This is a genomic window from Pseudomonas sp. BTN1 (genome assembly GCF_001907715.1).
Taxonomy (GTDB): Bacteria; Pseudomonadota; Gammaproteobacteria; order Pseudomonadales; family Pseudomonadaceae; genus Aquipseudomonas; species Aquipseudomonas paracarnis.
Genome location: NZ_MPBM01000022.1, coordinates 1 through 55,996, shown reverse-complemented (window position 1 = coordinate 55,996; position 55,996 = coordinate 1). Strand labels below are relative to the sequence as shown.

The 55,996-nt window shown below is 61.0% G+C and carries 53 protein-coding genes and 1 pseudogene (1 of these 54 cut by a window edge); 32 read left to right on the top strand and 22 right to left on the bottom strand.

The features are described 5' to 3' along the window. A protein-coding gene (locus BMH52_RS09930) for a carbonic anhydrase (RefSeq protein WP_019818265.1) crosses the window boundary here: on the bottom strand, nt 1-351 show its 5' portion. It extends 291 nt beyond the left edge of the window; only the first 351 of its 642 coding nucleotides appear in the window; its start codon is at nt 349-351; its stop codon lies beyond the left edge, outside the window. A gap of 113 nt (nt 352-464) precedes the next feature. On the opposite strand from BMH52_RS09930, the gene cynR reads away from it, so the two are divergent. Beyond that, entirely contained in the window at nt 465-1,316 is an 852-nt protein-coding gene (gene cynR, locus BMH52_RS09925; RefSeq protein WP_014717477.1) for a transcriptional regulator CynR, read from the top strand. A gap of 93 nt (nt 1,317-1,409) precedes the next feature. Here the strand turns inward: cynR and BMH52_RS09920 are convergent, their stop codons facing one another. Further along, nucleotides 1,410-2,183, bottom strand: coding sequence for a transporter substrate-binding domain-containing protein (locus BMH52_RS09920; protein ID WP_072434365.1), 774 nt, complete (start codon nt 2,181-2,183; stop codon nt 1,410-1,412). A gap of 364 nt (nt 2,184-2,547) precedes the next feature. Here BMH52_RS09920 and BMH52_RS09915 point away from each other — a divergent pair, with 364 nt between their 5' ends. From BMH52_RS09915 to BMH52_RS09895, 5 genes are all read left to right on the top strand, one after another. Beyond that, the gene (locus tag BMH52_RS09915) at nt 2,548-3,918 is read left to right on the top strand and encodes a glutamine synthetase family protein (RefSeq protein ID WP_014717479.1); all 1,371 of its coding nucleotides are present in this window, start codon (nt 2,548-2,550) and stop codon (nt 3,916-3,918) included. 98 nt (nt 3,919-4,016) lie between these two features. Next, entirely contained in the window at nt 4,017-4,616 is a 600-nt protein-coding gene (locus BMH52_RS09910; protein WP_014717480.1) for a class I SAM-dependent methyltransferase, read from the top strand. A 122-nt stretch (nt 4,617-4,738) separates the two neighbouring features. Continuing rightward, complete coding sequence (gene rnd / locus BMH52_RS09905) at nt 4,739-5,872, top strand: ribonuclease D (RefSeq protein ID WP_073843531.1); 1,134 nt, start codon at nt 4,739-4,741, stop codon at nt 5,870-5,872. Continuing rightward, entirely contained in the window at nt 5,869-6,162 is a 294-nt protein-coding gene (locus tag BMH52_RS09900; protein WP_014717482.1) for a YcgL domain-containing protein, read from the top strand. The genes rnd and BMH52_RS09900 overlap by 4 nt, the downstream gene beginning before the upstream one ends. Before the next feature lie 107 nt (nt 6,163-6,269). Next, nucleotides 6,270-7,202: a D-2-hydroxyacid dehydrogenase gene (locus BMH52_RS09895; protein WP_019818262.1), complete on the top strand. Its 933-nt coding sequence runs from the start codon at nt 6,270-6,272 to the stop codon at nt 7,200-7,202. A gap of 140 nt (nt 7,203-7,342) precedes the next feature. On the opposite strand, the gene BMH52_RS09885 is transcribed toward BMH52_RS09895, so the two are convergent. After that, nucleotides 7,343-7,936 carry a nitroreductase family protein gene (locus tag BMH52_RS09885; protein WP_073843527.1) on the bottom strand — a complete coding sequence of 198 codons (594 nt, stop codon included), beginning with the start codon at nt 7,934-7,936 and terminating at the stop codon, nt 7,343-7,345. Nucleotides 7,937-8,089: 153 nt separating this feature from the next. On the opposite strand from BMH52_RS09885, the gene BMH52_RS09880 reads away from it, so the two are divergent. Both BMH52_RS09880 and BMH52_RS09875 read left to right on the top strand, forming a co-directional pair. Further along, nucleotides 8,090-8,539, top strand: coding sequence for a YcgN family cysteine cluster protein (locus tag BMH52_RS09880; RefSeq protein WP_003172524.1), 450 nt, complete (start codon nt 8,090-8,092; stop codon nt 8,537-8,539). Nucleotides 8,540-8,552: 13 nt separating this feature from the next. Further along, the gene (locus tag BMH52_RS09875) at nt 8,553-9,773 is read left to right on the top strand and encodes a hypothetical protein (RefSeq protein WP_014717484.1); all 1,221 of its coding nucleotides are present in this window, start codon (nt 8,553-8,555) and stop codon (nt 9,771-9,773) included. A gap of 81 nt (nt 9,774-9,854) precedes the next feature. Here BMH52_RS09875 and BMH52_RS09870 read toward each other — a convergent pair whose 3' ends face one another. The 4 genes from BMH52_RS09870 to BMH52_RS09855 all read right to left on the bottom strand — a co-directional run bounded on the left by BMH52_RS09870 (nt 9,855) and on the right by BMH52_RS09855 (nt 12,078). Further along, nucleotides 9,855-10,205 (bottom strand): DUF2892 domain-containing protein, encoded by a 351-nt coding sequence (locus BMH52_RS09870; protein WP_019818260.1) that lies wholly within the window; start codon nt 10,203-10,205, stop codon nt 9,855-9,857. A gap of 67 nt (nt 10,206-10,272) precedes the next feature. Continuing rightward, nucleotides 10,273-10,740 carry an RNA methyltransferase gene (locus BMH52_RS09865; protein WP_014717486.1) on the bottom strand — a complete coding sequence of 156 codons (468 nt, stop codon included), beginning with the start codon at nt 10,738-10,740 and terminating at the stop codon, nt 10,273-10,275. A gap of 187 nt (nt 10,741-10,927) precedes the next feature. Further along, on the bottom strand, nt 10,928-11,302 hold the full coding sequence (locus BMH52_RS09860) for a YajD family HNH nuclease (protein WP_072434368.1): 375 nt from the start codon (nt 11,300-11,302) through the stop codon (nt 10,928-10,930). A gap of 89 nt (nt 11,303-11,391) precedes the next feature. Further along, nucleotides 11,392-12,078, bottom strand: coding sequence for a spermidine synthase (locus BMH52_RS09855; RefSeq protein ID WP_073843525.1), 687 nt, complete (start codon nt 12,076-12,078; stop codon nt 11,392-11,394). A gap of 78 nt (nt 12,079-12,156) precedes the next feature. On the opposite strand from BMH52_RS09855, the gene BMH52_RS09850 reads away from it, so the two are divergent. Beyond that, on the top strand, nt 12,157-12,438 hold the full coding sequence (locus BMH52_RS09850) for a hypothetical protein (protein WP_014717488.1): 282 nt from the start codon (nt 12,157-12,159) through the stop codon (nt 12,436-12,438). Here BMH52_RS09850 and BMH52_RS09845 read toward each other — a convergent pair. Further along, the gene (locus tag BMH52_RS09845) at nt 12,435-14,477 is read right to left on the bottom strand and encodes a S9 family peptidase (RefSeq protein WP_073843523.1); all 2,043 of its coding nucleotides are present in this window, start codon (nt 14,475-14,477) and stop codon (nt 12,435-12,437) included. The two genes, BMH52_RS09850 and BMH52_RS09845, sit on opposite strands and share 4 nt — an antisense overlap. 24 nt (nt 14,478-14,501) lie before the next feature. Here BMH52_RS09845 and BMH52_RS09840 point away from each other — a divergent pair, with 24 nt between their 5' ends. The 3 genes from BMH52_RS09840 to BMH52_RS09830 are packed head-to-tail and all read left to right on the top strand — an operon-like array spanning nt 14,502 to nt 16,389. After that, nucleotides 14,502-15,029: a hypothetical protein gene (locus BMH52_RS09840; protein ID WP_019818257.1), complete on the top strand. Its 528-nt coding sequence runs from the start codon at nt 14,502-14,504 to the stop codon at nt 15,027-15,029. Nucleotides 15,030-15,059: 30 nt separating this feature from the next. Then, nucleotides 15,060-15,836 (top strand): class II glutamine amidotransferase, encoded by a 777-nt coding sequence (locus BMH52_RS09835; protein WP_014717491.1) that lies wholly within the window; start codon nt 15,060-15,062, stop codon nt 15,834-15,836. 10 nt (nt 15,837-15,846) lie between these two features. Then, entirely contained in the window at nt 15,847-16,389 is a 543-nt protein-coding gene (locus tag BMH52_RS09830; RefSeq protein ID WP_014717492.1) for a DUF2937 family protein, read from the top strand. A gap of 114 nt (nt 16,390-16,503) precedes the next feature. Here BMH52_RS09830 and BMH52_RS09825 read toward each other — a convergent pair whose 3' ends face one another. After that, nucleotides 16,504-17,424, bottom strand: coding sequence for a LysR family transcriptional regulator (locus BMH52_RS09825; RefSeq protein WP_003189619.1), 921 nt, complete (start codon nt 17,422-17,424; stop codon nt 16,504-16,506). A 175-nt stretch (nt 17,425-17,599) separates the two neighbouring features. Between BMH52_RS09825 and BMH52_RS09820 the strand changes: the two genes are divergently transcribed. The 4 genes from BMH52_RS09820 to BMH52_RS09805 all read left to right on the top strand — a co-directional run bounded on the left by BMH52_RS09820 (nt 17,600) and on the right by BMH52_RS09805 (nt 20,597). Then, the gene (locus BMH52_RS09820) at nt 17,600-18,340 is read left to right on the top strand and encodes a 5-oxoprolinase subunit PxpA (protein WP_073843521.1); all 741 of its coding nucleotides are present in this window, start codon (nt 17,600-17,602) and stop codon (nt 18,338-18,340) included. Beyond that, entirely contained in the window at nt 18,337-19,041 is a 705-nt protein-coding gene (locus BMH52_RS09815; protein ID WP_073843519.1) for an allophanate hydrolase subunit 1, read from the top strand. Before BMH52_RS09820 ends, BMH52_RS09815 begins: the two co-directional genes overlap by 4 nt. Continuing rightward, complete coding sequence (locus BMH52_RS09810) at nt 19,038-19,949, top strand: biotin-dependent carboxyltransferase family protein (RefSeq protein ID WP_073843517.1); 912 nt, start codon at nt 19,038-19,040, stop codon at nt 19,947-19,949. Before BMH52_RS09815 ends, BMH52_RS09810 begins: the two co-directional genes overlap by 4 nt. Nucleotides 19,950-20,054: 105 nt before the next feature. Then, on the top strand, nt 20,055-20,597 hold the full coding sequence (locus BMH52_RS09805) for a hypothetical protein (RefSeq protein WP_072434373.1): 543 nt from the start codon (nt 20,055-20,057) through the stop codon (nt 20,595-20,597). A gap of 42 nt (nt 20,598-20,639) precedes the next feature. On the opposite strand, the gene BMH52_RS09800 is transcribed toward BMH52_RS09805, so the two are convergent. The 3 genes from BMH52_RS09800 to BMH52_RS09790 all read right to left on the bottom strand — a co-directional run bounded on the left by BMH52_RS09800 (nt 20,640) and on the right by BMH52_RS09790 (nt 23,932). Further along, entirely contained in the window at nt 20,640-21,818 is a 1,179-nt protein-coding gene (locus BMH52_RS09800) for a VWA domain-containing protein (protein WP_003189625.1), read from the bottom strand. Then, nucleotides 21,818-22,663, bottom strand: coding sequence for a MoxR family ATPase (locus tag BMH52_RS09795; protein WP_003189627.1), 846 nt, complete (start codon nt 22,661-22,663; stop codon nt 21,818-21,820). Before BMH52_RS09795 ends, BMH52_RS09800 begins: the two co-directional genes overlap by 1 nt. Nucleotides 22,664-22,855: 192 nt before the next feature. Further along, the gene (locus tag BMH52_RS09790) at nt 22,856-23,932 is read right to left on the bottom strand and encodes a DUF748 domain-containing protein (RefSeq protein ID WP_073843515.1); all 1,077 of its coding nucleotides are present in this window, start codon (nt 23,930-23,932) and stop codon (nt 22,856-22,858) included. 125 nt (nt 23,933-24,057) lie between these two features. Between BMH52_RS09790 and cysK the strand changes: the two genes are divergently transcribed. After that, nucleotides 24,058-25,032 carry a cysteine synthase A gene (cysK, locus tag BMH52_RS09785; protein WP_014717498.1) on the top strand — a complete coding sequence of 325 codons (975 nt, stop codon included), beginning with the start codon at nt 24,058-24,060 and terminating at the stop codon, nt 25,030-25,032. On the opposite strand, the pseudogene BMH52_RS29545 reads toward cysK, so the two are convergent. Continuing rightward, nucleotides 25,031-25,123 (bottom strand): annotated as a pseudogene (locus tag BMH52_RS29545) (outer membrane lipoprotein carrier protein LolA); the annotation flags it as partial. The gene cysK and the pseudogene BMH52_RS29545 sit on opposite strands and share 2 nt — an antisense overlap. Before the next feature lie 148 nt (nt 25,124-25,271). Here BMH52_RS29545 and BMH52_RS09780 point away from each other — a divergent pair. Next, on the top strand, nt 25,272-26,210 hold the full coding sequence (locus tag BMH52_RS09780) for an aspartyl/asparaginyl beta-hydroxylase domain-containing protein (RefSeq protein ID WP_005786126.1): 939 nt from the start codon (nt 25,272-25,274) through the stop codon (nt 26,208-26,210). 177 nt (nt 26,211-26,387) lie between these two features. On the opposite strand, the gene acnA is transcribed toward BMH52_RS09780, so the two are convergent. Further along, a complete protein-coding gene (acnA, locus tag BMH52_RS09775; protein ID WP_032903155.1) occupies nt 26,388-29,129 on the bottom strand; it encodes an aconitate hydratase AcnA in 2,742 nt (913 codons plus the stop codon). A 196-nt stretch (nt 29,130-29,325) separates the two neighbouring features. On the opposite strand from acnA, the gene rlmM reads away from it, so the two are divergent. Together rlmM and tusA are read left to right on the top strand one after the other, a co-directional pair. Further along, a complete protein-coding gene (gene rlmM, locus BMH52_RS09770) occupies nt 29,326-30,402 on the top strand; it encodes a 23S rRNA (cytidine(2498)-2'-O)-methyltransferase RlmM (RefSeq protein ID WP_014717500.1) in 1,077 nt (358 codons plus the stop codon). 129 nt (nt 30,403-30,531) lie between these two features. Further along, a complete protein-coding gene (gene tusA, locus BMH52_RS09765) occupies nt 30,532-30,777 on the top strand; it encodes a sulfurtransferase TusA (protein ID WP_014717501.1) in 246 nt (81 codons plus the stop codon). Here the strand turns inward: tusA and BMH52_RS09760 are convergent. Then, on the bottom strand, nt 30,774-32,168 hold the full coding sequence (locus tag BMH52_RS09760) for an MATE family efflux transporter (RefSeq protein WP_014717502.1): 1,395 nt from the start codon (nt 32,166-32,168) through the stop codon (nt 30,774-30,776). The two genes, tusA and BMH52_RS09760, sit on opposite strands and share 4 nt — an antisense overlap. A 251-nt stretch (nt 32,169-32,419) precedes the next feature. Between BMH52_RS09760 and pdxB the strand changes: the two genes are divergently transcribed. After that, a complete protein-coding gene (pdxB, locus tag BMH52_RS09755) occupies nt 32,420-33,562 on the top strand; it encodes a 4-phosphoerythronate dehydrogenase PdxB (RefSeq protein WP_073843513.1) in 1,143 nt (380 codons plus the stop codon). A gap of 154 nt (nt 33,563-33,716) precedes the next feature. On the opposite strand, the gene BMH52_RS29265 is transcribed toward pdxB, so the two are convergent. After that, nucleotides 33,717-33,890: a PA1571 family protein gene (locus tag BMH52_RS29265; RefSeq protein WP_014717504.1), complete on the bottom strand. Its 174-nt coding sequence runs from the start codon at nt 33,888-33,890 to the stop codon at nt 33,717-33,719. 237 nt (nt 33,891-34,127) lie between these two features. On the opposite strand from BMH52_RS29265, the gene BMH52_RS09750 reads away from it, so the two are divergent. After that, the gene (locus tag BMH52_RS09750) at nt 34,128-35,933 is read left to right on the top strand and encodes an ABC transporter ATP-binding protein/permease (protein WP_177345082.1); all 1,806 of its coding nucleotides are present in this window, start codon (nt 34,128-34,130) and stop codon (nt 35,931-35,933) included. A 65-nt stretch (nt 35,934-35,998) separates the two neighbouring features. Here the strand turns inward: BMH52_RS09750 and BMH52_RS09745 are convergent, their stop codons facing one another. After that, nucleotides 35,999-37,927 (bottom strand): transglycosylase SLT domain-containing protein, encoded by a 1,929-nt coding sequence (locus BMH52_RS09745; RefSeq protein WP_073843509.1) that lies wholly within the window; start codon nt 37,925-37,927, stop codon nt 35,999-36,001. A gap of 213 nt (nt 37,928-38,140) precedes the next feature. Here BMH52_RS09745 and BMH52_RS09740 point away from each other — a divergent pair, with 213 nt between their 5' ends. Further along, on the top strand, nt 38,141-40,063 hold the full coding sequence (locus BMH52_RS09740; protein ID WP_073843507.1) for an ATP-binding cassette domain-containing protein: 1,923 nt from the start codon (nt 38,141-38,143) through the stop codon (nt 40,061-40,063). Between the two features lie 182 nt (nt 40,064-40,245). Here BMH52_RS09740 and BMH52_RS09735 read toward each other — a convergent pair whose 3' ends face one another. Beyond that, the gene (locus BMH52_RS09735) at nt 40,246-40,686 is read right to left on the bottom strand and encodes a universal stress protein (RefSeq protein WP_034126643.1); all 441 of its coding nucleotides are present in this window, start codon (nt 40,684-40,686) and stop codon (nt 40,246-40,248) included. Nucleotides 40,687-40,792: 106 nt separating this feature from the next. Here BMH52_RS09735 and BMH52_RS09730 point away from each other — a divergent pair, with 106 nt between their 5' ends. The 7 genes from BMH52_RS09730 (at nt 40,793) to BMH52_RS09695 (ending at nt 49,616) form a co-directional block, all read left to right on the top strand. Next, on the top strand, nt 40,793-41,230 hold the full coding sequence (locus BMH52_RS09730) for a hypothetical protein (RefSeq protein ID WP_073843505.1): 438 nt from the start codon (nt 40,793-40,795) through the stop codon (nt 41,228-41,230). Nucleotides 41,231-41,716: 486 nt separating this feature from the next. Continuing rightward, the gene (gene fadB, locus BMH52_RS09725) at nt 41,717-43,864 is read left to right on the top strand and encodes a fatty acid oxidation complex subunit alpha FadB (protein WP_005786151.1); all 2,148 of its coding nucleotides are present in this window, start codon (nt 41,717-41,719) and stop codon (nt 43,862-43,864) included. A 29-nt stretch (nt 43,865-43,893) separates the two neighbouring features. Next, nucleotides 43,894-45,069 carry an acetyl-CoA C-acyltransferase FadA gene (gene fadA, locus BMH52_RS09720; RefSeq protein WP_003189650.1) on the top strand — a complete coding sequence of 392 codons (1,176 nt, stop codon included), beginning with the start codon at nt 43,894-43,896 and terminating at the stop codon, nt 45,067-45,069. 98 nt (nt 45,070-45,167) lie between these two features. Beyond that, complete coding sequence (locus BMH52_RS09715; RefSeq protein WP_003189651.1) at nt 45,168-45,404, top strand: DUF1653 domain-containing protein; 237 nt, start codon at nt 45,168-45,170, stop codon at nt 45,402-45,404. A 114-nt stretch (nt 45,405-45,518) separates the two neighbouring features. Continuing rightward, nucleotides 45,519-48,140: a type I DNA topoisomerase gene (gene topA, locus BMH52_RS09710; protein WP_073843503.1), complete on the top strand. Its 2,622-nt coding sequence runs from the start codon at nt 45,519-45,521 to the stop codon at nt 48,138-48,140. 191 nt (nt 48,141-48,331) lie between these two features. Further along, nucleotides 48,332-48,853: a DUF6586 family protein gene (locus BMH52_RS09705; RefSeq protein ID WP_003189653.1), complete on the top strand. Its 522-nt coding sequence runs from the start codon at nt 48,332-48,334 to the stop codon at nt 48,851-48,853. Nucleotides 48,854-49,382: 529 nt separating this feature from the next. After that, a complete protein-coding gene (locus tag BMH52_RS09695) occupies nt 49,383-49,616 on the top strand; it encodes a hypothetical protein (protein ID WP_014717511.1) in 234 nt (77 codons plus the stop codon). Between the two features lie 36 nt (nt 49,617-49,652). On the opposite strand, the gene sulA is transcribed toward BMH52_RS09695, so the two are convergent. Together sulA and lexA are read right to left on the bottom strand one after the other, a co-directional pair. Beyond that, on the bottom strand, nt 49,653-50,126 hold the full coding sequence (sulA, locus tag BMH52_RS09690; RefSeq protein ID WP_005786162.1) for an SOS-induced cell division inhibitor SulA: 474 nt from the start codon (nt 50,124-50,126) through the stop codon (nt 49,653-49,655). A gap of 10 nt (nt 50,127-50,136) precedes the next feature. Then, the gene (gene lexA / locus BMH52_RS09685) at nt 50,137-50,745 is read right to left on the bottom strand and encodes a transcriptional repressor LexA (RefSeq protein ID WP_003172575.1); all 609 of its coding nucleotides are present in this window, start codon (nt 50,743-50,745) and stop codon (nt 50,137-50,139) included. A gap of 263 nt (nt 50,746-51,008) precedes the next feature. Here lexA and BMH52_RS09680 point away from each other — a divergent pair, with 263 nt between their 5' ends. Continuing rightward, a complete protein-coding gene (locus BMH52_RS09680) occupies nt 51,009-51,716 on the top strand; it encodes a TetR/AcrR family transcriptional regulator (RefSeq protein ID WP_072434379.1) in 708 nt (235 codons plus the stop codon). A 136-nt stretch (nt 51,717-51,852) separates the two neighbouring features. Beyond that, a complete protein-coding gene (gene nagZ, locus BMH52_RS09675; RefSeq protein ID WP_073843501.1) occupies nt 51,853-52,854 on the top strand; it encodes a beta-N-acetylhexosaminidase in 1,002 nt (333 codons plus the stop codon). A 110-nt stretch (nt 52,855-52,964) separates the two neighbouring features. Here the strand turns inward: nagZ and BMH52_RS09670 are convergent, their stop codons facing one another. Together BMH52_RS09670 and BMH52_RS09665 are read right to left on the bottom strand one after the other, a co-directional pair. Beyond that, nucleotides 52,965-55,655 (bottom strand): DEAD/DEAH box helicase, encoded by a 2,691-nt coding sequence (locus BMH52_RS09670; protein WP_019818243.1) that lies wholly within the window; start codon nt 55,653-55,655, stop codon nt 52,965-52,967. A 9-nt stretch (nt 55,656-55,664) separates the two neighbouring features. Beyond that, on the bottom strand, nt 55,665-55,996 hold a 332-nt coding region (locus BMH52_RS09665), incomplete at its 5' end, for a CsiV family protein (protein ID WP_218190421.1).

Below are 55,996 nucleotides of genomic sequence, written 5' to 3'. Positions count from 1 at the left end.
GGGCAGGTGGTCCAGGCATTTGCAGGTAGAAATTGCAGTCATCGCGCCGCAGTCCGAGTGCCCGCAAATCACGATGTCGCTGACGCCCAGCACCGCTACGGCATATTCGACTGTGGCCGACACACCTCCCGGCTCCGGGCCGTAGGACGGCACTATGTTGCCGGCGTTACGGATGACGAACAGGTCGCCCGGTTCCTGCTGGGTCAACAGCTCGGGGACTACGCGGCTGTCAGAGCAGGACACGAACAAGGTGCCGGGGCTTTGCGTGGTCGCCAGGTGTTTGAACAAGTCACTGCGAGGGGTAAAGGCTTCACGTTGGAATTTGCGAAAGCCGTCGATGAGATGCTGCATGGTGGTTCTCCTTGCGTCGCTGATGGGGGCAAGGATGGGAGTTTTTGGCTATAGGGTCCAAGACCGGTTTATTATGCTTTCTATAAGTCATGCCTATAGTTGGAGCGCTGCTCATGCTGTTGCGTCATATCCGTTACTTGCTGGCCGTTGCCGAGCACCGCAACTTCACGCGGGCTGCAGAGGCGCTGCACGTGTCGCAGCCGACCTTGTCGCAACAGATCAAGCAACTGGAAGAAAGTCTGGGCGCGCCACTGCTGGACCGCTCCGGGCGCAGTGTCAGCCTGACCGACGCGGGGCAGGCCTATGTGCGTTATGCGCGGCTGGCCTTGCAGGATCTACAAGCCGGCACCCGCGCCATACATGACGTGCAGGACCTGCGCCGAGGGCATTTGCGCCTGGCCATGACGCCGACTTTCACCGCCTACCTGATCGGGCCATTGCTGGCGCGTTTCAACCAGCTGTATCCGGGCATCACCCTGAGCATCGAGGAACTGACCCAAGACCGTATCGAAGCCGCGCTGGGCGAGGACCTGCTGGATATCGGCATCGGCTTTACCGGCGAGCATGGGCTGGAGATCGACTGTGAGGCGCTGTTTGTCGAAGAGCTGAGCCTGGTCGTCAGTGCCAGTCACCCCGAACGCACACAACCGGCCTGGCTCGAACAGCCTCTGGTGCTACTGAACACAGGCTTCGCCACCCGCCGCTACATCGACGACTACTGCCACCAGCAAGGGGTTAAACCGCAGATTGCCATGGAGGCCAATTCCATCAGCGCGATTATCGAAATCGTGCGCAGCACGCCCCTGGCAACCGTCCTGCCCCGCGCACTGGCCGAGGCCCAGGCAGGCCTGCATGCCGTGGCGATTGCCCCACCGTTGCCGCAGCGCACCGCGGCACTGCTGAGCCGCAAGGGCGCGTATCGCAGCGCTGCGTGTGCGGCGTTTGTAGCGTTGATCAAGGCGTAGGGCCGGGCTGACGCCCCAGGATCCCAATGTGGGAGCTGGCTCGCCTGGGATGACGGCCGGACAATCAACACCGATCTACCTGGCACCCCGCATTCAAGGCGCAGCCAACCACTGCCCCACAATCCCCGCATACGCCCCCGTCGCCACACTTAAATGCAACCACTGATCCACGTAACTCTTCCAGGCCACATCATCGCGCGGCAACAAAAACGCTTTTTCACTGTACTGCATCGGTTGCTCCGGGTTGACCGCGCACAACCCAGGCTTGAGCTTCTGCTGATAACGTGCCTCGCTGGCGTCGGTAATCATCACATCGGCTTTGCCCGCCAGCAGCTCATCAAAAATCGTCACGTTGTCATGCAGGCGAATCTGCGTCTGGCCCAAGTGCGCACGGGCAAACACTTCGTTGGTGCCGCCCGCCGGTTCGATCACTCGCACCTCGGGCTGGTTGATCTGCTCCACCGTCTGGTAACGCTGCACGTCGGCGCAGCGTACCAGCGGGATCTTGCCGTCGACTCCGAGTGATTGGCTGAAGAAGGCTTTTTTCTGACGTTCCAACGACACGGAAATACCGCCCACCGCGATGTCGCAGCGTTGGGCCAGAAAGTCCGGCATCAGGGCTTTCCAGGTGGTAGGCACCCAGGTGATTTTGGCGTTGAGGCTCTTGGCGAGAGACTCGGCCATGGCAATGTCGATGCCTTCATAGCCGCCGTCGCTGCGCAGCGAGGTGTAAGGCTTGTAGTCGCCGGTGGTACACACGGTGAGGGTGCCGCGCGCAATCACGTCGTCAAGGCGAGATGCAGCGGTGTCGGCCTGGGCGACAGTGGCCAGGCTTGCCAGTACACAGAGGGCCAGAGGCGCTTTCATGGGGTCGAATCCTTGGGGCACGGTCGGGGGCTCATTATTTCCAGCACAGGGCAGGGTGGCAAGGCGCGGTGAATGTTTAGCCAAACTGCAACCAAACTCCGTCAAGCCTGAATTTACCTGCGTATCCCCGCGTGTGACGCTCAAGTCTTTCTATCACTGTGAAGCGCGCATGCACGCTTGCCCCGACATTCACACCGCGACATTGCCGTCTGCGCTTGCGTTCTGGGCTCTGTTCCATTGCCGACACGCGCGCCCGCCAGATACCTCTCTCCTACGTTGATCTACCCCATGGATGACGCGCACCTGTGCGCATCTGCCCGGCGGCGCCTGCGCGCTTGCCTGACGCAAACGTATGAGAATTCCCATGAGTGTTTTTGCCCGCCTGCATGAAGCCCAGACCTTCCTTGAACAGAACCCCGACATTGAGATGTTCGAGCTGTTTATCCTCGATAACAACGGCGTACCGCGCGGCAAGCTGCTGCACCGCGACGAACTGCTGGCGGTGTACGAAAGTGGCCGGCCTCTGCCCAGCACCATCCTCGGCCTGACTATCAATGGCGATGACGTAGAAAACTCCGGGCTGGTCTGGGAGGTGGGGGATATCGACTGCCGCGCCTATCCGATCAGCGGCAGCTTGCAGCGCATGCCATGGCGCTTGATCCCCACCGCGGCGGTGCAAGTCAGCATGCACCCCACCGAAGGCCTGCCCGCCACCGTGGCCGACCCCAGGCACCTGCTGGCCAATGTTATCGAGGCGCTCAAGGCCGACGGTTATTACCCGGTGATGGCGGCGGAGCTGGAGTTCTACCTGCTCGACCAGAAGCCCGACAGTAACGGCCGCCCGCAACCGGCGCGGGATGTGGATGGCAAGCGTCCGCGCTCGACCCAGGTGTACGGCCTGCGCGAGCTGGAGCAGATCGAGCCGTTTCTTGCCGACCTTTACAGCGCCTGCAAACTGCAAGGGATTCCGGCGCGCACGGCTATCTCCGAGTACGCGCCGGGCCAAGTGGAAATCACCCTCGAACACCGCACCGACGCGCTGCAGGCGATGGACGAAGCCGTGCGCTACAAACGCCTGGTCAAGGGCGTGGCGCACAAACATGGAATGACCGCCTGTTTCATGGCCAAGCCGTTTGACGACCTGGCCGGTACAGGCATGCACATGCACGTCAGCTTGGCCGATGCCCAGGGCAATAACCTGTTTGCCAGTGAAGCGGCCGACGGCACGCCACTGCTGCGCCAGGCCGTGGGCGGCATGCTCAGTACCTTGCTCGATTCACTGTTGATGTTCTGCCCCAACGCCAACTCTTATCGACGCTTCCAAACCAACAGCTATGCGCCGCTCGCTGCCACCTGGGGCGTGGACAACCGCACCGTCAGCCTGCGCGTGCCCGGTGGCCCGGCTCAATCCCGGCATATCGAACACCGCATCTGCGGGGCCGACGCCAACCCCTACCTGGCGGCCGCCGCGATCCTGGCCGGCATTCATCGAGGCATCCGCGAACAGCTCGACCCTGGCGCCCCGGTGCAAGGTAACGGCTACGCCCAGGCCAAGGAACTGTTGCCCACCGACTGGCTGACCACCTTGCGCGCGCTGGAAACCTCCCGCTGGGCACCGGATGCGTTCGGGCGCCAATTCCTCGGCGTTTACCTGGCGGTCAAACGCGCCGAATACCGCCAGTTCATGGGCGAGGTAGGGGAGCAGGATTGGCGCTGGTACTTGCATCAAGCGTGACCGGTTTTAGTGGGGGGCTTTCGACCTTTTTTTCACGTTGCGGCGGTTAAGCTGCGAATCAAGGTCGTTTACTACCGTTTCATTCACATGAGCCCGCGATGTCGCCACAACCTCCATCCTCCATCGAGACCGAATTCACCGAGCGCTATGACCGTGAGCATGCCAGGGGCTGTGGCGACCCGCGTCCGCCCAGGCTGTTGCAGCGCCTGTCGGCGTGGCGCGATGCGCGGTTGGTACGCCAAGCCCTGAAGGTGGCGGGGGAGCCAGGGCTTATCCTCGACCTGGCGTGCGGTTCCGGGCGCTTCTGGCCGGTGCTGGCCGAACATGTCAACCGCGTGATACTGGCCTCGGACAACTCCCAGGCGATGCTCGATCACGCGCGCACCCATCACCCCGGCGGGTTGCTCAAGCGTGTCAAAACATTCCAGGGCTCGGCGTTTTCCATTGGCCTTTCGGCGAATGCGGTGGACTGCATTTTTTGCCTGGATTTGTTTCGCCATGTGCCCGACAGTGATGCGCGGCTCATGTTATTGCACGAGTTTCACCGCGTCAGCCGCGACACGGTGATTGTTGCCGTGAACGTGGGCACGCCCGTAGAGAGCGAGTTTCGGCAAGCCGGCTTCAAAATCCTCAATTACCAAGAGTTCCTGCCGGGCTCGCGGCGATGGTGCGTCTACGTTTTGCGTAAGAGAGGATAACGCCCCTTTGTCGGACTATTCTTCATCTCCTGTCGGAGTTTTCATGATGGCGTGTGCACTGCGGATGCTCGCAAGCCCCTTTCGCGATATATACTGCGCGCCATTCTTCAAGGGAGAGCCGTGTGGCCATCGATATTCACTGGATCTGCGACAACGATAGCCTCGGCCAGCATTGCGCCGAATGGCAGCAGTTGCCATTCGTCGCCCTCGACACCGAATTCATGCGGGTCGACACCTTTTACCCTATTGCCGGGCTGATCCAGATCGGTGATGGCGTGCGCGCTTACCTGATCGACCCCCTGACCATCGACAATTGGCAACCCTTGGCCGCCTTGCTGGAGAACCCAGCGGTGATCAAGGTGGTGCACGCCTGCAGTGAAGACCTGGAAGTGCTGTCGCGCCTGACCGGTAGCTTGCCGGTGCCATTGTTCGACACCCAATTGGCAGCGGCCTACCTCAACCTCGGTTTTTCCATGGGCTACTCGCGCCTGGTGCAGGCGGTGTTGAATATCGAGTTGCCCAAGGGTGAAACCCGCTCCGACTGGCTGCAGCGGCCATTGTCGGAGACGCAGATCAGCTACGCCGCCGAAGACGCGGTGCACCTGGCCGAGGTTTACACCCGTCTGCGCCCGCAACTGTCGGATGACAAATACGCCTGGGTACTGGAAGACGGCGCCGAATTGGTGGCCAACCTGCGCCGCGAGATCGACCCCTACGAGGTGTACCGCGACGCCAAGCTGGCGTGGAAATTGTCCCGTGCCCAACTCGCGGTGTTGCGTGAACTGTGCGCCTGGCGCGAGCAGCAGGCCCGTGCTCGCGACTTGCCGCGCAACCGTATTATTCGCGAACACTCGTTGTGGCCCCTGGCCAAATCCCAGCCGGATAACCTCGCCGCCCTGGGCAAGATCGAAGACATGCACCCGCGCACCGTGCGCCAGGACGGCCAGTTTTTGCTGGACCTGATCAAACGCACCGGTAGCGTGCCCATGGACCAATGGCCGCCTGCCGTGGCTGAGCCGTTACCCGTGGACGCTGCCGCGTTGATCAAGCAACTGCGGGCTTTGGGCCAAACTTTCGCCGAGCGCCTGGACATGGCGCCGGAACTGATGCTGCGCAAGAAAACCCTCGAAGCCCTGGTTAAAAGTGGCTACCCCGATGGGCCTTACCAATTGCCAGACTCGCTGCGTGGCTGGCGCCGCGAGTTGATGGGCCAGGCGTTGCTCGACAGCCTGGCCAATGCCGGAGAACAGCCTTGAAACGTATTTGCTCCATCTACCGCAGCAAGAAAAAAGACGGCATGTACCTCTATGTGCTCAAAAGCGATGCCCTGGAGCGCGTACCCGAGCCGTTGATGGAAGCCTTCGGCAAGGCGCATCACGCCTTTGACATGGTGCTGACGCCTGAGCGCAAGCTGTCGCGCGAAGACATCACCGTGGTGCTGGAAAACCTCGACAAGCAGGGCTACCACCTACAAATGCCGCCAGCTGAGGACGAGTACATCGAGCACTTGCCCGAAGAGCTGCTGCGCCGCAACGACCCGATGTGATCGACCCGTGCCCGGCTCAGGGCACAGTTTCAATGGAATCGTATTAGAGGACGGTGGCCGTAAGGATGCGGGCGGCCGTCTGCACTGTTTTTTCAAAGGTTTGAACCATGCGTGTTCTGATTGCTGAACAGGATCATCCGCTCTACGCCCAATTGCTCAGGGACGCCGCCCCAGACCTCGAAGTGCTGACCAGCGGCGATTCGGCCGAACTCTCGCGCCTGGCCGCCGACTGTCCGGTGTGGCTGGGCCAGCCCGATCTGTTGGCGACCCTGCTGCGCCAGGGCCATCATCCGCAATGGCTGCAATCGACGTGGGCGGGCATCACGCCACTGCTGGCCGACGGCTTGCCACGCGACTATCGGCTGACCCGCGCGGTAGGCATTTTTGGCCAGGTCATGGCCGAGTTTGTCCTCACCTACATGCTGGGCCACGAGCGCGAAGTGCTGGCGCGGTTGGTCAGCCAGGTGGAGCGCAAATGGGATAACCGCATGGGCCAGAGCCTGGCGGGGCGTAAGGCGCTGATCGTCGGCACCGGTGACATTGGCCAGAGCGTGGCCGAGTTTCTGCTGCCGTTCGGCGTGCAGTTATATGGCATCGCCAGCCAGGCCCGCGAGCAGGCACCGTTTATCGAAGTGGCGGGGCTGGACCAGTTGGGCCGGCTGGTGGGGGAGGTGGATTACGTGATCAACCTGCTGCCCAACACGCCTGATACCCATGACCTGTACGACGCGGCGCTGTTCAAGCAATTCAAACCCACCGGTTTGTTTATCAACGTCGGACGCGGCGTGGCGGTGGTGGACGCCGACCTGGTCGAGGCGCTCAAAGAAGGGCACCTGGCCGGCGCGGTGATCGACGTGTGCCGCCAGGAGCCCTTGCCCCAACGCCATCCGTTCTGGACGGCGTGGGGTTTGCTGTTGACCGGGCACAGCTCGGCCCCGACCTCGCCGCCGATGATGGTGGCGTTGTTTGTGCAGAACCTGCGGGCGTATCAGGCCAAGCAAGCGCTGCGCGGGGAAGTGGATTTCGAGCGCGGTTACTGAAGAGCTTGCCCGATGGCCTCATGTAGGAGCGAGCTTGCTCGCGAAAAACTCACAGGCGCCGCGCTTATTCAGAAAGTGCGCGTCATCGTTGACGTTCTTCGCGAGCAAGCTCGCTCCTACAGAGGATGAGAGGGCGATGCTTAGAGACTGAAGTTCCCCTCGGACACCAGCTCGCTCAACGGCTTGCGCGGGCTCGGCATTTCGCGCCCTTGCAGGTACTCCGGCAAACTCGACTTGTCACCCAGCTTGCCCACCGCCACGGCCGCATGCAGCGCATAACCCTGGGGAATCTTCAGCTCCTTGCGGGTCAGTTCCTGATCGAAGCCGGCCATGCCGTGGGTGTGCCAGCCACTGAGGCTGGCTTGCAGCGCCAGGTGGCCCCAGGCCGAGCCGGTGTCGAAGGTGTGCCACAGCGCCGGGGTTTCTTCTGTGGCGCCGGGGGCGATGAAGTCGGTTTTCGACGCGATAATGACCAGAGCCGACGCATGCTGCGCCCAATTGCGGTTGAATTCATTCAGCAGGCCCAGGAAACGCTCCCAATCCGGCGTGTCACGGCGCGCATACAGAAACCGCCACGGCTGCGAGTTGTAGGCCGAAGGTGCCCAGCGTGCCGCTTCGAAGAAACTCAGCAGCGTCTCCTGCGGGATGCTCTCGCCGGTAAAGGCGCGGGGCGACCAGCGCTCGGTAAATTGGGTGTGGATCGGATAATCGACAACGCGGGGGTTATTGCTCATGGACAGACCCTGATGAAAAAACCGGGATTCAAAACTACTGCGCGCACCCAGGCCTGACAAGTCTTGCAACACCGTCAGTCGTAAGCGCTTGGCCCCAACGGGCTTGGGCACTAGACTGGCGGCCTTTTCACCTTCCGATACTGATGCAGAGCCATGGCCGCCAAAGTCGAACCTTTCTGGATACGCAAAACCCTTGAGCACCTCGACCAAGAGGAGTGGGAGTCCTTGTGCGACGGCTGTGGCCTGTGCTGCCTGCAAAAGCTCGAGGATGAGGACGACAACAGCGTCTATTACACGCGTATCGCCTGCAAACTGCTCGACCTGAAAACCTGCCAGTGCACCGATTACCCCAACCGCCGTGCCTCGGTGCCTGATTGCATCCAGCTCACGCCGGGCCAGGCCGATCAGTTCAAATGGTTGCCGCCGACCTGCGGTTACCGCCTGGTCAGCGAGCGCAAGGACTTGCCGCTGTGGCATCACCTGGTCTGCGGCGACCGTGACGCGGTGCACCACGAACGCATTTCCCAGTCCGGGCGCATGCTCAGCGAAGGCAGCGTGCCCGAGGACGACTGGGAGGATTACCTGATTTTCCGCGCGGGTTGAACGAGGAGTGTGTATGAAGGTGGCCGCCAAGTGGGCAGCGGGCCTGGTCGTGCTGGCGCTGAGCGGGCCGGGCTGGTGCGCGAAGAAAGTCGACCTGGATTACCACGTCAAGCTGTTGCCCCAAAGCCAGCAGGCCGAGGTGCGCGTCAGCCTGTCCCAAGGCGCGGCGGTGCGCAGCCTGAACTTCGACCTGGGCCGCGACGGTGACTACAGCGACTTCAAGGCCGATGGCCAGTGGCAAATCACGGGCAACCGTGGCCTGTGGCAACCCAGTGCCGACAAGGCCAGCCTGACCTACCGCGTGCGCCTGGCCCATGCGCGCAAGCCCGGCGTGTATGACACACGCATCACGCCCGGCTGGGCGTTACTGCGCGGCGAAGACCTGGTGCCGGCCGCCCGTCTCGACCAGCAAGACGGCGTCGAACTGGTCTCACGCCTGATGTTTGAACTGCCGACGGGTTGGAAGAGCGTCGAAACCGCCTGGCCGCGCATCGGCCAGAACAAATTCCGCATCGACAACGTGTCCCGCCTGTTCGACCGCCCCACCGGCTGGATGCTGGCGGGCAACCTCGGCAGCCGCCGCCTGCGCCTGGGTGATACCGACGTCACCGTGGCCTCGCCCAAGGGCCAGGGGATGCGCCGCATGGACGTGCTGACGTTACTGACGTTTGTCTGGCCCCAGGTGGAGGCCGCGTTCCCGCGCCATCCTGGCAAACTGTTGATTGTCGGTGCCAGTGACCCGATGCGGCGGGGCGCTTATTCGTTACGCGATTCGATCTACCTCAACAGCCGCACGCCGCTGGTTGGCGAAAATGGCAGCAGCCCGTTGCTGCGCGAAGTGGTGCAGGCCATCGGGCGCTTTAATGACCACGACAGCAGTGACTGGATCAGCGAGGGCTTGGGCGAGTACTACGCAATCGAGTTGATGCGGCGTGCCGGCGGTATTACCGATGAGCGCTATGCGGCGATCCAGGCACGGCTGACCAAAGAAGGCAAAGACGTCAGCACCCTCAAAGGCGAGCACGTCAACGGCGCGACGCTGGCGCGTTCGGTGGTGGTATTGCAGGAACTGGACCGTGAGATCCGCGTGAAGACCCACAACAAGCGCTCCCTGGACGATCTGGCGCAGGCAGTGATGCGGGTGAACAGCATCAACACCAAAGAGTTCGTGCAGTTGGCCGAGAGTGTGATTGGTGAGTCTTCGGTGGTACTGGACAGCAAACTTCTGCGCTGATCCTTAGCCCTGTGCAATTCAAATGTGGGAGGGGGCAAGCCTCCTCCCACATTTGAATCTCCAGCATGTCCAAGTCTCAGGTCAGGCTTTAGGTTTCACCGCCTTTTCAGCTGCCACTTCAGCCTTGGTCTTCAGGTTCTTCAACTCTTCCCCGGCGCGCTCGATTTTCGTGCGCACGCTGTTCATTTCCTGGCGGCCCTGTTCCAGTTTGTCCTTGAGCGAACTGTGCCCGGTAAAGCCACGGGCCAGTGCCACGCCACCAATCGCCACCTGGATCAAGCCGAAAATCCCACCACGGCGCAAGCCTTTACCCACCATCATTACCCCGCCGGCCACCGAGCCGATGCGCTCCCAGCCATGCACGTTCTGGGTGGGTTGAGGCTTCAACGGCGTGGCTTCGATGATAGGTCGCAAGGTTTTGCTGTCGCTCATGATCAGTCTCCAACAAGGGCAAGTGTTACTAGCTGACTGCGCGCATGTGCCGGATGTTCCCGCAATGTCAGTACTTGGGGCCCGAACGGGTGTTGTTGCCCTTGGCCAGGCGGTCATAGAGCACCACGTTGACCGTGGCCGCCAGGTTCATGCAGCCGGTGGTGGGGATATACACCACGTCCTCGCACCAGTCGCGGATCTCTTTGTCCAGGGAGCCGTCTTCGGGGCCGAAGATATACAGCGCGCGGTCGGGGTGGGTGTATTCAGGCAACGGGCGGGCGCCGTCGACCAATTCCACGGCGACCGGGATGCAGCCTAAGGGCAGGATCTTTTTCAGGTCGTCGATGCCGATCAGCGGGATATCGTGGTGCACCTTCTTGGTGTCGGTGATGAAATCCCGGGCGCGCTCGTAACGCACGCCGGTGTAGAACACCGAGGCCACGCCGTAACAGCCGGCGGCACGCATCACCGAGCCGACGTTTTCGGGGGATTTGGGGTTGTACAGACCGATGCAACTGTAGCGTTTATTGCCCACGGGGAAGGGTGCCTTGAGAAAAACGGCGATTATACGGGGAATGTGAGACTGCGGTCGGGAACAAGTTATGTGTTGTTGCAGCCGCCGCCTTCGCGAGCAAGCCCGCTCCCACATTTTAATTTGTGAACACATTCAAATGTGGGAGCGGGCTTGCTCGCGAAGGGGCCAGGACAGTCAGCCCAGAGCTTCAGTTGTCCTTCTTCATCAACCCCGCCAACGCCGCAAACGGGTTGTGCGTCGCCTTGGCAATGCTCGGGCTGCTGGTGGAGCCTTCGCCGAAGTACTGCTGGTCGGTGTAGCGCGAGTGTTCGTTGTCGTGGCAGTACAGGCACAGCAACTCCCAGTTGGAACCGTCCTGGGGGTTGTCATCATGGTTGTGGTTGCGGTGGTGAACGGTCAGTTCACTCAAGCGCTTGCCGGCAAATTCACGGGCGCAGCGGCCACACACGTGGGGGTACATCTTCAAGGCTTTATCGCGGTAGCCCATTTCGCGGTCGCGCTGGGCATCGGCAAGGATGCGGTCCAGCTTGGCGGTGTGGGAGGGCGGGTTGTTCGAGCTCATCATGGCTCCTGGCTATTATTGGGTGGTTCACGGACAAGGTTGATTCTAGCTGCTCCCACAGGGGATTGGCGCGATTGAATCAACCGCGATCAGCCCTTGAGCTTCTCTGCAATCCAGATGGTATGCCGCGTACCCTTGTTGCCATGGGCAAATACTTGCACTTCTTCGGCCTTGAAGCCGGCCTTGCGCAGTTTGTCACTGAACAGCTTGTCGGCGCTGGCCGACCACACGGCCAGCACGCCCTTGGGGCGCAGGGCCTTGGCACACGCGGCCAGGCCACTGGCCGAGTACAACCAACTGTTAGCTTTTTGCGTGAGCCCTTCAGGGCCGTTGTCGACGTCGAGCATGATCGCGTCAAAGCCTTGGGGCTCGGCCTGCAGTACCTTGGCCACGTCTTCCTGGCGGACCACGGTGCGCGGGTCCAGCAGCGGGCGTCCGGATTTCTCTCCCAGCGGCCCCCGGTTCCACTCCACGACGCCGGGCACCAGTTCGGCCACCACCACTTCGGCGCTCTTGCCCAAATGCTTGAGCGCCGCGGCCAGGGTAAAGCCCATGCCCAGGCCGCCGATCAGCACCCGCGAACCCGGGCGCCCGGCCACTTTGCGGCAGGGAATCTCCGCCAGGGCATCTTCGGAGCCGTGCATGCGCGTGTTCATCAACTGGCCACCGTCACCGCCCTGGATCTTGATGACAAAGTCCTTGCCGTATTCGAACAGGCACAAGGCGCCGCCGTTGTCGGGGATTGGGGTGGTGTCCAGCAGAACGAAACGTTTCATGGAAATCTCATTGGGAAGGGCATTCTTGCGCGGTTGGGAGTAGCCTTAGGGCATTCCGGTCAGGCCATGGAGCCATCGATGAAGTGCAGCATTCTAACGGTCATTGTGTTGAGCGCGCTCGCATTGGGTACCGCGCAGGCTCAGGAGTTACAAACCGTACCGGTCGCGCCCGCGCCAACCCCAGGCGCGCCGGGCACGCCAACGCCCACGTTGTACCCGCAAGTCACGCCGCCCGTTGCGCCCAAGACCCATAATGGCTCGCCACCGCTGGCGCCCATCGTGCTGCCGGCGCCGCCCAAGGACCAGACGGTCCCTGGCCTGCAGCAAAACGACAGCAAGCCGAAAACGCCGGGCGGTTAGACCAGACCGAGGGCCTTGAACACAAAGGCATATTCGAGGGCCACGTCACGTAAGCCCTGATAGCGCCCGCTCATGCCGCCATGGCCGGCACCCAGCTCGGTCTTGAGCAGCAGCAGGTTGTCGTCTGTCTTGGTATCCCGCAGCTTGGCCACCCACTTGGCGGCTTCCCAGTACTGCACGCGGCTGTCGTTATAGCCGGCGATCACCAGCGTGGCCGGGTAAGCCTGGGCACGGACGTTCTCGTAGGGCGCGTAGGCCTTGATGCGCGCATACACTTCGGGTTCCTCGGGGTTGCCCCATTCGTCGTACTCGGTGATGGTCAGCGGCAGTTCCGGGTCGAGCATGGTATTGAGCACATCGACGAACGGCACTTCCGCAATCGCCGCCTGGAACAATTCCGGACGCTGGTTGAGCACCGCGCCGATCAGCAGGCCGCCGGCACTGCCGCCGCTGATCGCCAGTTGTGGGGAGGTGGTCAGGCCCTCGGCGATCAAATGTTCGGCGCAGGCGATAAAGTCGCTGAAGGTGTTCTGCTTGTGTTCCTGCTTGCCGCTGCGATACCAGGCCTCACCCAGCTCACCGCCGCCGCGCACATGGGCGATGGCAAACGCCACCCCGCGGTCGAGCAAGCTCAGGCGCGCATGGGAGAACCACGGGTCCAGGCTTGAGCCGTAGGCACCGTAGCCATACAGGTACAGGGGCGTCGGCTTGCCGAGCTGGTCACGCTTGACCACCAGGCTGATGGGTACCTGGGTGCCATCGGCAGAAGTGGCCCACAGGCGTTGGCTGACGTAATCGTCGGCGTTGAAGACGCCCAGCACCGGGGTTTCCTTGAGCACGACCTGTACGCCTGTCGCCAGCTCGAGCTGGCGCACTTGGGCCGGGCGATTCAAGGCCTCATAGCGCAGGCGGATCTTGTCGCTGGGAAACTCGAGGCTGTTCTGTACGTAGAGGCTGTAGGCGGCGTCAGGCAATTGCACCCGATAGGCCGGCACGTTCTCGGGGTGTACTTCGATAACCGGCAGGCCACCAATGCGCAGGCTCAAGGTCATGGCGTTGGCGTTCAGGCTCACGCCGTCGAGCATGACCTCGTCGCTGTGGGGGATCAGGTTCTGCCAGTCGGCTTCGGTGGGCGGCGTGCCGGTGTCGGCGGCCACGTACAGCGCATGGTTGATGCCGTCGCGGTTGCTGCGGATAAACCAGGTCCACTGGCCATTGCGCTTGCCGTGGTCGACGTCGTATTCGTGGTCTTCGACCCGTGGCGCCAGGCAGGTGAAGGCCAGGTGCGGTTGCTCGGCGTCCAGCGCCCAGACTTCGCTGGTGGTCTTGCTGCCCAGGGCCAGCAACAGTTGGCGTTCGGAGCTTGAGCGGTAGCAATGCAGGAAGAAACGGCCGTCTGGCTCGTGGAACACTTCCTGCGCTGCGGTGCCGTCCAGGCGATAGCGATACAGTTTGTGCGGGCGATGGGTGTCGTCCAGCTCACCGAAAAACAGGGTCAGGCTGTCATTGGCCCAGGTCATGCTGCCATCGCAGTTTTCGAACGCCAGTTCGCTGACCTTGTCGGTCGCCAATTCCTTCACGAACAGGGTGTAAATCTCTTCGCCGCTGGTATCGAGGCTATAGGCCAGGCGTTGGTGATCGGGGCTGATGCTGAACGCGCCCAGGGAAAAAAAGCCGCCATTGGCCAAGACGTTCGGGTCCAGCAACAGTTCTTCGCTGCTGGCGTCCACCTGGTTGCTGTCATCGGCCGGGCGGCGGCAGCGGTAGTGGCGGGCGTACTCGTCACCGGCGGTGGTGCGGGTGTAATACAAATACGGGCCCCAAGGGGAGGGCAGGGACAGGTCGGTTTCCAGAATGCGGCCCTTGATCTCGTCGAACAGGGTCTCGCGCAACGCCTGCTGATCGGCGAGTTGGGCTTCCTGCCAGTCGTTTTCGGCCTTGAGGTAGTCGAGCACCTCAGGGTTGTCGCGTTCTTGCAGCCAGGCGTACGGGTCTGGGCCTGGGGCCTTGCGGGCATTCGGTGCGGTGGAAATAGGCATGGATAATTCCCTATCTGGCAGACGGTGGCAGGCATTGCAGCCGCGACACGCAAAAGCCGTTATCATAGCCGCCTGTTTGCCAACCTTGCCATGGACACCATGACCGAGAACGACTATCTGACCGCTTGGGGCCTTTACGCCTTCGCCGCTTTGGGCTGCCTGTTGGTGTGGTGGCGCATGACCCGCTGGATCTGGCGCTGGCTGCGCGAGCCCCTGCAATTGCTGATGGCGGTGTTGCTGCTCAGCCCGACCATTGTCGACCCGGTCAAGACCCAGTTTGCGCCGGCCGTGGCCATTACTGCCCTGGACTTGGTGCTTAAGGTCGGCAACAACGCCTGGCGCGCCATTTCCGACCTGTTCATGTACACGATGATCGTGTTTGCCCTGTACATCGTGTTTGTGCTGATCCGCTGGCCCATCGAACGCGCCGCCAACGCTCGCCGTGAGCGCAAGGCGGCTGCGGATGCCGCCTTGGCCGCCGAACCGGAAGACGACGAACCGTTCCGTCGCCCGGCGCCTGCCGGTGGTATGCGGGTCGAACCGCGCCTTTAACGTTGTTTGCCCTGCAGCGAGAGCCCTGGCATGTGTGAATTATTGGGCATGAGTGCCAACGTCCCCACCGATATCGTGTTCAGCTTTACCGGGCTGATGCAGCGCGGTGGGCGCACTGGCCCGCATCGCGACGGTTGGGGCATTGCCTTCTATGAAGGCCGCGGCCTGCGCCTGTTCCAGGACCCGGCTGCCAGTAGCGAGTCGGAAGTCGCGTTGCTGGTGCAGCGTTACCCCATCAAGAGCGAAGTGGTGATCGGCCATATTCGCCAAGCGAATGTGGGCAAGGTCAGCCTGGCCAATACCCATCCGTTCGTGCGCGAGCTGTGGGGGCGTAACTGGTGTTTTGCCCACAACGGCCAACTGGCAGACTTCGATCCCCGCGCCACCTTCTACCGCCCGGTGGGCGATACCGACAGCGAAGCGGCGTTCTGCGACTTGCTCAACCGTGTGCGCGAAGCCTTCCCCGAGCCGGTGGACATCGAACAGGTGCTGCCCGACCTGATCGCCGCCTGCGCCGAATACCGCAGCAAGGGCGTGTTCAACTGCCTGCTCAGCGACGGCGACTGGCTGTTCTGCTATTGCTCGACCAAGCTGGCACAGATCACCCGGCGGGCGCCTTTTGGCCCGGCGCGCTTGAAAGATGTCGACGTGATCGTCGATTTTCAGGCCGAAACCACCCCCAATGACGTGGTAACGGTGATCGCCACCGAGCCGTTGACCGACAACGAAAACTGGACCCGCTACGAACCGGGCCAATGGAGCCTGTGGCGACGCGGTGAATGTGTCAGCCAGGGCGTTACCAAGTAAGGAATCGAGCATGTTGCTTAGCTATCTGCGGTTGGTGCTGTTTGCCGTTGGCTTGTTGGTCGGCGTGCAGGTGCCGGGGTTTATCAATGACTACGCCAAGCGCGTCGAAGCCCACTTGATTGAGGCCCAGACCGGCTTGCGCGGTTTCGAGTCCACGGCGCAGCAGTTCTTCAACGGTGATATGCAAGCCTTGGTGGCGCATTACCGCGCCAGCGATGACCCGGTGTTCCAGAGCGACGCCAGCAGCCTGGGCGCCATGCTCGACCGCCAGCTCGAGCTGGACAAGCAATTCCAGGCCATGCAGGGTCCGTGGTACATCCGCGCCCTGCAAGTGGCGGTGGCTGCTGACCCGGATATCCGTTCGGAGACCTGGAATGGCTACAGCTACCAGATTCTGCTGACGCCTGAAGCCATGGGCTGGGGCCTGGGCGGGGCGATGCTGTTGTCGTTCGGCATCGAGTGCCTGTACCGCTTGATCGACTGGGTGGTGTTGGGCGGCCGGCGCCTGCGCCAGAGCCGGCCCATCGAAGAGCGGGACCTCAAGGGCCTCTAACGACCCACTGATCGTTCCCACGCTCCGCGTGGGAATGCTTTTTCTGACGCTCCGCGTCGCGCGTGAGGGCGCAGAGCGCCCTGTGCTGCATTCCCACGCAGAGCGTGGGAACGATCAGTCGGGTTTATTCAGTTGCATGCGTTCTGCACCGACTTGCTCGGCATAGCGGGCAACGACTTTCTGGCACAACCCCACAATCTCCTCCACCAACTCCACCCCCACACGCCACGACACCACCACCTGCAAGTTCGGCAGACGCTGGGCCATGGGCAGCATCACCAATTCCCCTCGCTCCAGCTCTTCGCTCACCAGCACCGGCGGCAGTGCGCCGATACCGAAGCCATCGCGCAGCAACCGGGTAATCGCTGACACCGAGTTCACGCAGTTCATGCGCGGTGCGGCCACGCCATTGGCCTGCATCAAACTCAACACGTCCTGATGCGGGTGAGAGTTTTTCGAGTAGGTGATGATGCGCTCCTGGGCCAGCTCGGCGAGGGAGGCGTAGTCACGGTTGTAAATCGACTGGCTGGCCACGATCCAGGCCATGGGGTGGCTGGCCAGTTCCAGGCTGCGCACGGTTTCCAGGCGCAGCAGGTCGGTTTGCAGGATCAGGTCGAGGAAACCTTTTTGCAGTTGATCGCTGAGGTTCAGCGCAGTGTCGGCGACCAGCTCGATTTCCACCAGTGGGTACAGCTTCATCAGCTCAGCAACCAGCGGGCTTAGCCAGGTGTGGATCACCGTGTCCATTGCGCCGATCCGAATGCGCCCAACCTTGCTGCTGGTGGTCTCCAGGGACTGCTTCAAGCCCTGCATGGTCACCATCATCTGCTCGGCATAGTCGAGCACTTTCAAACCTTCCGGGGTCAGGCTCACGCCACGCGAATCACGCAGGAAAAGTTTCACCCCCAGCTCGCTTTCCAGCACCGCGATGCGGCTGGAGATCGAGGCTTGGGTGGTGAACAGCTTCTCGGCCGTCAGCCGGAAGCTCTTGAGCTTGGCCACCCAGACGAAGGTTTCGAGGAACTTCAAATTCATGGGATCAACTTTTTCTTATGCATGGATCGGTTTTTATTAGTTGGACGTCGCACCGGGTAAGCGCCAAAAATCGAGCTATTCCACGATAAGCGTCGTTGGGGTGTCAGGACAAGTTGCGAGTTCTGCGTAAAAAATCCCACACTACAAGAAAACAAAGCCTACAGGAGCGACCCCCGTGAGCCGCCTGCTACTGAACTGCGACATCGGCGAAAGCTTTGGCAACTGGACCATGGGTCTGGACGCCGAAGTCATGCCGTTCATTGATTGCGCCAACGTGGCTTGCGGTTTCCATGCCGGCGACCCGAGCATCATGCGCAAGACCGTCAGCCTGGCGTTCAAGCACGGCGTGCAAGTGGGCGCTCATCCGGCCTACCAGGACCTGCAAGGCTTCGGCCGGCGCTCCATGAACTACACGCCGCAGGAAATCCAGGACCTGTTGCACTACCAGATCGGTGCGCTGGACGGCATCTGCCGCGCCCAGGGCGGGCGCGTCAGCTATGTGAAACCCCACGGCGCGATGTACAACGACATGATGGCCAACCCCGCGCAGTTGCGTGCGGTGATCCAGGCCGTGGCCGCTTACGGCGACCTGCCGCTGATGCTGCTGGCCACCCGCGACAACCGCGCGGCCCAAGCCTTGGGCGCCGAATACGGGGTGACCCTGTGGTTCGAAGCCTTCGCTGACCGTGCCTATGACAGTAACGGCCATCTGGTGTCTCGCCAACTGCCCGGCGCGGTGCATCACGACGCCGACACCATCGTGCAGCAGGCCCTGACCCTTTTCCGTGGCGAATCGCTGATTGCCAGCGACGGCAGCCCATTGGTGCTACAAGCCAATACCCTGTGTGTGCATGGCGACAACGCCAGTTCGGTCGCTGCCGTGCAGCGTATCCGCGAAGCGTTGAAAACAGCATGAACCCACGCATCGAAGTGGTGGCGATCGACTGCCTGATGGTGCGTCTGTTTGACGTGATCGCCGAAGCCAACATGCCGTGGATGCTCGCGGCTACCGAGCGCCTGCGCCACGGTTTTGGCCCGGCCTTGGTGGACCTGGTGCCGTCCTACACCACCTTGATGGTGCATTACGATCTCACGGCGCTGACCCCGGCCCAGGCCCGGGCGCTGATCGACCAGGCCCTCACCGATCTGCAACCCCAGGCGCAGGGCAGTGGCCAGTGCCATGTGCTGCCCGTGTGGTACGACCTGAGTGTCGGCCCGGAACTGAACTTGCTGTCCCAGCGCAGCGGGCTGGCCGTGGAGGAGGTGATCCGCCGCCACAGCGCCCACGAGTACCAAGTGTTCGCCCTCGGTTTTGCCCCAGGGTTTGCCTTTATGGGGCTGGTGGACGAGCTACTTGCCACGCCGCGCCTGAACACGCCGCGCAAACGCGTGGCTGCCGGCAGCGTCGGCATCGCCGAACGGCAAACCGCCGCGTACCCGGTGGTGTCCCCGGGCGGCTGGAACCTGATCGGCCGCACCCCGGCCAAACTGTTCGACCGGGAGCGCGACGGCTACAGCCTGATGCAACCCGGCGACACGGTGCGCTTCGAAGCGGTCAGCCACGCGCAATTCATCCACTTGGGTGGCGACGACACGCCGCTGGAGGCGCAGGCATGAGCCGCTTGATCATCGAGGCCAGCACGCCGCTGTGCCTGTTGCAGGACGCTGGGCGATTCGGCGTGCGTCATCTGGGCGTGACCCAGGGCGGCGCGCTGGATTGGGTGTCGATGTCCTGGGCCAACTGGCTGTTGGACAATGGCCTGGATGCGCCGGTGGTGGAGATCACCCTTGGGGGCTTTACCGTGCAGGCCGAGGATTATTGCCTGCTGGCCTTGGCCGGTGCGGACCTGGGCGCCTATGTCGATGAGCGAGCGATAAGCCCCGGTCGCAGTTTTATCCTGCAAAAGGGCCAGCGACTGCGCTTCACCCAGCCGTTCAATGGGGCACGCGCTTATCTGGCCGCGCCCGGTGGCTTTGATGCGCAGGCTGTACTGGGCAGTTGTGCCACGGTCGTGCGCGAAGCGTTGGGCGGGGTGGACGGTTGCGGCAAGGCACTGGCCGAAGGCGGGCGGTTGGCCTATTCCGGTACGGGCGGTGCAATGAAGGTGCTGGCCAACCCGGATTTGCAATCCGCTGCATCACTGGACGTGATCATCGGCGCGCAGATAGGCCAGTTCAGCGGGCAGAGTCTGTTTGATGCCTTCAACGCCGAATGGTCTCTGGACAGCCGTGCCGACCGTATGGGCGTGCGTTTGCTCGGCACGCCGTTGCAGTATCAGGGGCCGTCGTTGATTTCCGAAGGGATACCGTTGGGCGCGATCCAGGTGCCCCCGGATGGGCAGCCGATTGTGTTGCTCAATGACCGGCAGACGATCGGTGGTTATCCGCGGTTGGGCGCGTTGACGCCTTTATCCTTGGCGCGGCTGGCGCAGTGTTTGCCGGGGGAGAAAGTCCGATTGGCCCCAGTAGTGCAGGAAACAGCGCATCGGCAGCACATAGAGTATTTACGCAGGTTTTCAGCGTAAGTGGGTTTTAAAGATGAGTCCTACGACATTGCAGAATTTTGTCGTCTTTGCCCCAGCGCACAGCCATGCAAGCCTTGATTGGCTTATTCACTATCAGGCTTTGCTATGCGCTATTTGAAGATATATGCCCAGGATGTACTCGATAACGATATTCCGGATGTGGTCTATCTGGAGTTTTATGACACCGCCCAAACCCCCGCGCTTGTGCATCGGGCAACGGCATTTGATATTACTGACGATGGCCAGTTTGACTGGATTATTGCGGATGATCTCAATCAAGACGGCATTGTCGACAAGGTTGACCAGGAGATGGCACTGGAGTTTTCCCAGCTGTTTCTGGCTTTCCAGTGGTTCAGTCTCGATGAGCCCTTTGACAAATACCTGAAGGTGTTTGCCGGAGACTTCGATGACAACGGGATTCCTGATACGGTGCGGCTGCACTTCCATCAAGGCGAGGGAGACCCTCGAGATGAAACCATCGTCTATTCGGCGGCGGTATACAGCGACGGGAATGGTCAAGGGGCCAGTGTTTCGATCAATCAGGATGTGAACAACGACGGGAAAGTAGACCGCCAGGATTCTGAACTGATCAAACAGTTCGCTGCGCTCTTTCTCAGGTTTTCCTGGATCGACAACGAGCATTGCTGAGTGCCGTGCCTGTAGCCGATAGCATCGGCTACAGGCCAGGGTTCACTTGGATAGAAAACGCATGCCCTCTTCAAGCCCGCGCAGCGTCAGCGGATACATTTGATCCTCCACCAACTCCCGCACAATCCCCGTCGACGCCGTATAGCCCCAGGTATCTTTCGGGTAGGGGTTAATCCAGATCAGCTTCTTGTACTTGGCCATGAAACGCTGCATCCACACATACCCGGGCTCCTCGTTCCAATGCTCGACGCTGCCACCGGCCTGGGTGATTTCATAGGGCGCCATGGCCGCATCGCCGATAAAAATCACTTTGTAGTCGGCGCCGTATTTGTGCAGCAGGTCCTGGGTGGAGGTGCGTTCGGAAGTACGGCGCTGGTTGTTCTTCCACACCGATTCGTACACGAAGTTGTGGAAGTAGAAATACTCCAGGTGCTTGAACTCGGTCTTGCACGCGGAGAACAGCTCTTCGCAGATCTTCACGTGGGCATCCATCGAGCCGCCGATGTCGAACAGCAGCAACAGCTTGATAGTGTTACGCCGTTCGGGGCGCATCTGGATATTCAGCAAGCCGGCATCGCGGGCGGTGTGGTCAATGGTGCCGTCGATATCCAGCTCTTCGGCCGCGCCCTGGCGCGCAAACTTGCGCAGGCGGCGCAGGGCGATCTTGATGTTGCGCGTGCCCAGTTCCACTTGGTCGTCGAGGTTCTTGTACTCGCGCTGGTCCCAGACTTTCACCGCCTTGCCCTGACGCTTGCCGGCGTCACCGACGCGAATGCCTTCGGGGTTGTAGCCGCCAGAACCAAAGGGGCTGGTGCCGCCGGTGCCGATCCACTTGTTGCCACCGGCGTGGCGTTCTTTCTGTTCTTCCAGGCGTTTCTTGAACTCCTCGATCAGCTTGTCGAGGCCACCGAGGGACTGGATCTGCGCACGTTCCTCATCGCTCAAGGAACGTTCGAATTCCTTGCGTAGCCATTCTTCGGGGATCAGCGCCTGCAGGTGGTCGTCGAGCTTTTCCAGGCCGTTGAAATAGGCGCCGAAGGCCCGGTCGAACTTGTCGAAATGCCGCTCGTCCTTGACCAGGATCGCCCGGGCCAAATAATAAAACTCGTCCATGTCGGCGAAGGTCACGCGCTGTTTGAGCGCGTTGATCAGGTCGAGCAGCTCGCGCACCGACACCGGCACCTTGGCGGCACGCATCTCATTGAACAGGTTGAGCAGCATCAGCGATTACCGCGACGGCTCATGAACGCCAGACGCTCCAGCAACTGCACGTCTTGCTCGTTCTTCACCAGGGCGCCAGCCAGGGGAGGGATGGCCTTGGTCGGGTCGCGCTCGCGCAGCACTGCTTCGCCAATATTGTCGGCCATCAGCAGCTTGAGCCAGTCGACCAGCTCGGAGGTGGACGGTTTTTTCTTCAGGCCCGGCACCTTGCGCACATCGAAGAACACGTCCAGCGCTTCGCTGACCAGGTCTTTCTTGATGTCCGGGTAGTGCACATCCACGATCTTTTGCAGGGTGGTGCGGTCGGGGAAGGCGATGTAGTGGAAGAAGCAGCGGCGCAGGAACGCGTCCGGCAGCTCTTTTTCGTTGTTGGAGGTAATGATGATGATCGGGCGCTTCTTGGCTTTGATGGTCTCGTCGATTTCGTAGACGTAGAACTCCATCTTGTCGAGTTCTTGCAGCAGGTCGTTGGGGAACTCGATGTCGGCCTTGTCGATTTCATCGATCAGCAGGATCACCCGCTCTTCGGACTCGAAGGCTTCCCACAGCTTGCCCTTCTTCAGGTAGTTGCGCACGTCGTGCACCTTGTCCACGCCCAGTTGCGAGTCGCGAAGGCGGCTGACCGCGTCGTACTCGTACAGGCCCTGGTGCGCCTTGGTGGTGGACTTGATGTGCCAGGTGATCAACCTGGCACCGAAGGATTCGGCCAGTTGCTCGGCAAGCATGGTCTTGCCGGTGCCCGGTTCGCCCTTGACCAGCAGCGGCCGCTCCAGGGTGATGGCGGCGTTGACGGCCAGTTTCAGGTCATCGGTAGCCACATAGGCCTGGGTGCCTTCGAACTTCATCGGTCATTCCTCGGATTCATCAATGGCCCGACTATACCCCTCAGCCCCGGCGACTGTGAACGCAGACGGGGCATTCAGTCTCTGAATGGCGGGTCACATCAGCCCTGGCCCATGCAGGAAGTGTGGGAGCTGGCTTGCCTGCGATGGCGGTGTATCAGTGACAGATGAGTTGGCTGATCAGCTCCCACAGGGTTAATCAGCGCCGGGCTTGGGCTGTTCGTAACGAGCATTGAACGCCTGGATGAACCCATTGCGCAGAATTCCGATCACCGCAGAAAACGCACTGATATTTTGCTGATGCACGCTACCGCTCAGCTCCACACGGGTGGCGAACTGGTTTTTACGCTGGTTTTTCAGCACGGTTTCGCTGGCGCCCACCACGGCTTCCCAGATCGAACGGAAGATATTCTTGTCCTGGTTTTCAACGTCTTGTTGCCAGTCGAACACCTCCACATCACGCAGCAGTGGCTTGATGTAGCCGGTGAGCCGGCCATTTTCAGCCTGGGCTTCGATCACCACATCACCCGTGCCTGCCTTGAAGTCGAACTTGCCATAGGCAGAGGCGAAGTCGTTCATCCGTTTGAGTTGCAGGTCGCGGGCGCGGAAGCGGAACTCGAACTCTTCGAAATCGCTCAGCGGGTCAAAGGTGGCGTTGGCTTCCAGGGGCGCCTGGCCTTGCAGCAGTGCCTTGCCTTCAAAGCGTGCATCACGCTTGCCTTTGACATCCACCACATTGGTCAGGTTATAGAAGCTGGCGTTGACCCCGGTGGCGTTGATATTCACCTGAGGCTTGGAGCTGAAGTTATGGAAGGCGATCTCGCCGTCTTCGATGCGTACTTCATTGAGGGTAATCGGCAGCAGCTTGCGCAGTTGTTCCTGCCAGTCGGTGCCTTTACCGGTCTGGGACGCCTGCTTGTTGGCACCGCCATCGACGAAGTTGATCTGGGGGCGCACAAAATGCCCCTCGGCCACGACGGCATGGTCGTACCAGAGTGAATGCCAGCTCACCGCGAACTCGATCAGCGGCGCCTTGACGAACGGCACCGGGACCTTGCCGTCCACCTTGACGATTTGCAGGCCGTTGATCCGGTAGGCGCCGCGCCATAGCGCCAGGTCCACATCGGCAATCTCGCCACGGTAATCGCCCATGTTGGCGAGTTTGTCGTTCAGGTAGTTGCGCACCAGGTAGGGCAGCGCGATGTGCACGGCAATCAGGACCAGCACCAGAGCGGCGATTGTCCCTAACGGCCAACTGTAGCGACGTTTCATTGGGCAGTTCTCCTAGCTTGTAGGAGATTGACTGTTCTGATCGTCGCAACGTTCCTCCTTCTGGACGCTTGGGAGCACGAGGCATACCCTTGGGGCCTTCCAAAGTCTCGACAACAGGAATCGCCATGAGCCGCATCTTCGCAGACAACGCGCACTCCATCGGCAACACGCCTCTGGTTCAGATCAACCGCATCGCACCGCGGGGCGTGACGATCCTGGCCAAGATCGAAGGGCGTAACCCCGGCTATTCGGTGAAGTGCCGCATTGGCGCCAGCATGGTCTGGGATGCGGAAAGCAGCGGCAAACTCAAGCCGGGCATGACCATAGTCGAGCCGACTTCGGGCAACACCGGTATCGGCCTGGCATTTGTCGCCGCTGCCCGTGGCTACAAGTTGCTGCTGACCATGCCGTCGTCCATGAGCCTTGAACGCCGTAAAGTGCTCAAGGCTCTGGGCGCCGAACTGGTGCTGACCGAGCCGGCCAAGGGCATGAAGGGCGCCATCGATAAGGCCGCCGAGATCGTCGCCAGCGACCCGGCCACCTACTTTATGCCGGCCCAGTTCGACAACCCGGCAAACCCTGCGATCCATGAGAAAACCACCGGCCCGGAAATCTGGAACGACACCGATGGCGCCGTGGACGTGCTGGTGGCGGGCGTGGGAACCGGCGGCACCATCACCGGGGTATCACGCTATATCAAGAACACCGCGGGCAAGCCGATTCTGTCGGTGGCCGTGGAGCCCATGGTTTCCCCGGTGATCACCCAGGCCTTGGCGGGTGAAGAGATCAAGCCCAGCCCGCACAAGATCCAGGGGATCGGCGCCGGTTTTGTGCCGAAAAACCTCGACCTGTCGATGGTCGACCGGGTGGAGCTGGCGACCGACGAGGAGTCCAAGGCCATGGCCCGGCGCTTGATGCTGGAAGAGGGCATTCTGTGCGGGATCTCCTGTGGCGCCGCCATGGCGGTGGCCGTGCGCCTGGCCGAGAAGCCGGAGATGCAGGGCAAGACTATTGTGGTGATCTTGCCGGACTCCGGTGAGCGCTACCTGTCGAGCATGTTGTTCAGCGATTTGTTTACCGAGCAGGAAAACCAGGCCTGAATACTGTAGGAGCGAGCTTGCTCGCGAAAAACCTGAGAGCGCCACGTTGTGTCAGTAAGCCCTCGTTATCGTTGACGTTCTTCGCGATCAAGCTCGCTCCTACAAGTGTTGATACAGGTCAGTCTGGTTTCCTGGGCCTTCTGCATAATGGCTCAAGTGTTTATCATGGCCGGCTGTTACGTCTGGTTTCCCATTGACGGAAATTTGCTGGCCAGGCGCTTATTTCCAGGAGTTGCTGCATGACCTTTTCTTTGGCCGCCAAACTGTCGGTGTTGCTGCTGTTCATCGGCAGCACGCTGTATGTGCACCTGCGTGGCAAGGCCCGTTTGCCGATGTTGCGTCAGTTCGTCAACCATTCGGCGCTGTTCGCCCCGTATAACGCCCTGATGTACCTGTTTTCCGCGGTGCCGTCCAAGCCCTACCTGGACCGCAGCAAGTTCCCGGAACTGGATGTGCTCAAGGACAACTGGGAAGTGATCCGCGAAGAGGCCATGCACCTGTTCGACGAGGGCTACATCCGCGCCGCCGAAAAGAACAACGACGCCGGCTTCGGTTCGTTCTTCAAGAAGGGCTGGAAGCGTTTCTACCTCAAGTGGTACGACAAACCGCTGCCTTCGGCCGAGGCGCTGTGCCCCAAGACCGTGGCGTTGGTGAGCAGCATCCCTAACGTCAAGGGCGCGATGTTCGCGCTGTTGCCGGGTGGCAGCCACCTCAACCCGCACCGCGACCCGTTCGCCGGTTCCCTGCGTTATCACCTGGGGCTGTCCACGCCGAACTCCGACGACTGCCGTATCTTCGTCGACGGGCAGGTTTACGCCTGGCGCGACGGTGAAGACGTGATGTTCGATGAAACCTACGTGCACTGGGTGAAAAACGAAACCGAACAGACCCGGGTGATCCTGTTCTGCGACATTGAGCGGCCATTGAGCAACCGCGTGATGACCCGTATCAACCGCTGGGTCAGCAAGCAACTGGGCCGCGCAACCGCGCCGCAGAACCTCGATGACGAGCGCGTGGGCGGCATCAACCAGGCGTACGCCTGGAGCAAGACCTTCAGCGACAAGTTCAGTGGCCAGGTCAAACAGTGGAAGCGCAAGCATCCCAAGGCCTACCGCATTGCGCGGCCGGTGCTGGCGGTGGTGGTGTTGGTACTGCTCTGGAAGTGGCTGTTCGGCTAAACCGCACACCATAAAAAGGCGCTGTATCGAAAGATACAGCGCCTTTTTCATGCCTGGAATGTGATCAAAACTGTGGGAGCTGGCTTGCCTGCGATGGCGGAGTATCAGCTATAAAAAGGTTGGCTGGCCCACCGCTTTCGCAGGCAAGCCAGCTCCCACCTTTGATCTGCGTTGCTCTTAAGAGGCGATCAACTGGCGCAGCACGTAGTGCAGAATCCCGCCCGCCTTGAAATACTCCACTTCATTCAAGGTATCAATCCGGCACAGCACCTCAACCTTCTCGCTGCTGCCATCCTCCCGCGTGATCACCAACGTCAGGTTCATCCGCGGCTCGATCTCGGCGTCGGTCAGTCCGAGGATATCGATCTTCTCCTTGCCGGTGAGCTTGAGTGTCTTGCGGTTCTGATCCAGCTTGAACTGCAACGGCAACACGCCCATGCCTACCAGGTTGGAGCGGTGGATACGCTCGAAACTCTCGGCGATCACCGCCTTGACCCCTAGCAGGTTAGTGCCCTTGGCCGCCCAGTCGCGGCTGGAGCCGGTACCGTATTCCTGGCCGGCGATCACCACCAGCGGTGTGCCCGAGGCCTGGTACTTCATGGCGGCATCGTAGATCGCCATTTTCTCGCCCGTGGGGATATACAGCGTGTTACCGCCTTCTTCGCCGCCGAGCATTTCATTGCGGATACGGATATTGGCGAAGGTGCCGCGCATCATCACTTCATGGTTGCCCCGGCGTGAGCCGTAGGAGTTGAAGTCACGCGGCTCCACGCCCTGTTCGCGCAGGTAGCGCCCGGCCGGGCTGTCGGCCTTGATATTGCCGGCAGGGGAGATGTGGTCGGTGGTTACCGAATCCCCCAGCAGGGCCAGTACGTTGGCGCCCTTGACGTCCTCGATCACCGGCAGCGGGCCGGCAATGTCGTCGAAGAACGGCGGGTGCTGGATGTAAGTGGAATCTTGCTGCCACACGTAGGTGGCTGCCTGCGGTACTTCAATGGCTTGCCATTGCTCGTCGCCGGCAAACACTTCGGCATATTCCTTGTGGAACATGCTGGTGCTGACTTGGGCCACCGCTTCGGCGATTTCCTGGCTGCTGGGCCAGATGTCCTTGAGGTACACCGGATTACCCTGCTGGTCATTGCCCAGCGGTTCGCTGCTGATGTCGATGCGCACGGTGCCGGCCAACGCGTAGGCGACGACCAGGGGCGGCGAAGCCAGCCAGTTGGTTTTCACCAGTGGGTGCACACGGCCTTCGAAGTTACGGTTGCCGGACAGCACCGAGGCCACGGTGAGGTCGGCCTTCTGAATGGCTTTTTCGATCGGCTCGGGCAGGGGCCCGGAGTTGCCGATACAGGTGGTGCAGCCGTAGCCCACCAGGTCGAAGCCAAGCTTGTCCAGGTACTGGGTGAGGCCCGCAGCCTTGTAGTAGTCGGTGACCACTTTGGAGCCTGGCGCCAGGGAGCTTTTCACCCAGGGCTTGCGGGTCAGGCCTTTTTCCACGGCTTTTTTCGCCACCAGCCCGGCCGCCATCATCACGCTGGGGTTGGAGGTGTTGGTGCAGGAGGTAATCGCGGCGATCACCACCGCGCCGTTTTTCAGGCGATAGGTGTTGCCTTCGTATTCATAATCCGCCTCGCCGACCAGATCGGCATTGCCCACGGCAACGCCGCCTCCGCCCTCGCTTTCGAGGCGGCCTTCTTCTTTGCTGGTGGGCTTGAATTGCAGGTCGAGAAAATCGCTGAACGCTTGGCCTACGTTCGGCAGGGCGACGCGGTCCTGGGGGCGTTTAGGCCCGGCAAGGCTGGCCTCGACAGTGCCCATGTCCAGGGCCAGGGTGTCGGTGAAGACCGGCTCCTGGCCTGCGTTGCGCCACAGGCCCTGGGCCTTGGTATAGGCTTCCACCAGCTTGACCGTCTCAGCCGGGCGGCCGGACAGGCGCAGGTAGTCCAGGGTCACCTCATCCACCGGGAAAAAGCCACAGGTCGCACCATATTCCGGTGCCATGTTGGCGATGGTCGCGCGGTCGGCCAGGGGCAAATCGGCCAGCCCGTCGCCGTAGAACTCGACGAACTTGCCCACCACGCCTTTTTTGCGCAGCATTTGCGTCACGGTCAGCACCAGGTCGGTGGCGGTGATGCCTTCCTTGAGCTTGCCGGTGAGCTTGAAGCCGATGACTTCCGGGATCAGCATCGACACCGGCTGGCCAAGCATCGCCGCTTCGGCTTCGATGCCGCCCACGCCCCAGCCCAATACGCCGAGGCCGTTGATCATGGTGGTGTGGGAGTCGGTGCCTACCAGGGTGTCGGGGAAGGCGTAGGTGCGGCCGTCTTCTTCTTTGGTCCATACGGTGCGGCCCAGGTATTCGAGGTTGACCTGGTGGCAGATACCGGTGCCAGGTGGCACGACGCTGAAGTTGTCAAAGGCGCTCTGGCCCCAGCGCAGGAAGGCGTAGCGTTCGCCGTTGCGCTGCATTTCGATGTCAACGTTCTGCTCAAAGGCGCTGGTGCTGCCGAACTTGTCGACCATCACCGAGTGGTCAATCACCAGGTCCACCGGTGACAGCGGGTTGATGCGCTGCGGGTCGCCCCCGGCCTTGGCCACGGCGGCGCGCATGGCGGCCAGGTCGACCACCGCGGGTACCCCGGTAAAGTCCTGCATCAGCACGCGAGCGGGGCGGTACTGGATCTCGCGGTCAGACTGGCGCTCTTTGAGCCAGGCGGCGATGGCCTTGAGGTCGGTGCCGGTGACGGTCTTGGCGTCTTCCCAGCGCAGCAGGTTTTCCAGCAGCACCTTGAGGGACATCGGCAGCTTGTCCAGGTCACCCAGGCTCTTGGCGGCTTCGGGCAGGCTGAAGTAGTGGTAGGTTTTACTGTCTATTTGCAGTGTCTTAAGGGTTCTCAGGCTATCAAGGGATGACATTACATGACTCCTTATGGTCCGCACGGCTACGGACCTGACGGGACGAACAGAGCTATCACGTTAGCGCTGTTTTCATTAGCAGGCTAATAACTGGACTCTATCGCTGAGTCCAAGGTTCCGAACTCGGCTATCATGCGCGCGTTTTCATGACAGGTATTGCGATAGCGCAAGGCCAGTTGATTCACCAGGAGATTCAATGAACACCCTTTTTATGCACTGCCGCCCGGGTTTTGAAGGCGAAGTCTGTTCCGAGATCGCGGAGCACGCCGCGCGCCTGAACGTGTCCGGCTACGCCAAGGCCAAGACCGGCAGCGCCTGCGCCGAATTTGTCTGCACCGAAGAAGACGGCGCCCAGCGCCTGATGCACGGCCAACGCTTCGCCGAGCTGATCTTCCCCCGGCAGTGGGCGCGCGGGGTGTTTATCGACCTGCCGGAAACCGACCGTATCAGCGTGATCCTCGCCCACCTGCGCGAATTCCCCGTGTGCGGCAGCCTGTGGCTGGAGATGGTCGACACCAACGACGGCAAGGAACTCTCAAACTTCTGCAAGAAGTTCGAAGTGCACCTGCGCAAAGCTCTGCTTAACGCCGGCAAGCTGGTGGACGACCCGAGCAAGCCTCGCCTGCTGCTGACCTTCAAGAGTGGCCGTGAAGTGTTCATGGGCCTGGCCGAGTCGAATAACTCGGCGATGTGGCCCATGGGCATCCCGCGCCTCAAGTTCCCGCGTGACGCACCCAGCCGTTCGACCCTGAAGCTGGAGGAAGCCTGGCACCACTTTATCCCCCGTGACCAGTGGGACGAGCGCCTGCACGGCGACATGACCGGCGTCGACCTCGGCGCCGCACCGGGCGGCTGGACCTGGCAACTGGTCAACCGTGGCATGCTGGTGACTGCCATCGACAACGGCCCCATGGCCGAAAGCCTGATGGACACCGGCCTGGTGCAGCATCTGATGGCCGACGGCTTCACCTTCGTGCCCAAGCAGCCGGTAGACTGGATGGTCTGCGACATCGTTGAGAAGCCCGCTCGCAACGCGGCACTCTTGGAAACGTGGATTGGCGAAGGGCATTGCCGCGAGGCGGTGGTGAACCTGAAGTTGCCGATGAAACAGCGTTACGCCGAAGTGAAGCGTTTGCTGGAGCGCATCGAAGAAGGCTTCAAGGCGCGTGGCATTCGTGTGGAGATCGGCTGCAAGCAGCTCTACCACGATCGCGAAGAAGTGACCTGTCACCTGCGCCGCCTGGTAGACGTAAAGAAATCCAAAGGCCGCTGATATTAAATGTGGGAACTGGCTTGCCTGCGAAAGCGGTATAACAGTCGAAATTTATGTTGAATGTGCCCCCGTCATCGCGGGCAAGCCCGCTCCCACATTGTTGAGCGGTGCCAGTTTTAGGAGTGAAGTATGAGTCTTGAACTGCCGGTTGATGGCACCCTCGACGCCACCGGCCTCAACTGCCCGGAACCCGTGATGATGCTGCACCAGCACATCCGCGACCTGCCGGCGGGCGGCCTGCTCAAGGTGATCGCGACCGACCCGTCGACCCGTCGCGATATCCCCAAGTTCTGCGTGTTTCTCGACCATGAACTGGTGGATCAGCAGGAAGATGCTGGCACCTACCTGTACTGGATCCGCAAGAAAGCCGATTAAGCCTGCGCCTTTTCGGCCCGAATGCGTCGGCGTGCACTGCGCGCCAGGCGCACCACCAACATCCCCGCCGCACAGCTCAAGCCCACGATCAGGCCTTGCCATAAACCGCTCGGGCCGCTGGGTTCGCCGAGCCAGTTGGTCAGGCCCAGGGCGTAACCCACCGGCAGGCCCACGCCCCAATAGGCGAACAAGGTCAGCACCATGGTCACCCGGGTGTCCTGGTAGCCGCGCAATGCGCCGGCGGCGGTGACCTGGATCGAGTCAGAGAACTGGAACAGCGCCGAGAACACGATCAGCATCGACGCCAGGTGGATCACCACCGGGTCGGGCGTATAGATCGCTGCAATCTGCTCGCGAAACAACAGCATCAAGCTGCAGGAAAAGCAGGCATACGCCAGTGCGGTGCCCATGCCGACGCCGGCGGCGAAGCGTGCTTCCCGAGGTTCGCCGCGCCCCAGCGCCTGGCCGACGCGCACGGTGACGGCCATGCTCAGGGAGTAAGGGATCATGAACACCAGGGAGCTGACGTTCAGCGCGATCTGGTGGCCGGAGACCACCGTGGCGCCCAGGCTGCCGATCAACAAGGCGATCACCGCAAAAATACTCGATTCGGCAAAGATCGCCACGCCTATCGGCAGGCCAATGCCCAACACGCGCTTGATCACCGCCCACTGCGGCCAGTCGAAGCGCTTGAACAATTCGCTGCTTTGATAGGCCGCGCCCCAGCGCGTCCAGATGGCCAGGCCGATCATCATCACCCACATTGCAATCGCGGTAGCCCAGCCACAACCCACGCCGCCCATGGCCGGTACGCCCAGGTGGCCGTAGATGAAGATGTAGTTCAGCGGAATATTCAGCGCCAACCCGCACAAGCCCATGACCATGCTCGGCCGTGTGCGGCCCAGGCCGTCACTGAAACAGCGAAACACGTAGTACAACGCCACCGCCGGCATACCGGCGGCGATGCCGTGCAGGTAGCCCATGGACGGCTCGATCAAGTCGGGTTCGACCTTCATCGCATGCAGGATCGGCTCGGCGCACAGCAACAACAGCGCCCCTGCGATGCCAACCACCACGGCCAGCCACAATGACTGACGCACCAAGGGCCCGATCTCGCTGAACTGGCCCGCACCGTAGCGCTGGGCGACTTTCGGCGTAGTGGCCAGCAGAGTACCGGTCATCAACAGGTACACCGGGATCCAGATCGAATTACCCAGGCCCACCGCCGCCAGGTCCTGCGGGCTCACGCGCCCGGCCATCACCGCATCGACGAAGCTCATTGCGGTGGTTGCCAGTTGGCCAATCATGATCGGCAAGGCCAGCGTCAGCAGGCCGCGCACTTCCCGGCTGATGCGGGCGGGGCGGGAGAGGGTAGCGGTGGCAGTGTTCACGTACAGGTGTCCAATAAAAAAGGCAGTCGCAAGGACGGCGGATTCTACGCGTTGACGCAGCGGTCAGGAAAAAACCTGTGTTAGGGATTTGTAAGCAATGCGCCCCGGCCAGCGCTGAACCCTGTGGGAGCTGGCTTGCCTGCGATGCAGGCACCTCGGTACATCAGGCAAACCGGGTCGATGCAATCGCAGGCAAGCCAGCTCCTACACAGGATCTTCTGTACACTGCCAATCCGCCAAAGGAGCCTGCCATGCTGATTGTTGCCGACGAAAATATCCCGCTGCTCGATGCATTCTTCGAAGGGTTTGGCGAGATTCGCCGCGTGCCTGGCCGTTCCATCGACCGCGCTACGGTCGGGCAGGCCGACGTGCTACTGGTGCGCTCGGTGACCAACGTCAACCGTGCCCTGCTTGAGGGCAGTAACGTGCGCTTTGTTGGCACCTGCACCATCGGCACCGACCACCTGGACCTCGACTACTTCAAGCAAGCGGGTATCCAGTGGTCCAGCGCGCCCGGCTGCAATGCGCGTGGGGTGGTGGACTACGTGCTTGGCAGCTTGCAGACCCTGGCTGAAATCGAAGGCGCTGACCTCAAACAGCGTACCTATGGCATCGTCGGTGCCGGCGAAGTCGGCGGGCGCTTGGTCAAGGTGCTCAAGGGCCTGGGCTGGAATGTGTTGGTGTGCGATCCGCCGCGCCAGATTACCGAAGACGGTGATTACGTCAGTCTGCAGCAGGTCATCGAGCAATGTGACGTGATCAGCTTGCATACGCCGCTGATCAAGTCCGGCAACGGTTCGACCTGGCACCTGTTTGATCGCCAGCGCCTGGCACAGCTCAAGCCGGGCACCTGGCTGATCAACGCCAGCCGGGGTGCGGTGGTGGATAACGCCGCGCTGCGCGAGGTGTTGCTGGCGCGCGAAGACCTGCAAGCGGTGCTGGACGTGTGGGAAGGCGAGCCCGAGGTGGACGTCGACCTGGCTGACCTGTGCGTGCTGGCCACGCCGCATATTGCCGGCTACAGCCTCGATGGCAAGCAGCGCGGCACCGCGCAGATTTACCAGGCGCTGTGCGCGCACCTGGGCCAGGAACCGAGTATTCACTTAAGTGATTTGCTGCCGGCCCCCTGGCTGGCCGAGATGCACCTGCATCCTGAGACTGACCCGGCCTGGGCGCTGGCGACCTTGTGCCGCAGTGTGTACGACCCACGCCGTGACGACGCGGATTTCCGTCGCAGCCTGGTGGGCACTGTGCAGGAACAGCGCCAAGCTTTCGACCTGCTGCGCAAGCACTATCCGGAGCGTCGCGAGATCGATGGCTTGAAGGTGCGCATCAACGGGGAGTCGGCGGTGCTGTCACAGATCGTGACTGCTCTGGGTGCCGAACACCTATAACTGTAGGAGCGAGCTTGCTCGCGAAAAACGTCAACGATAACGCAGCGTTTCTGATTTAACGCGGCGCCCTCAGGTTTTTCGCGAGCAAGCTCGCTCCTACAGGGGGCATAAAAAACCCGGCCACCTGGGCCGGGTTTGAAAGAGCGTGGGCGCTTCAGCCTTGCTGGGCAGGCTTGACCAGTCGCTGTTCCAGCTCGCTGCAGGCTTGCTGGATCATTTCTTCGGTAATCTGCACTTCCCGGCCCTTGGCATCGATGTACGAGCAAGGCAGCTGCTGCGGCTGGCGGATCACTTCAATCTTGGCGTCGCTGCTATTTTGCAAGGTCATGGCCTGTCTCCTCATCAGGTTGTGTACCTACTTTAATTCCCCCGCATGAACGCGCTGTTACAACTCCTTACACGCTCATCGGTTTGAACACCCAGTCCACCAGAAACCGGTACATATTTCCAGATCAGGCTTAGACCGATAGCCTCTAGCGGCCTGCATCGGCGGGCATAATTAACCTGACTCATTGTTATTTGCGCAAGTTCCCCCAATGTTGAAGTACAGACTCCTCATTGGGTGATGCCTTCCATGTTCTCCATCCGTCAACGCCGTGCGATTCGCCTGGCCAGCCGCTTTATTGCGCCCTACCGTTGGCAGGCGCTTGGCGCACTGCTGGCGCTGATCGTCACCGCTGGCATCACCTTGTCCATGGGGCAGGGCATACGCCTGTTGGTGGACCAGGGCTTCATGACCCAGTCGCCACACCTGCTCAACCAGTCAATCGGCCTGTTCATGCTGCTGGTGCTCGGCCTGGCCGTGGGCACCTTCACGCGGTTTTACCTGGTGTCGTGGATTGGCGAGCGGGTGGTAGCCGATATTCGCCGGCAGGTGTTCAACCACCTGATCTACCTGCACCCAGGCTTCTACGAGAACAACCGCAGCTCGGAAATCCAGTCGCGGCTGACCACCGACACCACCTTACTGCAATCGGTGATCGGCTCATCACTGTCGCTGTTTCTGCGCAACGCCCTGATGGTGATCGGCGGCATCGTATTGCTGTTTATCACTAACCCCAAGCTCACCAGCATCGTAGTGGTGGCGTTGCCGCTGGTGCTAGCGCCGATTCTGATCTTCGGGCGCAGGGTGCGCAGCCTGTCGCGTTTGAGCCAGGACCGTATCGCGGACGTCGGCAGCTATGTCGCCGAGACGTTGGGCCAGATCAAGACCGTACAGGCCTATAACCATCAGGTGCAGGACGAACAACGCTTTGCCGTCACCGTCGAGGACGCCTTTGTCACGGCACGTAAACGCATCTTGCAGCGCTCCTGGCTGATCACCTTGGTGATCATGCTGGTGCTCGGCGCGGTAGGCGTGATGCTGTGGGTGGGCGGCATGGACGTGATCAGCGGGCGCATTTCCGGCGGTGAGCTGGCGGCGTTCGTGTTCTACAGCCTGATTGTCGGCAGCGCCGTCGGCACCCTAAGCGAAGTGCTTGGCGAGTTGCAGCGTGCCTTTGGTGCAGCCGAGCGTATCGGTGAGCTGTTGCAGTCAGGCAACGAGATCCAGGCGCCGGCCACTGGCGGCGTACGTTTGCCGGAACGAGTCAGTGGCCGCATGGAACTGCAGGACCTACGCTTTTCCTATCCTTCGCGACCGGACAGCTATGCCATCGACGGCTTGAACCTGACCATCAACCCGGGCGAAACCCTGGCCTTGGTAGGGCCGTCCGGTGCGGGCAAGTCGACGATTTTCGATCTGCTGCTGCGCTTCTACGACCCCCAGCAAGGCCGAATCCTGCTCGAAGGCCAGCCGCTGACCGAGCTAGACCCCCTGGACCTGCGGCGCCATTTCGCCCTGGTGTCCCAGAGCCCGGCGTTGTTCTTCGGCAGCGTCGAGGACAACATCCGCTACGGCAACCCGTCCGCCACCACCGCCCAGGTGGAAGCCGCCGCGCGTATTGCCCACGCCCACGACTTCATCCTGCAAATGCCCGACGGCTACCAAACCCACCTCGGCGAAAGTGGCCAGGGCCTCTCCGGCGGCCAGCGCCAACGCCTGGCCATCGCTCGCGCCTTGCTGGTCGACGCGCCGATCCTGCTGCTGGACGAAGCCACCAGCGCCCTCGACGCCCAGAGTGAACACCTTATCCAGCAAGCGCTGCCGCAGCTGATGCAGGGGCGCACCACGCTGGTGATCGCCCACCGTTTGGCCACGGTGAAGAATGCCGACCGCATTGCGGTGATGGACCAGGGCAAGCTGGTGGCGGTGGGCACGCATCAGCAGTTGATTGCGAGCAATCCGCTGTATGCGCGGTTGGCGGCGTTGCAGTTCAGTGCGGAACCTGTGGGAGGGGGCTTGCCCCCGATAGCGGCGGATCAGCAATAGACGTGTGACTGACAGCCTGCAATCGGGGGCAAGCCCCCTCCCACATTAGAAGCAGGTTCAGAGCCTTATTGGTCGTCGAAGTACCGCTCATGCCAATCCACCAACGGCTGCGGTGAGTTGAGCTTCTGCCCGTAGATCACCGAATAAGACAGCACGTTCTGCACATACTGGCGGGTTTCGTCGAAGGGGATGCTTTCCACCCACACGTCGAAACTCAGGTGGTCTGCGCCGCGCAGCCATTGGCGCACGCGGCCGGGGCCGGCGTTGTAGGCAGCGGAGGCGAGCACGCGGTTGCCGTTGAACTGGCTGTGAACCTGGCTCAGGTAAGCAGCGCCGAGCTGGATGTTTTTATCCGGGTCCAGCACCTGGGCCGGGGAGGCCAGGGGGATGCTGAACTTGCGTGCAGTTTCCTTGGCGGTGCCGGGCATCAGTTGCATCAGGCCGCTGGCGCCGACGCCGGAGCGGGCATCGTCCATGAACGCGCTTTCCTGACGGGTGATGGCAAAGATCCAGCTGGAGTGCAGGCCACGTACCTTGGCTTCGCGCACCAGGGTGTCGCGGTGGGCCATCGGGAAGCGGATGTCCAGGTCGTCCCAGTACTGCGCCTGGCTGATGGTGCGGATGGCCGGAAAGTACCACTTCATGTCGTAGGCCAGTTTGGCCTGGGCGACCATCTCGTCACGGTTGAAATGACGGCTGACGTGGTACCACTCGCGGCGACCGTCGACGATCTGGCCACGGGCGTAGAATTCCAGGGCACGCCGCACCCCCGGGGTATTGCGCACCTTGTTGACCAGCGCCTGGCTCATCACCAGCGGCTTGTTGTTCAACTGGTAAGGGGCTTTGGAGCGGTCAGCAGCGAGGAAACCGTAGAAGTCCCGCTCCTTGGCCACGTTTTTGTATAGCACCAAAGCCTGCGGGTTTTTCGGCTCGGCCAGCTCCAGGCTGCGTGCCTGCCAGTAGCGCCAACGGTTGGTGGTGGCCAGGTCTTGTGGGAGTTTGCGGGTCAACTGGTAGGCGTCTTCCCAGCGCGCTAGGCGCAACAGCAGGCGCAGACGCCACTCGGAAACCGTATTGTCGCGTAACTCGGGGTCGTACTTGGTCATGACCTCCAGTGCGCGCGGGTCGAAGCGCTTGGCCAGGGTCAAGCCGATCTCGCGGGCAATCGAGACTTTTTCGTCACGGGAGAAGTGCATGCTGCTGGCGTAACCGTCGAGCAGCGACATGGCTTTGTCCGGATCCTGCCGCGCCAGGCGACGCAGGCCCAGGCCCACGGCGTCAGACATGGCCTCGGTGGCCGGCTGGAAGCGTGACGGGTCGCTGAGCATGTCGGGCTTTTGCGCCACATCCACCATCAAGCGGCCTTGGGCGCCGAGGGTGGGTAGGGTTTTCACCAGGCTATTGGCCAGCGCGTAGTTACGCGCTTCGGCGGCGAGCTTGGTGCGCTCCCAGATCTTCTGCTCGGTGAGCTGGCCGGCAGCGGCCCACTGGCCAAACGTGGCGTCACACGCGGCGGGCTGGGATTTGCCGGTCATCCACAATTTTTCGGCGGTCTTGTAGCCTTCAGCCTTGAGATTGTGGCTGAGCTGGTACTGGCCATGCAGGCAATCCAGCTCGACGAAATTGAGCTTGGTGTCGTAGTACTTTTCAAAAGTTTGCCAATCGCCGCGTTCGGCCAGCCAGCGCAGCCAACGCAGTTTCATCCAGTTGGCCTGGGGCAAGTCGCCGTGTTTGGCGAGGAATTGTTCGATTTCCTCGTTACTTGCGGTTTTCAGGCGCGCGGTCAGTTCGTCGTAGGTCAGGTAGGGCGTGAGCGGGTAATCGGCCAGGGCCTGGCTGTATTGCATATAGGGGCCGCTGTCGCCCTTGGCCAAGGCACGTTTGGCTTGATCGTAATACTGGCGTTGAGTGGTGAGGTCCACCGCCTGGGCGGATTGAACGGCAGTGGCGGAAAGAAGCAGACAAGATAAAAAGTTGAAAAGGCGACTGCGCATGAGACGTCCGTGCAGAGAAATCACGACTAGCACCGGCACTGCCGACACTGATTGCCCCTAGCTTAGCCTTTTGCCAGCGGCCCGCGAAAGCTTTGCCGGCTGGTTCGTTCAAGTTCGCCGGAAATGTCCTACAGAACGTGTCAATAGAGAAAATGCCGACCGCATCCCACCCTCACATCAGGTAGAATGCGCGCCCAGTTTTTGGAGAAGCGTATGACCCTGCTCAAATTCAGCGATGTGTCCCTTGCTTTCGGCGCCATGCCGTTGTTGGACAAGGTGTCCTGGCAGATCGCCCGTGGTGAGCGGGTGTGCATCATCGGCCGCAACGGCACCGGCAAGTCCAGCATGATGAAGCTGGTAAAAGGCGACCAGAAGCCCGATGACGGCTCTGTCTGGCGTGCCCCGGGCCTCAAGATCGGCGAATTGCCGCAAGAATTGCCGGTGGCCGACGGACGGACAGTGTTCGACGTGGTAGCCGAAGGCCTGGACGGTGTTGGCGAGTTGCTCGCGCAATACCATCACCTGGCACAGAACTGCGTCACCGAAGAAGACCTGGACAAACTGATGCACGTCCAGCAAGACCTCGAAGCCCGTGACGGCTGGCGCTTGCAGCAACTGGTGGACAGCACCCTGAGCCGCCTGCAACTGCCGGCAGACAAGACCCTCGCCGAATTGTCCGGCGGCTGGCGTCGCCGTGTGCTGCTGGCCCAGGCCCTGGTGTCCGAGCCGGACCTGCTGCTGCTCGACGAACCGACCAACCACCTGGACATCGGCGCCATCGCCTGGCTTGAAGAAGCCATCAAGGACTTCCAGGGCGCCGTGCTGTTTATCACGCACGACCGTGCTTTCCTGCAGAGCCTGGCTACGCGCATCCTCGAGCTGGACCGTGGCGGCCTGATCGACTGGAACGGCGACTACGCCAGCTTCCTGGTGCATAAGGAAGCCGCCCTGGCGGCCGAAGAAACCGCCAACGCGCTGTTCGACAAGAAGCTGGCCCAGGAAGAAGTCTGGATCCGCCAGGGCATCAAGGCCCGTCGCACCCGTAACGAAGGCCGCGTGCGTGCCTTGAAAGCCTTGCGCGTCGAGCGCAGTGAGCGCCGCGAGCGTACCGGCAAGGCCAATATCCAGCTCGATACTGCCGACAAGTCGGGCAAGCAAGTGATGGTGCTGGAGAACGTCAGCTTCCATCACCCGGACGGCCCGTTCCTGATCAAGGACTTCTCCATGGTCCTGCAGCGCGGCGACCGTATCGGCCTGTTGGGCGCCAACGGTACCGGCAAGACCACCTTGCTCAAGCTGATGCTCAGCGGCCTGCAACCGACCAGCGGCAAGGTGGAAGAGGGCACTCGCATCGACGTGGCCTACTTTGACCAGTTGCGCCACCAGTTGGACCTGGAAAAGACCGTGATCGACAACGTCGCCGAAGGTCGCGACTTTATCGACATCGACGGCCAGAGCCGCCACGTACTCAGCTACCTGGGCGACTTCCTGTTCAGCCCGCAACGTGCGCGCACGCCGGTCAAGGCGCTGTCGGGGGGTGAGCGTGCGCGCCTGCTGCTGGCCAAGCTGTTCAGCAAGCCGGCCAACCTGCTGGTGCTCGACGAACCGACCAACGACCTCGACGTGGAAACCCTGGAACTGCTGGAAGAGGTCTTGCTGACCTTCAACGGCACCGTGCTGATGGTCAGCCACGACCGGGAATTCCTCGACAACGTGGTCACCAGCACCCTGGTTTTCGAAGGCGAAGGCAAGGTGCGCGAATACGTGGGCGGTTATCAGGACTGGCTGCGTCAGGGCGGCTCGCCGCGCTTGCTGGGCGTGACCGAGAGCAAGTCGGGCAAGGCCGACCTGAACACGGCGGTGGTGGCTCCGGTCGCTGCGCAGGCGCCTGCAGCGGCTTCTGAAGCTGCGCCTGCCAAGAAGAAGCTCAGCTACAAGTTGCAGCGCGAGCTGGAAGCTTTGCCAGGTGATATCGACGCCAAGGAACAGCAGATTGCTGCGGTGGAAGCGGAAATGGCTGACGCCGGCTTCTACCTGCGCCCTGCGGCAGAAACCGCCAAGGTCATCGCCTCTCTGGAGACGCTGAACCAGGAGCTGGAAGCCTTGGTTGAGCGTTGGGCCGAGTTGGATGCCTGACTGATCGACCCGCAATAAAAAAGCCCGGCACTCTTCTATGAGCGCCGGGCTTTTTAATATGGAATGCGATTCAACTGTGGGAGCTGGCTTGCCTGCGATAGCAGTCTGTCAGTTGATGCATCGGGTGGCTGATACACCGCTATCGCAGGCAAGCCAGCTCCCACATTAGACCTTCATCGGTCTTACGAACTCTTTACCAGTTTGACGGCCAGTACATCGCACGGTGCGCCGTGCAATACATCATTGGCGGTCGAGCCCAGCAGCAAGGCCAACCCGTGGCGCCCATGGCTACCCACTACGATCAGGTCACAACCCTGTTCTTTGGCCAAGTGGTGGATTTCCTGGCGCGGTTGGCCGTAGGTAAGATGGGAATTTTCCTTGCTGACCTTGGGATACTTGAGGATCAAACGGTCAAGGCGCTCTTTGGCCTGGTCGAATTGTTGCTGCTGCAGCTGGGAAAGGTCCATCGGCACGTCACCACCAAAGGCCATGGCCATGGGCTCGACGATGTGCACCAACGACAGTTTGGCGCCATTGGCAATCGCGGATTCCTGTGCGCGCTTGATCACTGGATCGCACTCTTCGGTCAGGTCGACAGCGACCAGAATATGTTCGTAGGGCATGAGGCGTTCCTCCAGGGGGACTGCAATAAGTTCAGTATGGCTGCTTTCAAGCGGATGGGGTTGCCGCAGATCAAATCCGCTCATTTAGAAATTCGGGAGTACACATATGACGGTCTGGATAGTGGTGTCAATCCTTGCGGTGGTTTTAAGCCCCCTGGTATGGCTGCGCCCTTCGCGCCAGCAGAGTGGGCGCATGGCCCTGCGCATGGAGGCACGCCGCATCGGCCTGGCCATGCAGTTGGCGCGTCAGGAGTGGCCGCACTGGCTCAAACAGGAGCCGCCGAGCCCGTGCGCGCAGTATTGCCGGCCACGACGCGGCAGCGCGCCCGCAACCTGGAGCTACTGGCAGCTGGAGCCGGGGCTATGGGTCAATCAGTGGCGTGAACCCTGTGTGGATGAGAAGTTGTTGCCGCATTTTGCAACGCTGCCGGCGAACGTCTACAAGGTCGAGGCCGACAAACAAATGATTGCTCTGTATTGGGGCGAAAAGGGCGACGCAAGCGTGCTGAAAGATATTGATACGCTGCTCAAGGCCCTGGCCTGACCCAAGCTCTGTAGGAGCGAGCCAGCTCGCTCCTACAGGAAAGCCAGGCAATAAAAAGCCCGACATCATCATCGGGCTGGAGGTGGCCAGGCAGGCCGGTAAATCTGCACATTGCCGCTAGCCTAGTCGTGTATTGCTTTCTGTACAGCCTTTTCCCACATCCTTTCCATTATTGATCCTGTGAATATTTGAATATTGACGGGTGGCGAGCCTGTGGGCCGGGTTCTGAAATGACTGGAAAGTCGCGTTTTTCCTAGCCTTTGGAGCGATTGACAATTGCTCGGAATTGGATGAAGGTGGCGTACCCAAATCAAACGGGCGTATGAATTGAGCGTTTGCCTGTCAGACGACTCATACAAAACCCGACTATCGCACTGGCGGGTGTGCCTGGCGGATTGGCGTGAGCATTGATTCAACTGTCAATGTCAAACCAGAGACCAGCGTCCAGTGTGTACTGTTCAGCTTCCATATCGTGGAGATCAGTTGATGATTTACGAAGGTAAAGCCATCACGGTTAAGGCTCTTGAAAGTGGCATCGTCGAACTCAAATTCGACCTCAAGGGTGAGTCCGTCAACAAGTTCAACCGTCTAACCCTGAACGAACTGCGTCAGGCCGTAGACACCATCAAAGCAGATGCTTCGGTCAAGGGCGTGATCGTCTCCAGCGGCAAGGACGTGTTTATCGTCGGCGCTGACATCACCGAATTCGTCGACAACTTCAAGCTGCCCGATGCCGAGCTGGTGGCTGGCAACCTCGAAGCCAACAAGATCTTCAGCGATTTCGAAGACCTCAACGTGCCGACTGTTGCTGCCATCAACGGCATCGCGTTGGGCGGCGGCCTGGAAATGTGCCTGGCGGCAGACTTCCGTGTCATGTCCGCGACGGCCAAGATCGGCCTGCCGGAAGTCAAGCTGGGTATCTACCCAGGCTTTGGCGGTACCGTGCGCCTGCCGCGCCTGATCGGTGCCGACAACGCGATCGAATGGATCGCCGCCGGCAAGGAAAACAAGGCTGAGGACGCGCTGAAAGTCGGTGCCGTCGACGCTGTGGTGGCCCCGGACAAACTGGCCGAAGCCGCGCTGAACCTGATCAAAGGCGCCATCAGCGGCGAATTTGACTACAAGGCCAAGCGTCAGCCGAAGCTGGAAAAACTCAAGCTCAACGCCATCGAACAGATGATGTCGTTCGAAACCGCCAAAGGTTTCGTGGCAGGCCAGGCCGGCCCGAACTACCCGGCGCCGGTTGAAGCGATCAAGACCATCCAGAAGGCCGCGAACTTTGGTCGCGACAAAGCCCTGGAAGTGGAAGCGGCAGGCTTCGTCAAACTGGCGAAAACCTCGGCGGCCCAGAGCCTGATCGGCCTGTTCCTGAACGATCAGGAACTGAAGAAAAAGGCCAAGGCCTACGACGAAATCGCCAAGGACGTGAAACAGGCCGCCGTACTCGGCGCCGGTATCATGGGCGGCGGTATCGCCTATCAATCGGCGTCCAAAGGCACGCCGATCCTGATGAAAGATATCAACGAGCACGGTATCGAACAGGGCCTGGCCGAAGCGGCCAAGCTGCTGGTGGGCCGCGTTGATAAAGGTCGCATGACCGCTGCAAAAATGGCTGAAGTGCTCAACGGCATTCGTCCTACGCTGTCCTACGGTGATTTCGGCCACGTCGACCTGGTGGTCGAAGCGGTTGTCGAAAACCCGAAGGTCAAGCAGGCGGTACTGGCTGAAGTGGAAGCCCAGGTCAAAGATGACACCATCCTGGCTTCTAACACCTCGACCATTTCCATCTCGCTGCTGGCCAAGGCCCTCAAGCGTCCGGAAAACTTCGTCGGCATGCACTTCTTCAACCCGGTGCACATGATGCCGCTGGTAGAAGTGATCCGTGGCGAGAAGTCCAGCGAGCTGGCCGTTGCCACCACCGTTGCCTACGCCAAGAAAATGGGCAAGAACCCGATCGTCGTCAACGATTGCCCGGGCTTCTTGGTCAACCGCGTGCTGTTCCCGTACTTTGGCGGTTTCGCCAAGCTGGTCAGCGCCGGTGTGGACTTCGTGCGCATCGACAAGGTCATGGAGAAGTTCGGCTGGCCCATGGGCCCGGCGTACCTGATGGACGTGGTCGGTATCGACACCGGCCACCACGGTCGCGACGTCATGGCTGAAGGCTTCCCGGACCGCATGAAAGACGACCGCCGCTCGGCGATCGACGCGCTGTACGAGGCCAAGCGCCTGGGCCAGAAGAATGGCAAGGGCTTCTACGCCTACGAGGCCGACAAGAAGGGCAAGCAGAAGAAAGTGGCCGACCCGTCGGTGCACGAAGTGCTCGCTCCGGTCATCTACGAACAGCGTGAGGTGTCGGACGAAGACATCATCAACTGGATGATGATCGCCCTGTGCCTGGAAACCGTGCGTTGCCTGGAAGACGGCATCGTTGAAACCGCCGCCGAAGCCGATATGGGCCTGGTGTACGGTATTGGTTTCCCTCCATTCCGTGGTGGCGCGTTGCGTTACATCGATTCGATCGGTGTGGCCGAGTTCGTTGCCCTGGCTGACAAATACGCTGATTTGGGCCCGCTGTACCACCCGACCGCGAAGCTGCGTGAAATGGCCAAGAATGGCCAGAGCTTCTTCGGTTAAGCGCCCAATCGACTAGAGCGAGAATATTTATGAGCTTGAATCCAAGAGACGTCGTGATTGTCGACTTCGGTCGTACGCCGATGGGCCGCTCCAAGGGCGGCATGCACCGCAACACCCGCGCCGAAGACATGTCGGCGCACCTGATCAGCAAAGTGCTGGAGCGCAACACCAAGGTCGACCCGAACGAAGTCGAGGACGTGATCTGGGGCTGCGTCAACCAGACCCTGGAGCAGGGCTGGAACATCGCGCGCATGGCGTCGTTGATGACCCAGATCCCGCACACCGCGGCCGGCCAGACCGTCAGCCGCCTGTGCGGCTCGTCGATGAGCGCGCTGCACACCGCTGCGCAAGCGATCATGACCGGCAACGGCGATGTGTTCGTGGTCGGCGGCGTGGAGCACATGGGCCACGTCAGCATGATGCACGGCGTCGATCCTAACCCGCACATGTCCCTCTACGCGGCGAAAGCCTCGGGCATGATGGGCCTGACCGCGGAAATGCTCGGCAAAATGCACGGCATCACCCGTGAAGCCCAGGACGCCTTCGGCCTGCGCTCCCACCAGCTCGCCCACAAGGCGACGGTGGAAGGCAAGTTCAAGGATGAAATCATCCCGATGAACGGCTACGACGAGAATGGTTTCCTGAAACTGTTCGACTACGACGAAACCATTCGTCCGGACACTACCCTGGAAAGCCTGGCGGCCCTCAAGCCCGCCTTCAATCCAAAGGGCGGCACCGTGACAGCCGGTACTTCCTCGCAGATCACCGACGGTGCTTCGTGCATGATCGTGATGTCGGCGCAGCGTGCCCAGGACCTGGGTATCCAGCCGCTGGCCGTGATTCGTTCGATGGCAGTGGCGGGTGTGGATCCGGCGATCATGGGCTATGGTCCAGTACCGGCCACACAAAAAGCCTTGAAGCGCGCAGGCCTTTCCATCTCTGATATCGACTTCTTCGAGCTCAACGAAGCTTTCGCCGCACAGGCCTTGCCAGTGCTGAAAGATCTGAAAGTACTCGACAAGATGAACGAGAAGGTTAACCTGCACGGCGGTGCGATTGCCCTGGGCCACCCATTCGGTTGCTCCGGTGCGCGTATCTCCGGCACTTTGCTTAACGTGATGAAGCAAAATGGCGGCAACCTTGGGGTTGCTACCATGTGCATTGGTCTCGGCCAAGGCATCTCTACTGTCTTCGAACGCGTCTAAACGTTCGGTTGACGGAAGCCGGGGCCCAGTGCCCCGGTTTTTGTTTTTTGGAACTTTTAAATATTTTTTTTCAACAAATTTCGCATGAGGGCCAGAGCATGAAAGTCGAACCAGGGCTCTACCAGCATTACAAGGGGCCGCAGTACCGTGTTTTCAGCGTGGCGCGCCACTCTGAAACCGAAGAAGAAGTGGTGTTTTACCAAGCACTGTATGGCGAATACGGCTTTTGGGTACGCCCTTTGAGCATGTTCCTGGAGACCGTCGAAGTTGACGGCGAGCAGGTCCCACGCTTTGCTTTGGTCACGGCCGAACCCAGTCTTTTTACAGGGCAATAACGGCAGGTCGCGCAGAATGCTGCGCTTGACCTCATCCGGTTGCCACTATATATAGCGTTGCCGCGTCAGGCGCCAACTGCCTTTCACTTCTCGAATTCAGGAATTTTCCGATCCATGGGCAAATCGCTGGTCATTGTGGAATCCCCGGCTAAGGCCAAGACCATCAACAAGTACTTGGGCAACGAGTACGTGGTGAAGTCGAGTATCGGCCATATCCGAGACCTGCCCACCAGCGGTTCGGCTAGCGCCAGCAAGGAGCCTGCCGCCAAGCGCGGCAAGGCCGCCGCGGGCGAAGGTCCGGTACTCACGCCTAAAGAAAAAGCGCGCAAGCAACTGGTTTCGCGCATGGGTGTGGACCCGGACCATGGCTGGAAGGCCAAGTACGAAATCCTTCCGGGCAAGGAAAAGGTCATCGAAGAGCTGCGCCGGCTCGCCAAAGATGCTGACACCATCTATCTCGCGACGGACTTGGACCGCGAAGGGGAAGCCATTGCCTGGCACCTGCGCGAAGCCATCGGCGGTGATGACAGCCGCTACAAGCGCGTGGTGTTCAACGAAATCACCAAGAAAGCCATCCAGGAAGCCTTCTCCAAGCCGGGCGAGCTGGACATCGACCGTGTCAACGCCCAGCAGGCCCGTCGCTTCCTCGACCGCGTCGTCGGCTACATGGTCTCGCCACTGCTGTGGGCGAAGATCGCCCGTGGCCTGTCCGCCGGCCGTGTGCAATCGGTAGCGGTCAAGCTGGTGGTTGAGCGTGAGCGCGAGATCCGTGCGTTCATCCCTGAAGAATACTGGGAAGTCCACGCCGACCTCGGCACTGCCAAGGGCGCCAATGTGCGCTTTGAAGTGGCCCGTGAAAAAGGCGAAGCCTTCAAGCCGCTGAACGAAGCCCAGGCCATGGCCGCGCTGGAGAAGCTCAAGGCCTCCAGCTACAGCATCGTCAAGCGTGAAGACAAACCGACCAGCAGCAAGCCGTCGGCGCCGTTCATCACCTCCACCCTGCAACAGGCCGCGAGCAACCGTTTGGGCTTCGGGGTGAAGAAGACCATGATGATGGCCCAGCGTCTGTATGAGGCTGGCTACATCACGTATATGCGTACGGACTCCACCAACCTGTCGCAAGACGCGGTGGCGATGGCGCGTACCTATATTGAAAGCGAATTCGGCAAGACCTACCTGCCGGAGAAGCCGAACGTCTACAGCAGTAAGGAAGGCGCACAAGAGGCACACGAAGCGATTCGTCCTTCCGACGCCAACACCACGCCTGCCAAGCTGAGCGGCATGGAGCGCGACGCTGAGCGCCTCTACGAGCTGATCTGGCGCCAGTTCCTGGCTTGCCAGATGCTGCCGGCGCAATACCTGTCTACTACCGTCAGCGTGGGCGCGGGCGATTTCGAGCTGCGTGCCAAGGGCCGTATCCTCAAGTTCGATGGCTACACCCGTGTGATGCCGCAGATCGCCAAGCCTGGCGATGATGATGTGCTGCCGGACATGGCCCAGGGCGACACGCTGAAGCTGATCAAGCTCGACCCGTCCCAGCACTTCACCAAGCCGCCGGCGCGTTATTCCGAAGCCAGCCTGGTGAAAGAGATGGAGAAGCGCGGTATCGGTCGTCCGTCGACCTACGCGGCAATCATCTCCACCATCCAGGACCGTGGCTACGTTGCGCTGCATAACCGTCGTTTCTATTCGGAAAAGATGGGTGACATCGTCACCGAGCGTCTGTCGGAGAGTTTCTCCAACTTGATGGATTACGGCTTCACTGCCGGCATGGAAGAGAACCTCGATGACGTGGCCCAGGGCGAACGCGACTGGAAAAACGTGCTGGATGAGTTCTACGGCGACTTCAAGAAAAAGCTTGAAGTGGCCGAGAACCCCGAGAACGGGATGCGCGCCAACCAGCCGGTGATGACGGATATTCCGTGCACTACCTGCGGTCGACCGATGCAGATTCGTACCGCCTCCACCGGCGTGTTCCTCGGTTGCTCGGGCTACAGCCTGCCGCCCAAAGAGCGCTGCAAGGCGACCGTCAACCTGGTGCCGGGCGATGAAATCGCGGCTGACGACGAGGGTGAGTCCGAGTCGCTGGTGCTGCGTGGCAAGCACCGCTGCCCGATCTGCAGCACGGCGATGGACGCCTACCTGCTGGACGAGAAGCACAAGCTGCACATCTGTGGTAACAACCCGGATTGCAACGGCTACGAGATCGAAGAGGGCACCTATCGCATCAAGGGCTATGAAGGCCCGAGCCTGGAATGCGACAAGTGCGGCAGCGAGATGCAGCTCAAGACTGGCCGTTTCGGCAAGTTCTTCGGGTGCACCAACCCAACCTGCAAGAACACCCGAAAGCTGCTGAAAAGCGGTGATGCGGCGCCGCCGAAGATGGACCCGGTGAAGATGCCTGAACTCAAGTGCGAGAAGGTCAACGACACCTACATCCTGCGTGACGGCGCTTCGGGGCTGTTCCTGGCTGCGAGCCAGTTCCCGAAAAACCGCGAGACCCGTGCGCCACTGGTGATGGAGATCGCGCCGCACAAGGACGAGATCGATCCGAAGTACCACTTCCTGTGTGAAGCGCCGAAAAAGGACCCGGATGGTCGCCCAGCCGTGATCCGCTACAGCCGCAAGACCAAGGAGCAGTACGTGCAGACCGAAGTGGACGGCAAGCCTACTGGCTGGAAAGCGTTCTACGACGGCGGCAAGTGGAAGGTCGAGGACAAGCGCCAGGGCGCTTGATCCGCTAGTCTGTTAACGCCAAAAGCCGTCTGTATAGACGGCTTTTGCTTACTGTAGGAGCGAGCTTGCTCGCGAAGATCGTTAACGAAAACGCGGGAAACCTGGCACCCTGCGGTGCCTGGAAGTTTTTCGCGAGCAAGCTCGCTCCTACACAGCCAGCATCACGCCTATTCGTTGTGGAGATTGCCGTCATGGCCAACGAACTCTATACCCGTACCAATCAGAAAATTTACTTCGCGGGTTTGTCCTTGGAGGCCCTTGGCCGTGCCGAGGAAGGGAAAGAGATGAACGCCATCGCGCTGGTACAGGCGGGGCGCGAAGCGGCGTTGTTCCACCTGTACGGTGCCTTGCTGGGGCTGTGCCATGAGATCGCCGGGTTCTACCGCCTACCCCAGGCCGGTGCGCCGCGTGCAGAAATGATCATGAATCGTGAAGTGCTGGATTCCATGGCGATCCCCGAGTTGGCCGAGCTGGTGGAAATGGCCCAAAGCCCCGACAGTTGGGTGGCACGGCTGCTCAAAGCCCATGCGGATATGTTTCAACCACCGCGTATTCCCCATGTGCCTAAAGGTGATGTCACCCAGCCGCTGATCGTCGCCGTGGCCTTGGAACAGGATGAGCCTAAGCCTTTGAGCCGTGAGGAGTTGGAAGGCTGGCGCCAGGAGCTGAAAAAGATGGCGCTGCGTTTTCGTGAAGGGCTCAACGAGTGCTGAAGGGGTTGCACTAAGCAAATGTGGAAGCTGGCTTGCCTGCGATGACGGCCTGCCAGCCGACACCTATCGATCTGATGCCCTGCGTTCAACCTGTGGGAGCTGGCTTGCCTGCGATGGCGGCCTGACAGGCGACCCTGTTATACCGAGTACATATTCATTCCTGCGGCAACGGCCACTTAGGGCTCCGCCTGACGGCGGGTCACTGTGGAAAGCCGGAATGCCAGCGTGGTTTAACGGGGCGCCTGAGATCAAGATCAAAAGCAGATCAAAAGCTACTCGCTTCGCATCGTGGTTACCGTTGGCTGCTTTAGCCTGCAAAGTTGTATAGGTACTTATGCTGCGATAGCGGTGGGTTAGTTTGCTGATTATGCGCTGATACTCCGCCATCGCAGGCAAGCCAGCTCCCACATAGAGACGCGTGTTCCCTAGGGCGCCATTCATCACACCGTAAACAAACCTTTCCATATCCCCTGCGAGGCTGGGTGGATGACTGATATAATCCCAGGCCTTTCGTGGAGAACAGACTTTTATGCCAACGTCCTTTCTGGAAATTGTTGAACTGCCTGACGGCCGAATCGAACTGCGCCGGGCTGAGGACGAGGGTTCTCTGGTTATTCTGGATTTCTCCGAAGACGCCAAGGTCTTCCTGCAAGGCCAGCACGTCGAAGTGGCTAAAGCCATGTTGAGCGTGGGCGTGCAGATGGCAGGTCGCCTTGCCGAAGGCGAGCCGGAGAAAGATGAAGGGCCGCGCGTTCTTCACTGAGTCCTTTGTGACGGCTGCTTCTGTGGCGCGCCATCATTACCCCAATCGAATATTCAAACTCTGTGCATCACCCGTGCGCGCAGCACTGATCAGTTGCTGCTTGGCGCTGGCATTCAGCGGGTTCAACCAGCTCACCACCGTATGGCTGCGGCCCAGGCGCAAGGCTTCGCAGGTTAGCTGCTGGGCACTTTGCGCGCCGCGTGGTTGCAGCAACAGGATACGCTCACGGTTGAGCCCAGCGTCCCGCAGCCAGGCCTGGGTGAGGCTGGCGGGCGGGGCGATCAGTGTCAGCCAGCGGGCGTCCTGATCTTCGCTCAATTCGCGCAGGATAGGTGCCAGCAGGTTCAGGCAGCTCTCAGCCGCACCGCGCAACGACAGTTCACTGAACGCCTCAGGTTCGCCGCCCCAGGGGGCTTCGACCGTTTCCTTGAGGATTGGCGCAAGGGGCTGGGCCATGAAGGCCTCGAACAGCGACAGTTGTGTATGTTGTGGGGTGTGCACGAGCTGCATGATGCCTCCTTTAGCGGCGAATGACGCCGACACTCAAGCCTTCGATCACCAGGTCCTGGTCTTTCAGGTTGACTTCGATCGGGGCAAACTCAGGGTTTTCGGCCAGGAGCCAGACCTTGCTGCCTTCGCGCTTGAAGCGTTTGACCGTGACCTCGTCGCCGATACGGGCCACGACGATCTGGCCATTGCGGGCTTCGCGGGTGGTATGCACGGCCAGCAGGTCGCCGTCGAAGATGCCCACGTCCTTCATGCTCATGCCGTGCACACGCAACAGGTAGTCGGCGCGAGGGTGGAAGAAGGTCGGGTTGATGTTGCAGGATTCCTCGACGTGCTGCTGCGCCAGGATCGGCGCACCTGCGGCGACGCGACCGATGATCGGCAATGTCGACTCGTCGGCCTTGGCTTCGAAGCCAGGGATGCGAATACCTCGCGAAGCACCCGGGGTCATCTCGATCGCACCTTTGCGAGCGAGGGCCTTGAGGTGTTCCTCGGCGGCGTTCGGGGACTTGAACCCCAGTTCCAGGGCAATCTCCGCACGGGTAGGCGGGTAACCATTGTCATCAAGGCAGCGCTTGATAAAAGCCAGAATCTCAGCTTGGCGTGGCGTCAGTTTTAGCATGTTGATCGCTCTGTCTTTTTATACAGTGACTGGGATTATATACAGTGAACTGCGCTTGGCAATCATCCTTTTTAATGGCCCCGCTGGACGGTCATCCGTCAGCCGTCCTACAGAGCAGAAGCGGCGCTGCCTACACAGCTGCAAGGATGTGATTAAATAGCGATGAATCAGATGACTGACCAGCCGCAAAGCGGACCCGCAGGCTTGACAAGACACACTCTGAAACGTATGTTTCAAACAAGTGTTTGTCAGGCGGAGTAGCCATGGCCCAGTCGGAAACCGTTGAACGCATTCTCGATGCTGCCGAGCAATTGTTCGCGGAAAAAGGATTTGCTGAAACTTCATTGCGCCTGATCACCAGCAAGGCTGGGGTCAACCTGGCCGCTGTGAATTACCACTTCGGCTCGAAAAAGGCCCTGATCCAGGCGGTGTTCTCACGCTTTCTGGGCCCGTTCTGCACAAGCCTCGACCGTGAGCTGGAACGCCGCCAGGCCAAGGCCGATCACAAGCCCAGCCTGGAAGAGCTGCTGGAAATCCTCGTGGAGCAAGCCTTGGTCGTGCAGCCTCGCAGCGGCAACGACCTGTCGATCTTCATGCGCCTGCTGGGCCTGGCGTTCAGCCAGAGCCAGGGCCACTTGCGCCGCTACCTGGAAGACATGTACGGCAAGGTGTTCCGCCGCTATATGCTGTTGGTCAACGAAGCGGCCCCGCGTATTCCACCTATCGAGCTGTTCTGGCGTGTGCATTTCATGCTCGGTGCCGCAGCTTTCAGCATGTCGGGTATCAAGGCGCTGCGGGCAATTGCCGAGACCGATTTCGGTGTGAACACGTCCATCGAGCAAGTCATGCGCCTGATGGTGCCGTTCCTTGCCGCTGGCATGCGCGCCGAAACCGGCGTCAGCGACCCTGCCATGGCCGCCGCCCAGTTGCGCCCACGCAGCAAAGCCGTACCGGTCGCCGCCAAGGTTTGATCGCTGCGGGTGGGCGCGGCCGCTTGCATCCGCTAAGCTAGCCGCCATGCCGATTTTCAGCTATTTATTCGCAACCCGTCGTCCTTGCCGTGCCTGGCAAGGACGACGGGTTGTGTGCGTTATTTAAGGAAGGTTTATGACTGCTGCCCTGCAAGGTTCTTTGATGGTCGACGTCGCCGGTACCTGGCTCACGGCCGAGGATCGTCATCTGTTGCGCCAACCGGAAGTGGGCGGCCTGATTATTTTTGCGCGCAATATCGAGCACCCGCGCCAGGTTCGCGAGTTGAGCGCCGCGATTCGTGCAGTGCGCCCGGACTTGCTGTTGGCCGTGGACCAGGAGGGCGGTCGCGTGCAGCGTCTGCGCCAAGGCTTCGTGCGCCTGCCGGCCATGCGTGCGCTGGCGGATAACCCCAACGCTGAATACCTGGCCGAACAGTGCGGCTGGATCATGGCCACCGAGGTGCTGGCGGTGGGCCTGGACCTGAGTTTTGCCCCCGTGCTGGACCTCGACTACCAACGCAGCGCCGTGGTCGGTACCCGTGCTTTCGAAGGCGACCCCGAGCGCGCTGCCGTGCTCGCGGGTGCCTTTATCCGTGGCATGAACAGCGCCGGTATGGCCGCCACCGGCAAGCACTTCCCTGGCCATGGTTGGGCCGAGGCCGATTCCCACGTCGCCATTCCCAATGATGAACGCAGCCTGGAGCAGATTCGCGCCAATGACCTGGTGCCTTTCGCACGCCTGAGCAAGCAATTGGCCGCCGTGATGCCGGCGCACGTCATCTACCCGCAGGTCGATGCCCAGCCTGCAGGTTTTTCGCGTCGCTGGTTGCAGGATATCCTGCGCGGTGAGTTGCAGTTTGACGGGGTAATCTTCAGCGATGACCTGTCCATGGCCGGCGCCCATGTGGTCGGCGATGCGGCCAGCCGTATCGAAGCGGCGCTGACCGCCGGTTGTGACATGGGCTTGGTGTGCAATGACCGTGCGGCGGCCGAGCTGGCGCTGAGTGCAGCACAGCGGATGAAGGTCACGCCATCGGCGCGGATTGCGCGTATGCGTGGGCAGGCGGTTGCCTCGACGGACTATAAGCAGGACCCGCGTTGGCTGACAGCGCTTACTGCGTTGCGCGATGCGCAGTAGATCGACTGAAAACCGAAGCGCGGCCATCGCAGGCAAGCCAGCTCCCACATTTTGATTTGTGAATACAGTCAGGTGTGGGAGCGGGCTTGCTCGCGAAGGCGGCCGAACAGTCAGCGCTTTTCTTGCTTATTGGGCAACGGCGCAAACAACGCTTCAATCTCCTCATTCCCCAACTGCCAATCCCCCGTGGTTCGCCCATCCAGCACGCCCGCAGCCAGATCGGACTTCTCCTTCTGCAAGTGCTGGATTTTCTCCTCTACCGTGCCCCGGGCAATCATCTTGTACACGAACACCGGCTTTTCCTGCCCGATGCGGTATGCACGGTCGGTGGCCTGGTTTTCCGTGGCTGGGTTCCACCAGGGGTCGTAGTGGATAACCGTGTCGGCTTCGGTCAGGTTCAAGCCCACGCCGCCAGCCTTCAGGCTGATCAAAAAGATCTGCAGCTTGCCGCTCTGAAAATCCTTCACCGGTGTACGTCGATCCCGGGTCTGGCCGGTCAGCAGGGCGTAGGCAATGCCGCGCTTTTTCAGTTCGGCCTCGATCAGGCTCAGCATCGAGGTGAACTGTGAGAACAGCAGGATCCGGCGGCCTTCGGCAAACAGCTCGTCGAGCATGTCCATCAGGCTGTCGAGCTTGCCCGAGCTGCTACCACGGGCGGGCAGGGTGGCGTCGTTGACAAGGCGCAAGTCGCAGCACACCTGGCGCAGTTTGAGCAGGGCTTCGAGGATGATGATCTGGCTGCGAGCCACGCCCTTGCGGGTGATCTCGTCGCGGACCTTTTTATCCATGGCCAGGCGCATGGTTTCGTACACGTCGCGCTGGGCCTCGTTGAGGTCGACCCAGTGGATGATTTCGGTCTTGGGTGGCAGTTCGGTTGCCACTTGTTCCTTGGTGCGGCGGAGCAGGAAGGGTTTGATCCGACCGTTGAGGTGCTGCAATCGCACCTCGCTGGCACGTTTTTCAATCGGCACGCGGTAATCACGGTTGAAGCTCTTCACGTCGCCCAGCCAGCCCGGCAGCAGGAAGTGGAACAGCGACCACAGTTCGCCCAAGTGGTTTTCCAAAGGCGTGCCGCTCAGGCACAGGCGCTGGCGTGCATTCAGCTCGCGTGCGGCCTGGGCCGCCTTGCTGGACGGGTTCTTGATGTACTGCGCTTCATCCAGGATCAAGACGTGCAAGGGCAGGGCGGCGAGCTGTTCAATGTCCTTGGGCAGCAGGGCGTAGGTGGTCAGCAGCAGGTCGTAGTCATTCAGGTTGGCGAAATGTTTCTTACGCCCCGCGCCATAAAGTGCCTGCACTCTCAACTGCGGGGTGAAGTGCGCGGCTTCATCGAGCCAGTTCGGGATCAGGCTGGTAGGCATCACGACCATGCACGGCCGATCAAGGCGCCCTGCGTTTTTTTCGGTGAGGATGTGCGCCAGGGTCTGCAAGGTTTTGCCCAGGCCCATGTCATCCGCAAGTATCCCACCCACCTCCAGTTGGCGCAGCGACTGCATCCAGCTCAGACCTTCCAGCTGGTAGGGGCGCAAGGTCGCATTCAGGCCTTCGGGCGCCACGCAGGTGAAATCCTTGATATCGCGCAGGCGCTGGGCGAAGTTGCGGATCTTCTCGCCGCCTTCCCATTGCAGTGGCAGGTCTTCCAGCGGGTTGAGGCGTATGGCGTCGGCCTTGGCCAGGCGCAGCGCGGTGGTGCCGGCTTCCTGCAGGTAAAACTCGCCGAGGGTCGCCAGCACCGGCTTCAAGCGGCCGTAGGGCAGCGCCACTTGCAGCGGGCCGTGGCCGTTGGGCAGGCCGGGGATGTTCACCAGGATCAGCTCTTCATCGCGGCGCCGCGCCAGTTTCTCCGGGTTGAGGATCTCGGTGTGGGAGCGCATCAGGTTCAGCAGGATCGGCAGCAGGCTCAAACGTTCGCCGTTGACGATGATGCCCAGCTCCAGGTCGAACCAATCGCGTTCCGGCCCTTCATCGACCGTGGCATACCAGTCATCGACGGGGCTGAGATCAAAGCCGAAGTCTTCATCGATCTGCAGCTCCCAGCCCTCGGCACGCAAAGTGGGCGACACATTGAGGGTGAAGTTCAGCCAGGCACTGTCATTGACCATTTCGAAGAGCTCGCCGGCGCTTTCCGGCAGGGCCTTGCTCTGGCGCGTGGCGATCTTGAAGCCAAGCAGGCGCAGGTGTTCGCGATAGGCCTGTTCTTGCTCGGGATGGCGCTTGATCCGCAGGCTCTGCGTCTCTTGGCGCACAATGATGTCAGCATTTTTTTGCCCGCTGACATAGTTGCCCAGGTAGTTGAACGACAACGCCGCACGGTGCTGGATATAGCGCTGCATCTTGCCGTTGCGCGGTTCGAACGCGCTGAACTCCACGCTGGCCAGCCACAGGCGTGGCACCGGTTGCACGTCGTCCATCACCACTTGCGGCAGGACCACGCGGTTATCGAGCACCGCCTGGAGCTTCTCCAGCAGCTGCGCATCCTGAGCCGCTGCCGGGTAGGCCAGGGTTTCCTGGACCTTGAGCAGCACCGCCGCGATGTGTTTGCAGTTGGTGTGCACCGGGCACGTGCAGCGGCTGTCTACCAAGATCAGCAGGCCCTTGGCCGATTCGCGCAGTGAGATGGTCTGGCGGTAAACATTACCGCCCGAGCCTTCGCAGCTGGCGGTGATGGTGCTGTCGCCGCACTCGACGATGCGCACGCGGTTCTCCAGGGCGTAGCGTCGCCCGCGCTCGAGGCTTTGCTCTTTGAAGCGATTGGCCCACGAAGGGGCCAGGGGTTTGGTCAACGACGACGTCAGGGGCATGGCGCGCAATCAGTCCTGAAGGTCGGGCGGTGGTGCGCTGGGTGGCTTGGCGGTCAGCGAGGTGATCTTGATCAGCAGCGCCAGGTGGCCGCCGTCCAGGTAGTTGAGCTGGTTGTTCTTGGTGCGCACGTCTTTCTGGCTCAAGTGTTCGCTGGCGATCACGCTGCCGTTGCCGTCGAACTGGTTGATCCAGAAATCCGCGTCGATATCGGTAAAGCGCCCCAGTTGCAGGCTCAACACCCCTTCGATAGGGAACTGGCCGAACTGCTCCTGACCGTCGGTGATCGCCACCTTCACCGCTTGCTCGCCCAGGTTCTGCTCCCAGGCCTTGTGGGCGAGCA

Excerpts from the sequence above, each read along its gene's own strand:
- cynR (WP_014717477.1), top strand. The coding sequence starts at position 465 with ATGCTGTTGCGTCATATCCGTTACTTGCTGGCCGTTGCCGAGCACCGC.
- BMH52_RS09920 (WP_072434365.1), bottom strand. The coding sequence starts at position 2,183 with ATGAAAGCGCCTCTGGCCCTCTGTGTACTGGCAAGCCTGGCCACTGTC.
- BMH52_RS09915 (WP_014717479.1), top strand. The coding sequence starts at position 2,548 with ATGAGTGTTTTTGCCCGCCTGCATGAAGCCCAGACCTTCCTTGAACAG.
- BMH52_RS09910 (WP_014717480.1), top strand. The coding sequence starts at position 4,017 with ATGTCGCCACAACCTCCATCCTCCATCGAGACCGAATTCACCGAGCGC.
- BMH52_RS09895 (WP_019818262.1), top strand. The coding sequence starts at position 6,270 with ATGCGTGTTCTGATTGCTGAACAGGATCATCCGCTCTACGCCCAATTG.
- BMH52_RS09885 (WP_073843527.1), bottom strand. The coding sequence starts at position 7,936 with ATGAGCAATAACCCCCGCGTTGTCGATTATCCGATCCACACCCAATTT.
- BMH52_RS09880 (WP_003172524.1), top strand. The coding sequence starts at position 8,090 with ATGGCCGCCAAAGTCGAACCTTTCTGGATACGCAAAACCCTTGAGCAC.
- BMH52_RS09875 (WP_014717484.1), top strand. The coding sequence starts at position 8,553 with ATGAAGGTGGCCGCCAAGTGGGCAGCGGGCCTGGTCGTGCTGGCGCTG.
- BMH52_RS09870 (WP_019818260.1), bottom strand. The coding sequence starts at position 10,205 with ATGAGCGACAGCAAAACCTTGCGACCTATCATCGAAGCCACGCCGTTG.
- BMH52_RS09860 (WP_072434368.1), bottom strand. The coding sequence starts at position 11,302 with ATGAGCTCGAACAACCCGCCCTCCCACACCGCCAAGCTGGACCGCATC.
- BMH52_RS09855 (WP_073843525.1), bottom strand. The coding sequence starts at position 12,078 with ATGAAACGTTTCGTTCTGCTGGACACCACCCCAATCCCCGACAACGGC.
- BMH52_RS09850 (WP_014717488.1), top strand. The coding sequence starts at position 12,157 with ATGAAGTGCAGCATTCTAACGGTCATTGTGTTGAGCGCGCTCGCATTG.
- BMH52_RS09845 (WP_073843523.1), bottom strand. The coding sequence starts at position 14,477 with ATGCCTATTTCCACCGCACCGAATGCCCGCAAGGCCCCAGGCCCAGAC.
- BMH52_RS09835 (WP_014717491.1), top strand. The coding sequence starts at position 15,060 with ATGTGTGAATTATTGGGCATGAGTGCCAACGTCCCCACCGATATCGTG.
- BMH52_RS09830 (WP_014717492.1), top strand. The coding sequence starts at position 15,847 with ATGTTGCTTAGCTATCTGCGGTTGGTGCTGTTTGCCGTTGGCTTGTTG.
- BMH52_RS09825 (WP_003189619.1), bottom strand. The coding sequence starts at position 17,424 with ATGAATTTGAAGTTCCTCGAAACCTTCGTCTGGGTGGCCAAGCTCAAG.
- BMH52_RS09815 (WP_073843519.1), top strand. The coding sequence starts at position 18,337 with ATGAACCCACGCATCGAAGTGGTGGCGATCGACTGCCTGATGGTGCGT.
- BMH52_RS09810 (WP_073843517.1), top strand. The coding sequence starts at position 19,038 with ATGAGCCGCTTGATCATCGAGGCCAGCACGCCGCTGTGCCTGTTGCAG.
- BMH52_RS09805 (WP_072434373.1), top strand. The coding sequence starts at position 20,055 with ATGCGCTATTTGAAGATATATGCCCAGGATGTACTCGATAACGATATT.
- BMH52_RS09800 (WP_003189625.1), bottom strand. The coding sequence starts at position 21,818 with ATGCTGCTCAACCTGTTCAATGAGATGCGTGCCGCCAAGGTGCCGGTG.
- BMH52_RS09795 (WP_003189627.1), bottom strand. The coding sequence starts at position 22,663 with ATGAAGTTCGAAGGCACCCAGGCCTATGTGGCTACCGATGACCTGAAA.
- BMH52_RS09790 (WP_073843515.1), bottom strand. The coding sequence starts at position 23,932 with ATGAAACGTCGCTACAGTTGGCCGTTAGGGACAATCGCCGCTCTGGTG.
- cysK (WP_014717498.1), top strand. The coding sequence starts at position 24,058 with ATGAGCCGCATCTTCGCAGACAACGCGCACTCCATCGGCAACACGCCT.
- BMH52_RS09780 (WP_005786126.1), top strand. The coding sequence starts at position 25,272 with ATGACCTTTTCTTTGGCCGCCAAACTGTCGGTGTTGCTGCTGTTCATC.
- acnA (WP_032903155.1), bottom strand. The coding sequence starts at position 29,129 with ATGTCATCCCTTGATAGCCTGAGAACCCTTAAGACACTGCAAATAGAC.
- rlmM (WP_014717500.1), top strand. The coding sequence starts at position 29,326 with ATGAACACCCTTTTTATGCACTGCCGCCCGGGTTTTGAAGGCGAAGTC.
- tusA (WP_014717501.1), top strand. The coding sequence starts at position 30,532 with ATGAGTCTTGAACTGCCGGTTGATGGCACCCTCGACGCCACCGGCCTC.
- pdxB (WP_073843513.1), top strand. The coding sequence starts at position 32,420 with ATGCTGATTGTTGCCGACGAAAATATCCCGCTGCTCGATGCATTCTTC.
- BMH52_RS29265 (WP_014717504.1), bottom strand. The coding sequence starts at position 33,890 with ATGACCTTGCAAAATAGCAGCGACGCCAAGATTGAAGTGATCCGCCAG.
- BMH52_RS09750 (WP_177345082.1), top strand. The coding sequence starts at position 34,128 with ATGCCTTCCATGTTCTCCATCCGTCAACGCCGTGCGATTCGCCTGGCC.
- BMH52_RS09745 (WP_073843509.1), bottom strand. The coding sequence starts at position 37,927 with ATGCGCAGTCGCCTTTTCAACTTTTTATCTTGTCTGCTTCTTTCCGCC.
- BMH52_RS09740 (WP_073843507.1), top strand. The coding sequence starts at position 38,141 with ATGACCCTGCTCAAATTCAGCGATGTGTCCCTTGCTTTCGGCGCCATG.
- BMH52_RS09735 (WP_034126643.1), bottom strand. The coding sequence starts at position 40,686 with ATGCCCTACGAACATATTCTGGTCGCTGTCGACCTGACCGAAGAGTGC.
- BMH52_RS09730 (WP_073843505.1), top strand. The coding sequence starts at position 40,793 with ATGACGGTCTGGATAGTGGTGTCAATCCTTGCGGTGGTTTTAAGCCCC.
- fadB (WP_005786151.1), top strand. The coding sequence starts at position 41,717 with ATGATTTACGAAGGTAAAGCCATCACGGTTAAGGCTCTTGAAAGTGGC.
- fadA (WP_003189650.1), top strand. The coding sequence starts at position 43,894 with ATGAGCTTGAATCCAAGAGACGTCGTGATTGTCGACTTCGGTCGTACG.
- BMH52_RS09715 (WP_003189651.1), top strand. The coding sequence starts at position 45,168 with ATGAAAGTCGAACCAGGGCTCTACCAGCATTACAAGGGGCCGCAGTAC.
- topA (WP_073843503.1), top strand. The coding sequence starts at position 45,519 with ATGGGCAAATCGCTGGTCATTGTGGAATCCCCGGCTAAGGCCAAGACC.
- BMH52_RS09705 (WP_003189653.1), top strand. The coding sequence starts at position 48,332 with ATGGCCAACGAACTCTATACCCGTACCAATCAGAAAATTTACTTCGCG.
- BMH52_RS09695 (WP_014717511.1), top strand. The coding sequence starts at position 49,383 with ATGCCAACGTCCTTTCTGGAAATTGTTGAACTGCCTGACGGCCGAATC.
- sulA (WP_005786162.1), bottom strand. The coding sequence starts at position 50,126 with ATGCAGCTCGTGCACACCCCACAACATACACAACTGTCGCTGTTCGAG.
- lexA (WP_003172575.1), bottom strand. The coding sequence starts at position 50,745 with ATGCTAAAACTGACGCCACGCCAAGCTGAGATTCTGGCTTTTATCAAG.
- BMH52_RS09680 (WP_072434379.1), top strand. The coding sequence starts at position 51,009 with ATGGCCCAGTCGGAAACCGTTGAACGCATTCTCGATGCTGCCGAGCAA.
- nagZ (WP_073843501.1), top strand. The coding sequence starts at position 51,853 with ATGACTGCTGCCCTGCAAGGTTCTTTGATGGTCGACGTCGCCGGTACC.
- BMH52_RS09670 (WP_019818243.1), bottom strand. The coding sequence starts at position 55,655 with ATGCCCCTGACGTCGTCGTTGACCAAACCCCTGGCCCCTTCGTGGGCC.